Genomic DNA, 57,671 nt, shown 5'->3' with positions numbered 1-57,671 from the left:
GACCGGAAGGGGCAATTTGGGACAGATACCATGAAGGTCGCCCCGACCCCGCGCACCGATCCAGCTCTCTCCGTCGACTCCGTTCGGCTTGTTATCATGCGGCCGCCGTTGCCTATTACAGATGCAGTTGTGACGGTGTTGACAAACCGCTTGATCTCCAAGTTTCAAACCGTGACCAAGGGCGACGAGGACGAGTGGTATTTCAATACTGCGAATGGTAGCGCGTCCGTAATACTTACCCCTGACAGAATTCAATTCGCGACCAACGCGCCGATGGACCCAGAAATTATTCTTGCGACGATCGTTTTCCCGATCGACCTTGTGCTAGGCGGCCTAGAATTCAAACCTCCATATCCGTACGGCATCTATTTTGCGGGCTCATTTGACGCGGCTCCAGGTACGTCACTCGAAGCGATTGACGCAAAATCCGATGTATTTAAAGCACTGACGCCCGATGGCTCAACGCACTTGGGTGGCGGTTTTAGAAATGTCTATGTTGAATCCGGTCAAACCTTTGATTGTAAGGTCGAAACCCTGTTTTTAAACAGCAAGAAATTCTTCGTGTCGGTAGATGCCAATTGTCTCGCTACGCCCGCCGATAACGCGCTTGGGCTCGTTGAGGATTTAAGACGCAAGTTCGACCTATTTACCAAGAAGTTTGCACCGCTTGTTTCCCATCTTATGGTACGTGCGTGAAAGAACTAATAGACGTAAAAATCTTAAATCCCGATCCGATTTTCCCCCCGCCCGGGAATCGGGAGATTTCAACTCGCTATATTGAATTCACGCCGGATATATTCCGCGACGCCTTCGACAACGCGAGTGTGAACGCGATAGGTGCACTAGTGGCACTAGCACAGTCGTCCAATTACCCCGTATTGCCACGGGCGCGTCCAATCTATAGACCGTGGGGATCTATGGGCGAACTATTTCAAATTAGCCCCCTACAGGATGATTTGGAAATCACCGTCGAATTTGGCGGTTTTGTAGACGAGTAGCTGTCTACTCGTTGGGGGCGCTATTGACTTCGGACAAGCCGGACGAAGGCTGGTGGTGGAATGTACCCAAGGATGCCGACTTAGAGCAGGGGCAGATAATCCAGGGTCTCTATCTCCCGCGCTTCATTGAGTCCGAACTCATGGAACTCCCAAATCGGAAGAAGAAGAACGCAACCGTAAATTTCTTTCACACCGACGCCATTGTGGTCACTCAATCGTGTGACTTTAGGAATGCCTCGCGAGCTTTAGTAACTAGCATAATCAGCGTCGGCCAGGCTAGATCGAAGCATGATTTTGACGATGAGGCACTTCAAGATATTCGCGATCAAAGGCGACCCGATTGGATCATGCTTGCAAATCCAAATGACCCAAACGACAAAGAAGGTTGCGTCCTAGTAGACCTAAGGTATATCACTCCGCTGGAATTGAAATACTTGCAGACGATGGCCAAGCAAAAAGAGCACCGACCGGGTCTGCGTCCTCCATACCTGGAACATTTTTCCGCTGCCTGCGGGCGGTACTTGGCGCGGGTAGCGTTACCGAAGGACCTTCCTATATTCCATGACAGATCGAAGCGCGAAGATGGCGCGGGAAATGCAAAACAATAGTGCTGAGCGGAAGCCAACTGAACTGAAGAAGATCGCCGTTGAGATGGGGTGACTGACCCGCCCTGAAGCCGCCCTACATTGAGTCACTGCCGCCTAACTGCCGCCAATAGAACACAATGGCAACCAACGGGGCGCAACGAGGCACAACTTTTCAACCGCATTTACGCAATTTGCGCCTGGCGCTGCAGACGCTTGACTTGCCTGTTAATCAGCAAGTCGTTGGTTCGAGTCCAACTCGGGGAGCATGGTTTACGAGGAAAACCCGCGCCATAATTGAGGCCGCGGGTTTTCTGTCTGTCCGCCAGGATCCGCGCATTTCCGCGTACGTCCGCACATCATGCTGTTCAAATTGCTCGCGCCATCATTGATATTAGCGGCTTGGTTCGTCTACCCATGTGCGTGCACTGATTGACTCTGGGCCCTCCAAAGAGGAGTTGCGCGGGAGACCCCCGGCACGTAGCGAAGGCATGGCAAGCCGGTAAGGCTGCTGATTGATCCCAATGAACAAACAATTACTCGCAATCTTGATTGTCATCGTCGCAATCCTATTCACTCGCGTCGCGCCGGCCGGTGCCTCCCAATGTACGATCCACCGCGTTCCAAACGCCAGGGATCTGCGCATCGATGCTTTCTACTCGGGCGTTTCAATTGCTGCAAACGATGTATGGGCGGTGGGCTCGGCGGCTAACTTCAAGGCCAAGGAGACTCTCGCTGAGCACTGGGATGGCACATCGTGGACGATTGTACCGACGCCGAACTATGAGGCAAATAAATACGGGCCGAACCTCTACGGCGTTGCCGCGATCTCAAGCGCGAATGTTTGGGCGGTCGGCGACTATTTCGATTTGACGCAGGGCGCTTACTCAACGCTCGCCCTTCACTGGAATGGCAAGCGGTGGGCCCTCGTGTTACCGCCAAATCCAGGTCAGGATGCCCTATTGCAAGGCGTCACGGGAATCGGCAAGTCAAACGCTTTGTGGATGGTTGGCGTAGCCGGGTTGCAGAGCAGCGCGTTTAGTTTCATAGAGCTTCACGATCGAGGATCGTGGTCGGTCGCCTATGCGACGCCGGGCTACATTGCTGGAATCGCGGCCCTATCCCAAAAGTCTGCCTTTGCCGTTGGATCGTACACGGCTCCGACTGGAAGCTCGTATCCACTGGCCGTCCACTGGAATGGACAGACGTGGTCACAAATGCTCACGACTGGGCTTCCAACCGGAGGAAGCTTTAGCTCCGTTTCGGAGCTGAGCGATGGCGACGTTTGGGCTGTCGGTACGGTTTCATTTGACCGTAGCGTTCGACCACTCGTCGCCCATTGGGATGGCGTTTCTTGGACGCAGGTGCCTGGCCCGACGTTTCACTTGAAGTACGCGACCTTGAATGGTGTGCTAGCCCTTTCGCGAAGCAACGTTTGGACCGCTGGCGTGACATACGACCGACGTCCATTCCAATCAACGAACATCGTCGCTCACTGGACGGGTCTTGCGTGGACGACGCTACGCGCACCAGAACCGCAAACATTCCAATCTCTCTTTGGCATCTCGGGCCAGCCTCACGCCTTGTGGTCCTTTGGTCGTGCGGAAGACAGCAGCGGTAGCAGCGGCAAGGGCGTAACCGATCTGTCCTCTTGTTGAGAGTCAGCGTGCATGCACAAGGGTGCGCCGGCTTGCGTGATCCACGTCCGGACCTGAAACCCGTGAGTTGGCGGCTCAATGTTGAGCGGCGCGAAGTTGAAGGCCCCGGAGTTGCCGGGGCCTTCGCTGTTTGACGTTTCGCCGAGCCGAAGTGCGCCCTTAGGGTAGCTTCAAGAGCAGTCCCGTCGGAAGCGTGATGCCGTTTGTCAGCGTCGCGAACGGCGTGAACTGTCCGGGCAAGTACGCGTGCACCGCGATCGGCGAGCTGATGTTGGAGATGGCCACCTTGCCACGTTTGTCGATGGTGATCGCGTACGGGAAGGTGTATCCCGACGTGATCGTCTGGCTCGCAACCGTCGAGCCCGGCGGATAGACGTTGATCTTGTCGCCCGCGCCATCCGTCACCCACAAGTTCCCGAGATTGTCGAACGCAACGCCGATCGGCTCGGAAAGACCTTGCAAGTTGAGCGGTATCGGTGTGGTCGTGTGTCGCTTGATCTCAAAGACCTGGTCGGCGCCGAAGTCGGCGACGTACAGGTTCTTGAGACTGTCGAGCGCGAGACCGAATGGATCGGTCAAGCCGCCGCCCGTGATCGTCACCGACGGCGACGTCGACCCGTTGGGGTACTCGGTGATCGCCGCGGGGTAGTTGCTGACGTAGAGCTTCCCGCTTCCGTCTACCGCTAGACCAAGCGGATTACTTATCCCGTTCGTGATCGTCACCGACGGCGACGTCGAACCGATGGGGTACTCGGTTACGGTGTTGCCTCCGCAATTGCTCGCGACAAAAAGCGTACCAACCGAGTTCATCGCCAAGCCGTAGGGACAGGTCAAACTAATCGTAGCTATAGGAGCGGGGTTGTGAGCGAGTCGGCCCGCTTTGTAGATCGCGACCCGGTTATCGGCCTGATCACCCTCGAACAGAAGCGGGCTTGTCGTCGGGTACGTGGCCATGATCGTGTGACTGACGCTTGCCGGATGAGCCGAAAGCGAAGCGAACGGTACACCGGCGTGAACGAAGTTAAGAGTGCCGTGCGCGACCTGCGCGGTCGGCTTCTGCGGAGATCCCGTCTGAAGCGTCGACCCGACGCCGCCGCAGGCCGCGAGCGTTGCCGCCGCACAAATGACCAAAATCCGCTGGGCTAGATGTGAGATCTTCATATGCAACTCCATCGGACACAAATCAATAGCGTCGGCGAAGCGTCGACGCGAACATGGCAAAGCGTAACCCTGAACGAGGCAAATTGCAAGGCCTAATTCGCAGCAGTCAAGCGAGCGGCGGTTCGAACGTATAAAAAAACCCGCACCTTTTTAGATTGCGGGTTTTCGGTAGGATCCAGCGGGAGCGTTAATTCGGCAGCATACTTGGCATCGGCGCCAAACCGGCGAAATTGCTGCCATGGTAGATGCCGATGTCGCCGCCATCCGGGAAACTGCGCTGTAGGATAAACGAGAAGCTGCCGCTGACGTCTTCGTCGCTGGTGAACACGATCGTCGAATCGGCATTGAGCCAGAGTCCGCCCGTGCAGTTCTTGCCGATGTCCTTTGAGCGGCCAGTGCTCTGATTGTACGGCCTGGGATAGATCGTCATGCGGCCTTCCTCGCCGCCCGCGCACAACGATGGATCGTCGAGCGTGATCAAGGCGTCCGTCTTCGGATCGATGGCGACTCCACCGACGTAGCCCGGATTGGTCTCAAGGGGCAGGATCGCGCAGTTCTGCGGCTCGGGGCCGCCGGGCCCATTCGGGATCTCCGCGATGGAATATGCGCTGTTCGAAGGGTAGCCTTGGATGAAGATATTCCCTTCGTTGTCGACGGCGATCGCTTGGCCGGATGGCATAACGCTGCAATTCAATTCAACCGCGCGGTGCGCCGGGGGTTGATACATCGTGATAGGCGACCCGTTCTTGGAAACATTTAAGGCATAAATAGTCTTGTCTTTGGCGACCGCAATCGCGATCGGCGTACCGAATGGATCATCGAGGAAACGTGTCGTTCCGGTCTTGGTGTTATATAGGACGACGCGCGAGGATGGGAACGACTCGACCATCACGACGACGTCACCGATCGTCGAAAGCACGCTCGCGCCTCCGACGTTGAGCGGAGGCGTGATGGGCTCCGGATCGCTACCGCCGCCCCGTTGGATCGGCCACGCCTCGAGGCGACTGGTCCGGCTGTTCATCGTGATCAGTCGCGGGGTAAATAGCGGCGCCTGCGAAGCGACCATCGCTCCTACGCCCGGCAATGGTGGTGATATGGCGTTTCGCTCGCCGAGCGACGAACAGCCGACGGCGGCTGACGAAATGATTGCCAGCCCGAGAGTGAGCAACGTTGTTAGGCGCATATGCGCACCTCCGCTACATCGACGGGAGATAACAGCTCCATTCTCGCACGCGGCGCAACTGATTTCAACATCGACCTAGGGCCTTGGAGGTCCCAGTTTTTTTCAGTTTCGAAAATGAAAAACTTGGGAACCAGCACTCTCGACAACTCTAGCGCAGCGGGTGCACGCGAATGTCGGCTGGAAGTCGCCGAACAGAAGAACCACATCATGTCACGTTACGGCGTCGCGTTTGCTCTTATATTCCTTTGGCTCGCGTCAATGGTACGACCCGTTGCCGCCCTTCCGTCGCCGAGGCTTATCGGGACTTCATGCGCCGCGAACTTCAGCTCCGCTCCGAACACGACGAGCGACGGCAACGAACTGCTAGGCGTTTCGGCGACCTCGCGCGCTGATGCATGGGCCGTCGGGTATCACTTGCAGGTGCGCACGGATGACTCGTGGCCGCTCACCGAGCACTATGACGGCACCTCTTGGTCGATCGTCATCAGTCCGCAACCGGATTTCTCGCAACTGTCGAGCGTGCGCGAGATAACGCCGACGGACGTCTGGGCTGTCGGCTCCGTTCTCAATCGTAACGGGATCTCACAGACGCTGACGATGCATTGGGATGGCACGACGTGGACGATCGTCGCTAGCCCAGACGTCGGATCGAACAGCAACCAGCTGAACGCGCTTGCCGCCAACTCGACGAGCGACATATGGGCGTTCGGATCGTATTTCGACACGACCGCGAATGCATACCTGACGCTCGCGCTGCATTGGGATGGCGCATCGTGGTCGGTGGTGTCGAGTCCCGATGTTACCGGATCGAACAATCAATTGCTCGGCGCCGGATCTCTCGGCTCGACCGACGTATGGGCGGTTGGCGTCTCCCAAGGATCGAGCAGCCCAAAGGCGCTCGCCGAGGTCTGGAACGGCAGCGCCTTGAGCATCGTACCGACGCCGAACATCGGCTACAGCATCTTCCGGAGTATCGTGCCGATCGCGCAAAACAATACGTGGGCGTTCGGTTATTACTATAGCGGGCCGTACTTCGCACCGCTCGCGGAGGTCTGGAACGGGAGTGCGTTCTCGGTAAGCCCGACGCCGACGGTCGCCGGTCAGAACACGGTGATCAACGGAGCGGCGGCCATAAGTGCGACCGACGTATGGGCGGTCGGCAACACGTTCCTACCCGATCGAACGTTTACGATGAATTGGAACGGGTCGGTATGGACTGTCGTGGCTAGCCCGAACCGGGGTACGACCGGAGACGACCTCGACGCGGTCGCGCGGATCCCAGGTTCGAGCCTTGCATGGGCGGTCGGCAGGTATTTCACCCGAACGGCCCGGACCAGCGTGCTCGTCCTGAAGCTGCACTGCTGATCAGCTGCTAATAGTCGTCGGGCGGCTCGCTGCTCGCAGGTTGATGGATGAAGAACGACGGCGAGAGCCGCGTCTTCACCGGAACGAATTTCTCCATCCGTTGGCCGAAGTTGAAACAGTCCGAAAGGTCGTCGGCTCTCGCGTCGGTCGTGCCGAGGCTCGGCAGACCGAACTGCTCTTCGGTGAACTTGAGGATGCTGCCGAACTCATGTTGGACGTGCGACACGTAGGCACGCTTCGCAAATGGTGAGACGACGATAAGCGGAACACGGAATCCCAGCCCCATCGTGTCGAGCTGCGGCGGAGGGACGTGATCGTACCAGCCTCCCCAGTCATCCCAGGTCACGAAGATGACCGTGTTGTTCCAATATTTGCTTGAGCCGATAGCGTTGACGACGGACGCGACCCATTGCGGTCCGGTCGTGCTCTGGCTTCCCGCATGGTCCGAGTTGACTTTGGACGGGACGACCCACGTCACTTGAGCGAGCGAACCGCCGGAGACGTCTGAGAGGATTTGCGTCTCGGGCGAGACGACGTGGGTCCAGTCGGTACCAAAACGGATATGTTTGATGGCGTCAAACGCCGACCACACGTCACCTGATGTGCCGAGCGCCGGCGCGTAATAGCGCCACGTGACGCCGGCGCCGTCCATCTCATCTGCAAGTGTCGTGAAATCTAGGCACGGAAAGGGGCCGTTGGTGAGTTGCCCGCTTTGCGTCATCACCTGCACGATCGTGCCTCGTGGAGAGTCGCATCCCCACGGATTGACCGGCACACCCGAGATCTCCGGGTTGCCCGCCGCCATGTCGGATTGGCCAGAGATCAAATACAAGTGGGCGGGAAAACTTGGACCGGTGTTCGACTGAAATAGCCGGTCGGCGAACGTGTATGTCGACGCGAGATTCCAGTAAGGAACGGTCTCCGACTGCGGCACGAACGCGTAGTTGTAGCTCGCCGGTTGACCTTGCGGCACCCTCAGGTCGAACCCGTTCATGGCGCCCGAGTCGTAATCCGTCACCCAGGCCGCATGGCTATGTTGCGCATCACCCGGGGCCGCGAGGCTGCGCGACGCCAAGCGGACCGTCTGCCCGTCGTGCGTCTGGCCCGTTTGTGCCGTGTCGGCTCCTGGGAAACCGTTGAAGAGATCGTCGACGCTTCGGTTTTCTTGGATGATGATGACGACGTGCTGGACGACCCCCGACCCCGATGGTGACGGCTGCGGAGACGGCGAGGACGTGGGAGTCGGCGTCGGAGACGGACCGCCATGTGGGGAATGGTCGTTCTTATCCGGAGAAGCGATCTGGTGGACTGGCCCTCCGGAAGATAGAGTCGACCCGACACCACCACAGGCCACTACAAGCGCACTCAGACATGCAACTGCGAACGCGGCGAACCGATAGGTCGTCAAAAACACAACATATCCTCAACTCATAGATGATACCGAGGTCTCCGCGCGCTTTCGGCTTGGCCGATGACCGAACCTCGGTTATATGAGGACTGTGCGCGGCGTCAACACTACGAGTGGATTCGTCTAACCAGGCGCTTGGCCTTGTCTGCAAGATTTCAGCAAACTTACAGACAGCGGGACTAGTCTGCTGGTGCAGGAGATCTGGGGAGGGTGTGGGTCATGCGCGCGTGGTGTTTTGCGGCTGCCGCGATATTGCTGCTTGCGGGATGCGCCCAAGCAGGTTCTCCCGATCCGGCGTTCCGAGAGGTCGGATCCGAGGGGCTTCTCATGGCGCCCTCTGGCAACACAACGCTTTACGTGGACGGCCTCAACGGTAGCGACAAGAACGACTGCCTGTCACCGCAGACCGCGTGCAAGACCATTCAACACGCTGTATTCATCAGCGGGTCAGGCGACAAGATCCTCGTGGCGGCGGGAGTGTACACCGAGAACGTCACTGTTCGCAACAGCGTGCAGATCGTCGGAGCCGGACCGAGCAAGACGATCGTCGACGGGCAAAAACGCGGTAGCGGTTTTTCCGTCGCATTCACGCGGTCTGACGTGACGATCAAAGGCTTTACGGTGCGCAACGGCACGGGCAGCCCCGACGGCGGCGGGATCTACCACTGCTTTGGCACGCTTACGATCGACGATGTCGTCCTCGAGGGGAACGATGTCCCCGCTCCGACGGTCGACGGCTTCGGCGGAGCGATGTACAACTGCCCCTCGGGCACGCTGACCATCATCAACAGCATCGTCCGAAACAACATTGCAAACGCGGGTGGCGGCATCTGCAATGGCGGCGTCCTCACGATCATCAACAGCACGTTCAGCGGCAATACGGCGCGAGATCTACGGGGCGGCGGCGCCATCTTCAACTACGGCGTGTTGCACGTAGCGAACAGTACGTTTAACGGCAACGAAGCCCGGGCCGGCGTCGGTGGTGCGATACACAACGGGCTGCTGTTCGGACTCAACGGCGGCGCGCAAATCGATAACACGACGATCGCCGGAAACAAGGCGGCCTTCGGACACTCTCCCGGCGGAGGCGTCTACAATCACTTCGGACTGCCGATCTACGTACAAAACGACATCATCGCGAACAACACTCCGCAGAATTGCGGCGGCTCGCCACTCGCTACCGAGGGGTTCAACCTGAGCAGCGACGCGACGTGCGATCTCGACGGCGCCGGCGACATGAACAACGTCGATCCGAGACTCGGATCGCTCCACGACAACGGCGGCCCGACGCAGACCATGGCGCTGCTGTTCTTAAGCCCGGCTATCGACGCAGGCAATCGGGGCGGTTGCAGAGATTGGGCCGGCCATTTGCTGAAGACCGACCAGCGCGGCATGTCGCGGCCGGATCAAGGGGACCCGCCCGGCTGCGACATCGGAGCCTACGAGCGCCAGACCCAATAGGTCAGATGTCGACGTCCATCATGTTGTCGAACGGCGTCACGTTGTTCGGCTCGTAGTTTTTCAGGTCCTTATTGTACCCGAACAGATCGACGCGGACGAACGACACGATCGATGGGACGTCGTCGACGAACGCGCGCATCAAGACGCGGAGATCCGCGTTGCGCTCGGACTGATCGTAGTGCCCGAATAGCGCGTCCATCGCCGTCTGCGCGCTCCGATCGCACCACCGAACGTCGTTTTGGCCTGCCGGCGGGAACGCGTCGCAGCCGTATATCGCAGAGAAGTCGCCGAGCGGGTCGGCAGCCCACGCAAAAGTGACGACGTCCCAGTCATCGCCGAATACGACGCCGCCTTGCTGCCGCGACGCGAACATCAAGGCCGGCGGATAGTGGTGCAGGTCGATACCGACGCCGATCGCGCTCCAATCCTTGCGCGCGATTTCGAGCTGATCGTCGACGTCGCGCGCACCTGCTTGCGTCGCGACGTTGAGGATGAGCTTGACGCCGTTCTTCGCGCGGATACCCTCCGCACCGCGCAGCCAGCCGGCTTTGTCGAGCAGTGCGTTCGCCTTCGCCGGATCATACGGCGTCGTCTCTTGAGCGAAGAAGTACGGCGCGGTCGGAGGCAGCGCTGAGTCTTGAACCGTCCCGATCCCGTGCTCGGCTTTGTCGACGAGTTCCTGGCGGTCGAGCGCGAGCCGAAGCGCTTGGCGCACGACGGGGTCGGCGAGGACCGGGTGCGTGAGGTTGAAATCGTAGTGGCTATACGCGTAGCTCGGCTGGCGGACGACCGTGTATCCGCTGAGGGCTTGGATCGGCGTCAAATACTTGCCGCTGAACTGATACCACATGTCGACCTGGTGCGATTGCAGTTGTGACAACAGCTCGTCGCGATCTGGGATGACCTTATAGACGATCTTGTCGAGCTTCGGCCGCCCACGCCAGTACAAAGGGTTCGCCACGAGAACGACTTGCTTCGATCGATCCCAGCGCTCGAACTTGAACGGCCCGATACCGACCGGAAGCGCGTTGTACGGCGCGTTGTTGATGCTCGGATACTGCGCGAGCAGATGTTTCGGCAGGATGCACGGGTTGGCACAGCAGCTGGAGAAGAAGGACTCGGTCGACGGCGAGTACGGCTTCTTCAAGTGGATGACGACCGTGAATTTGTCGGGCTCATCCACCTTCGCGATCTGGTCAAACCGCACGAACTCGGAATTCGCGGGATCGTTCACGACCTTGATCGAGAATGCGACGTCATCGGCGTCGAATGGCATGCCGTCCGACCACTTCACGCCCCTGCGCAAGTGGTACGTGATCGTGCGCCCATCCCCGCTCACGCCGCCGTTCGCGCGGGTCGGCACTTCGGTCGCGAGTTCCGGATACATGCGGTTGTGCTCGTCCCAGCGGAGCAGCCACGCCATCGTCATCTCAGACAGGTTGGCGGTCGAAGCTGTTTCGCTGAAGTGCGGGTTGAGCGTGCTCGGGTCGCCGCCGTCAGCGATTGTCAGCACGTGCGGTGTCGTCCAGGAGTTGACGCGAGCAGCACGGTCGGGTGACGCGCTTGACCCCGAGCCCACGCAGATCGTCAATCCCGTGGCGACCGCGGCCGTGACACCCCACCGGCATAGCAGACCCCATCTTCGATCGTTGACCACGACCGCTACCTCCATAAAACAAAAAAACCGGTCGCACCCTCAGCGCACCGGCTCGCGAACACCTTATTTCGTTTTAAAGACCTACAGACGTATGATGCACGAACTCGTGACGATTGTCAAGTGCGAGGCGCACCCGGGGCGAGCCACTTGCGAGCGCTCGCCTCGTCATGGAAGACGCCGACGCGGAAGTTCATATTCCCGGCGACGAGTTGAAGACCAAGACCGATCCGCAGCGATGCGTCTCCGACGAGAACCGCGCTGGCTACGCCGATTTTGGGTGCGAGCGCTTCGACCATCGAGCGAACCCGAGACTCAAGCTCCGCTTGCGTCAAACGGACCACGTAGTCACGTATGTGGATGATGAGAAATGCGCCGTCAGGTACCTTCGGGTCGACTCGAAGAGCCTCGAACACATTAGCGCGCTCGCGTTCATCTGATTTGCCGTCCGTCGTCAGAATGACGAACTGGCCGTCGACTCTGTACGAGATCATTGTCAACGAATCTAGTTCGACCCCTCGAGCCCACCCCCTATGCACCCGGCCCGCGCGGTCCTCGCCAAAGGGCGGCCTATGCGGGTGCCAAACGTATCCCCTGTGAGCAAGGCAGCCCTGTTCGTCAACTCTGCTCTGGGATTTGCATTCGCCGAGCTCTTGACGGCCGCGCTGCACGAAACCGGTCACGGCCTGATGGCGCAGGCGTTCGGCTTTTCGCCCAAGATCTACGCTTTCTACGAAGACAATCCGACCGGCACCATTCACCAAAGCCTGGCGATTCTCGCTGCCGGCCCGGTCGTCAGCCTCATGCTCGGTCTGCTTTTCAGGGCATGGTATCGAAGCGGAGTACCGCGCTATAGCCTCGGCCAGCTGCTGCTCTTCTGGATGGCGTGGCTCGGTATCATGCAATTCGTCAACTATCTGATCGTGACGCCGTGGTTGACCGCTGGAGATACTGCGCAGATCGCCGACCTGCTCCACGTGCCCACATGGGGGCGCTATCTCGTTTCGGCGGTCGGTTGGGCAGCTCTGATTTTTCTCACGCGGCCGGCCGCGCACGATATGCTCTGCCTCGCACCCGAATCCGAGCCGCTCGATACGCCGCGCGATCGTCGTCGCTTAATACTCCGTTCGTTCTACCTTCCGCTCCTCGCCGGCACGCTGTTGACTGCACTCGGCGGTTTCGGCGGACAACCGATGGTCGTCTTCTACGGCATGCTCGCGACGATCGGCAACATCGATGTCGTCGCGCTCTCGCTGTACAGAACCGGCGACGGATTCACACTAAAAAGAGCACCCGGAGAACCGCTCAGGATCGAGCCCGTCGCGATCGTCCTCTACCTGATCATGTTGGCGCTGTATATCTTCGTCTTGGCACGCGGATTGCCCGTGTAACGCGGCGAGGCCGGCAAAACCAAGCCGGCCTCGTGTCATCTCCTTTACACCGCGAGGGTGCCTATGCGGGGGGCCTTACTATCGGCCTCGGCGGCAGGGGTATCGGTTCCGGCGGTTTTGGCGCGGTCGGTACCGGCACTCGGATTATCGGTCGAGTGACGGGTCTCGGCCCCGGATGTGCGGCAGGTCTCGGCGTGAGCGGACGCGCGCCTGTTGCTCTCGTGTTCGGTCCGGCAACCGGAACGTTGTGCGTCTGTCGCGGCACTACCGGAAGCGGCGCGATGCGCATCATCGGATCGACGTGGTGGAAGATCATCGGATGCACGGGGACGGGATGTACGATCGGCACGGGCGGTCTGACGTTAGGGACCGGCGGATGTGCCGCCGGGGTCGGACGGGCGATCGCTGTGGTCGTCAGTGCGACAGCGGTTGCGATGCCGATGATCGGCGAGACTCGGATCAAATTCATGCAGCTCACCTTTCTCTTTTCGCTGATGGCAGGCGGCGCGTTCGTGCATCACCTACCCGACATGAGTTACCCGTGCCGAGCGAAGATATGGGCTGCGGGCGGATGGTGCGTGGGTCGCGCTGTAGTTGAAGCGGCGCTCGCTTCCGTTGAGGGGCGACGACGCGAGGCGGCATGCAAAGGGGCCGTCGATTGGCGACCGCCGAAGTGCTTGACACATGGGCGACGTAGTAGCCACGCGCGAATTCAGCATGGCCGGACAACAGTCGTTCGCGCGATTGTCCGGAGATGCGAATCCGATGCACGTCGATCGCGTCGCCGCGCGAAGGACAGAGCCGGGCGAACCGATCGTCCACGCGATCCACGCCGTATTGTGGGCGCTCGACGTGCTCTGCGAACGTCGTATCATCGTAACCGCTCCGACGTCGATCGACGCGCGCTTCACGCGTTTCATATATCCTGAGACGAGCGTGTCGCTCGAGGTCGCCGAGCGGACAGTTGACATCACGCGCATCGCGCTGTCGGTCGACGGCCAAGTCGCGTTCGCCGTCGCTTTACGATTCACGCCGCAAGCGCCGCGGGCCAAGCCGCCCGTCGCCGGCACGCCCATCGCGATTCCGCAGACGCCGATCATCCTCGACACCAAGGACATGCTCGGTCGAAGCGGCTTGTTGCCGTCGATGGTCGACGGACGGATCGTCGAGGAATTTCCGAATGCGGCTCGCGTGCTCGGCGCCGAGCGCGTCAAAGGTCTGGCCGCGCTTTCGGCGCTCGTCGGGATGATCGTGCCGGGGATGCACTCGATATTCAGCCGGTTCGACGTCGATCTCACCGACACGTCCGCCAAGGACGGAGCGCTCAAGTTCGAGGTGCGCAAAGTCGACGATCGCTTCCGCATCGTCGACATCGCCGTCGAAGGGAGCGGGCTGAGCGGATCCGCCTACGCGTTCGCGCGCAAACCGCCGGTCCAGCAGCGCAGCGTGCGAGATCTCGCCGGCCTCGTCCGCGGCGACGAATTCGCAGCCACGCATGCGCTCATCGTCGGCGGGTCGCGCGGCCTCGGCGCGGCGACCGCGAAGATCATCGCCGCCGGCGGCGGTCGCGTCACTATCACGCATCTCGTCGGGGAGATCGAAGCGCAGGAGATGAATTCCGAGGTCGGGGCTTCGTCGTGCACCGTCCGGCGCTTCGACGTGCGCGACGATCCGGCGACGCAATTGAACGGGCTCGCATGGGACTTCGATCAAGTCTACTACTTCGCTACACCCCAGCTGCGCCGGCAGAAGGGCGCACCGTTCGAGACCGGGCGGTTTGAAGAACTCTTCAAGGTTCAGGTCCTCGGATTTCAGCGCTTGTGCGAGCTGCTTCGCGCACGTACGAAAGGGCCGCTCACGATATTCTACCCATCGTCGACGGCGCTCGACGGCGAGACGCGCGGGCTCGAAGAAGTAAGCAAGTCAAAGGCAGCGGGCGAGACGCTATCCGCGGAGATGAACGACGAATGGCGCGAGGCGCACATCGTCGTGCGACGTCTCCCGGCGGTGCTGACCGATCAGACGGCCGCCGTCAAACCCGCGAAGCTGCTCGACGCGGTCGACGTGATGCTCCCGATCGTGCGCGAGATGGTCCGCGGATCGACGTCGACCTGACCGTTGCCCAGGAACGAACGGCGGCGAACGCGTAGCAGAACGCGCTTTGATCAACCGCTTCATGCGCCGATTCCGCAAAGCCGTTCAGCCGGCGCGCAGCCGCCTGCCCGACATCTCGATCGCCGAGGGCGTCACGCTTCGAGGCGAAGACAAGTTCAAGTACGGCAAGAACTGCGTCATCGACGTCGGGGCATACTTGAGCTGCGCGGGCGGCGCGTGGAACAACTATGCCGGACACATCACGGTCGGCGATGATTGCGAGATCGGCCCGTACTCGGTGTTGAACGGAGCGGGCGGCATCACGTTCGGCAATGGCGTGCACATCGGCGCGCACGTCGCCATCAGCGCCAATCAGCTCAAGCGCGACAAAGACTCGCCGCGCGGCGTCACGATGGGCTACGCGCCGGTGACGATCGAAGACGGCGTCCTCGTCGGGCCGAACAGCTCGATCGCGCCAGGCGTCACGATCGGCAAGAACACGACGATCGGCGCGGGCTCATCGGTCGTCTCGGATATACCGCCGAACAGCATCGCGGTCGGCTGCCCCGCGCGCGTTCTCGCGAAGACACCGGTCGAAGCGGTCCAGTCGAGCTAAAGCTCGACCGCTACACCTTCTTGTCGATAGCCTTGGCGATATCGCCGAGGTTTTTCAATTCCTCGATATCCTCGAGCGCGAGCTGTACGCCGAAACGCTCTTCGAGAGCGAGGACGAGGTAGATCTGCTGGACGGAGTCCCAGCGTTCGACTGTCTGCGGCGAGGATTCGGGCGAGATGTCGCATTCAGCGACGCCGAAGACGCCCGCGGCGATCTGCTGGACGACCGCGAAGGTCGGACTTACGCCGGCACCGCTGGCGCCGGCGTTACCGTGATCCATTCCGGCGCCTTGAGATCGCTGTTCGCGAGCACGAGCTCCCACACGGAGCCGTCCGCATCGTCGGCGATGCGCCGGAAGCCGTGGTCTTCATAGAAGTGCTTTGCGAGCTCGTTCTTGGCGGTTGGGCAAAACATCCCCACGAGGCGTGACTTCCCGCGCAGACGCGCTTGGTCCGCGATGTATGCGATGAACGCAGTTTCGATTCCTCGCCCGATGACGCGACAGCTCAGCAAGAACGTGTCGAGCCTGCATACGTCGCCATCGTCTTCGGTGATCGCGGTGCCGACGATGCCGTTGTCGCCGAGGCGGTCGCTCACTTTGATCGTCAGAAGTTTTCTTTTCGGATCACTCATGAAGCGTGCGATGTCCGCTTCGCCATAACGTCGCGTCGTCAAGTTGAATTGGTTCGTCTTCTGTGTGAGCTGCGCGACGCGGCCGAGCGTGAGATCGTTCGCGGCGGCGATGTCGGCGACCTGACCGAGGCTTCGATAGAATTCCTCCTTCGATCCGGCAGACGCGAGCATCGTCGCACGCTGTGCCTGTTCTTTGTAGAACTGGGTGCGCTGACGGTCTTCGACCGAAGCTGCGGTGACGCGTTGGAAGAACGGATTCTCGAGCACGATCCGCGCGTATTTCGATGGCTCGGGGGGCAGGTCGAGGACGCGCACTTGCGGCAGCATCGCCCGGACCTCGGCTCGCTCGACCGGATTGTCGTCGATGAACGCGACCGCGTCGAGACCGATGTTCAGCTCGCTCGCGATCGACCGGATGTTCTCCGCTTTGCTCTCCCAGTTGATCCGCAGCGTCGCGAAATGCGCCGGCCGCACGAGCATGTCCGGATGCTTCTCGAGCACCTCCATCGCATCGGCCTCGTCGTTCTTGCTCGAAACCGCAAGGACGACGCCGCGCTCGCGCAGTGCGAGCAGCGCGCGCTGCAGCGCGCGGTATGGCGTTCCGGGAGGATCGGAGCCCATCTTCAGCCGCGCGAAGCCGTCTTCGCCGACAATCCCCTTCCACAACGTATCGTCGAGATCGACGACCGCGACCTTGACGACCGCGCCGATGACCGGTTGGATGAAGCGCAGCCACTCGTCGACGATGTGACGCAAGTTGGGCGCCGTCGCGGGCAGGCGGAACTGCTCCCACTTGCCCTCGTCGAACCAATCTCGTCGGCCGTGACGCGCGACGAGCGCATCGTAGTCGAGGGGATGGATGCCGTTCATGCCGCGCGCGACGGCCGCGAGGCGCTCGTTGACGCTCTCGATCGCCGCGCGCTGACCAAAGGTTGCGTGCGACTCGAGCGAGCCGCGCGTCGTGAGATCCGGCGAGTCGAGCAAGTGGAAGATGAGGTCTGCTTGCGAGTTCTTTCGGAACGCGTGAAGCAGCGGCGTCAGCCGAGCGACGGTGTCGTCGGCGACCGTTCGCAGATGCGATTCGGAATCGTCCGAGGGCGCCCACAGTTGCGGCGCGACCGACGCAGTGTTGAGGGCGAGCAGCACGACACGCGGTTGGAACTCGTAGAGCGCGCTGCGCGGGTCGAGCATCTCGGTCGCGTACGTGTCGAAGTCCGAGACTCGAACTTCGAGGTCGATGCCGTTGACGTACGCTGCCGCGCGAAGAAGGGGAACGAGCGGTTCGACCGTCACCGATCGCAGGATTGCGAGCCGGCACGCGATGAGGTCGAGGTCGGCGCGGTGGCGTTCGTATTTCGCGATGACGAACTGCGCGGAGTTGAGGCTCGGCTCGCGGTTCCACGCGTCGGCGAGCGTCTGAAACGCTTCAGCGAGCTTCCCGTGTTCGAGCAATCTGTCGATCGTATCCCGTTCGGTCATTAAGCGGGTCCCACTGACATTTTCATCGGCTAAGAGGAGCGGTTCCCCGCTCCAGAGATTGCGACACGTGCATGGTGCAGCGACAGATGTCCCGCTAATTCATCTCTTCGCGGTAAAGACGAGTGCCGACATCGAGCCGTCGATGGCACTGCCCCCGTACGCCTTTTCGAGCGCCTCTGTCGCCGCTTCGACGACGCCTTGCAGGCGCCGCGCGTCGCGCGCCTCGATCTCGAAGCGCAGCGGTGTTCCCTCGACGTATCCACGCGCACCAGATCGAGAAGAACCGCGCGTGCGTTTTTCGACTCGTTCGAATGCGACGTTTGAGAACCCGGCAGCTCGCAGCTCGCGCTCGATGGCGACTGGATCACCGTGACCGTATGGCGCGCGCTCCAAGAATAACGGCGGGTCATCGGGGAAGACCGACCTCGCCGCGTCGGAGACGATTCGCGCGACGTCGTTACGTTGGAGGCCCTCCCACAAGCTTACGATGTAGGCTCCTCCGGCCGCGAGAACACGTCGAGCCTCGCGAAACGCCTTGGCTCGATCGGGGAAGAACATCGCGCCGAACTGGCATACGACGAGGTCGAAGGCTTTGTCGTCGAACGGAAGCTGTTGCGCGTCGGCTACCGACCATTTGACTCCCTTGTTCGCTCGCCGCGACGACGCGAAATCGATCATCGCGTGGTTCAAGTCGGTCGCTTCGATCGTTGCATCGGGCAAGGCGCGCGCGAGCGCCTCGGTGACGATGCCGGTACCGGCGGCGATTTCGAGAATGCGGCGAGCGTTTAGTTCCTTTGCGCGCCGCGCGACGTCTTCGGCGTAGGGCACGAAGAGCAGCTTTCCGAGGTTGCTATCGTAGATCTCGGGGATCTTACCGGTGTAGGAGCCGTCAGTGAACGACATGGTGCTAGGGTTCGGATTTCCGGCACCTTCGCCCTCGACGGTCCCAAGCTGGGCCTGACTAGGCCAAACGTCTGAAGGTGCCACTGGGAGCTACTGGAAGCGCCGAGTCCCTCAAAGGCGACTGCGCGTCCGCGCAAGGAGGTCGTCATGTTCCGTCGGGTCATCATCGTTTCCGCACTCGCGGCTTTTCTCAGCAGTTGTGCCGCCTCTTCCGTACCAGCCCCGACCGTCCTCGACACGACATCAGCTGCGCCCGGTTCGCCGCACGCTCGCGCACAGTCATGGATGGATCGCGGCGCCGGGGGCGCGCCTTTCACCTACGTCAGCGAGCCGGAATGCGGCTGCGTGCTCGTCTACAGCGCATCGCGAGCAAGATTTATCGGGCTCATCAGTGGCGATTTCGTCAACCCGGAGGGCATCACGACCGATTCGAACGACGCTCTCTACGTCACGGACGCGGTGAGAGATGCGAACGGGAACTTCGAGATCGACGAATATGCCGCCGGATCGCTGCAGCGCACGAATCTCCTATTCGCGCCACAACAGCCAGTTGACGTCGCCGTTGGCGCTGACGGCACCGTCTACGTGTCGACCACGGGAGCTATCCCCGCCATATTTGTCTACGCGAAAGGTTCGCAGAATCCGATGTCGCAGTTGCTCGACCCGAATGCCGTCGCGGGCTGGGGCATCGCGATCAACGACAAGCAGAACATCTTCTGGGGCGTTCAAACGGCGTCGGGCTACAGGATCGACCGCTATCCCAAAGGGGTGAAGTTCCCGGATCCGCTTCGCACGCCTTTGACCGACGTGCCTGAATCGCTCAACTTCGACAAGCAAGGCCGCATTATCATCACCCAGCCGCACGTGCCGGTGGTCGACGTCTTCTCATTGCAGACCTTACTGATAAACCAACTCAGCGAAATTGGGATGCCCGACGGCGCTGCACACGACGCCCTTCACAATATTTGGGTCGCCGACAATGCCAACAACGCGCTCGAGGAATACTTCTCGAGCGACGGCAGCCTCAGGCGGATGATATCGCTTCCGGGCTGCTGCGCCCGAGATGTGGCAGTGTTCCCGCTACCGTAAATCAGGGCCGAGTGACGTCACATCCCGAGGGCGGCAGCGTTTTCGGTGAGCGTGGCGATGATGAATGCGATGTGCTCGTCGAGGTCGACGCCGAACTCTTGCGCGCCCTGTACGACTTCCTCGCGGTTGACTTTCGCGGCGAAGCTCTTGTCCTTGAGTTTCTTGCGAACTGACCTGACTTCGACCTCGCGGATCGACTTGTTCGGGCGCACGGCGACGACGGCGCCGATGAATCCGGTGAGTTCGTCGCAGGCGAAGAGCGCTTTGGCCATCTGAGTATCGCGCGGCACGTTCAGATACGAAGCGTGACCTCGGATCGCGCGGACGATATCCGGTGGCCAGCCGGCTCCTTCGAGCATCTTGCAGCCTTCTTCGGGATGCTGCTCGGTGTTCGGGTGGATCTCCCAATCAAAGTCGTGGAGCAAACCGGTGATGCCCCAACGGTCCTCGTCTTCACCGATCTTGCGCGCATAGGCGCGCATGACGCACTCGACGGCGAGCATGTGGCGCCGTAGACCTTCTTCGCGGACGTTTTCCTGGACGAGCGCCCACGCGGCGTCGCGGCTCGGCGGCGCAAGCGAAACGGCATCCGAACTCATGCCGACGCGTTTTTGGCGCGGACCAAACGGACCTGCCACGGCGGTCGAGATGAATCTCGACCGCTCCCTTCAACTCGGCCTACTACAATTATCGTAACGCAGAGCTATGGGAGGCCGAGCAAAGCGCTGACGCGTAGACCAAACCCATGAAAATACGCGTCATCATCTTGGCGGCGGCGTGCATTAGCGCGTCTGTCGCGACATCGGCATATGCCGCTCCCACGACGCCCATGGATCATCGCACAGCGTTCGGCGGCGGACACGCCTACTACCACCCGCCGCGATACCACGAGTATGAGCTCGACAACGTCAAGATCATCGCGTCGTTCGACGAGGTCGCCGGCACGGTCTCCGGCGACGTGACGAATACGGTCACGATGATCCATCCGTCGACGACGTACGTCGACTTCGATTCCGCCGATCTCCACTACACGTCGGTCGGCGAGCCGGATGGAACGAAGCTCCGTTATCAGACCTTCGGCGAGACGCTGCGCGTCTTCTTGGCGAAGCCGGCGGACGTCGGAACGGAGATAGCCATAGAGACGAAATACTCGACCCATCCGACGAAGGGCGTCTATTTCGTGCACCCCGACAGCTACTATCCCGATCGACCGTGGGAGGTCTGGTCGCAAGGCGAGATGATCGACAACCATTTCTGGCTCCCGACCTACGATTGGCCCGACGAAAAGGCGACGAGCGAGACGATCATCAGCGTGCCCGAGGGGCAGACGGTCGTCAGCAACGGGCGCCTCGAGCGCGTCACCCACGACGTCGCAAAGAAGACCGTGACCTACGACTGGGTCGAGTCGGTGCCGCACTCGACCTACCTCATCTCGATCGTCGCGGGCACATTCGCACAATGGACCGATCATCTCGGAAAACTGCCGGTGACGTACTACGCGCCGCCGGCCGATCGGGCGGAGGTCGCATACGACTTCCGCGCGACGCCGGACATGATCGCATTTTTCCAGCAATTCAACGACTACCCGTTCCCGTACGAGAAGTACGCGCAGTCCGCGGTCGTCGACTTCACCTACGGCGGCATGGAGAACATGTCGGCGACGACGCAGACGTCGACGACGCTCCACGATCACCGTGCGGAGCTCGATACGAATAGCGAAGGCCTCGTCGCGCACGAGCTCGCGCACCAATGGTGGGGCGATCTCGAGACGATGCAAGACTGGGGGCAGGTCTGGCTCAACGAAGGCTACGCGACGTACTACGAGGCGCTTTATCGCGAGCATGCGCACGGCGAAGATGCCTTCGACATGGACCGTCAAGGCATGATGGACGAAGTATTCAACGAGGACGAGCGCGTTCGCCGGCCGATCGTCACCGAGGTCTACGGCGATCCGATCGACCTCTTCGATGCGGACAGCTACTCGAAAGCGGGGCTCGTCCTCCACATGTTCCGCACGGTCCTCGACACCGACGAATACCGAAAGTCGCAGACCGCGTTCTTGCGCGAATACGCGACGAAGAGCGCGAACACGCAAGAGTGGGAGACATCCGTCGAGCGCACGACGGGTCAGGATCTGCACTGGTTCGTCGATGAGTGGCTCTATAAAGCGGGCTTTCCCGAATACGACGTCTCGTACACGTACGATGACGCTGCACGCGTCATCCACGTGACGGTCGATCAGACGCAATCGACGGCGTGGAACACGCCGGCCGTCTTCACCATGCCGATCGCGATCGAGACGCAGACGGCGGACGGCAAGTCGTCGACGACGACCGTCAACGACGACGCCCGGACGAAGACATTCGACATCCCGTGCGTGTCGACGCCCGCGATGGTGCTCTTCGACCCCGGCCACAATATCTTGTCGAAGGTGACGTTCAAGAAATCCGACAGCGATCTCGACTACCAGATGCGTCATGCCCCATCCGTGCTCGATCGGCTCTACGCGGCACAGCAGCTCATCGCGCACCAAAAGCCGACGTCGGAGGAGTTCTCGGACGCAGAATGGTTCGCCAAAAACGAACGATTTGACGATGCACGGTCCGCGATCGCCGACTCGCTTGACGCTCTCGCGCCGGACGATCGCGCGCGAGATGTACTTTTCGCTGAGCTCAGCGATCGAAGCGCGCACGTCCGAGCCGCGGCCGCTCGGGCGCTGAGCGACTTCGGCGGCGATCCGGCGACCATTTCGGTGCTCGAGCGGCTAGCGGCGTCCGACCCGTCGTACGCGACGACGGCGGCGTCGGTCACGACGCTCGCCCAATACGACGCGCCGGGCATCCCTGCGGTTCTTGCACGCGCGTTGACCGAGCCGTCGAACAACGGCGTTGTCGCGTCGGCTGCGCTGCACGGCTACGCGGTCGTCGAGAAGAGCGGCGCGATCGCTCTAGAGGAGCGTTACGCGAGATACGGGGCGCCGCAAGCGTCGCGCAACGCCGCGATCGGAGCGCTCGGGACTATCGGGAAAGGTGACGCGCGTGTGACCGCGTTCCTCACGAGTCTCCTCGGCGACCCCAACTTCCGGACCAATTTCGCGCTGTTCCGGGCGCTCGGCGAGCGCGAGGACGTTAAGGCCATCCCGGCGCTCGAACGGTTTGCGAAGACGACCGAAGACGTCCGGCTGCGACAAGGCGCGCAGGCGGCGGTCGCAACCATCGAGGCCATGACGAGGAGGCCGACGAAGCGCCCGTGACCTGCGGGCTCTAGAGCTCGCGGCGCCGCCGTCTGTGATCCACGGGAGCTTCATCACGTGAGCGAGAGCCGCTTCAAGTACGTCCGTCCGTTCAAGGTCATCTTCCGCGACCTCGATGGGATGCGCCACGTCAACCACGCCGTCTATCTGACGTACGCCGAGGCAGCCCGCAACGAGTACTGGCAGATGATCACCGGCATCACGGACGTCGCGGACTTCGACTTCGTCCTCGCCGAGCTCAGCGCACGCTACCACGCCCCGGCGCATCTCGGCGACGAGCTGCTCGTCGGGGTACGCGTCACCGAACTGCGCCGCTCGAGCTGGCTCATGGAGCACGAGATCACCGACGCGAAAACGGGCAAGCTTCTCGTCGAGGTGAATACCGCGGCAGTCATGTTCGACACGAAGAAGAACCGTTCGATGCCCATGTCCGAAGAACGGCGCAAGCAGGTGGAAGCGTTCGAAGGACGACCGCTCACCGTCCTCACGTCGAAGAGCAAGACGCTGAACTAGAAGCAAGACCGCGGCGGTCGAGCTAAAGCTCGACCGCTACAGCCTCCGGCTGTACATTGCGCGATTTAGACGCGCAGGTTGACGCCCCGCTGCATCATGATGAACGCCGCCGCGAGCGCGGCGAGCGCGAGCACGAGCACGACGAGGCCGTCGGCGAAAAGTCCATATTCGACCCCGCCCGTGTACGAGTAGCGAAAACCATCGATCATATAGACCATCGGATTGACGTTCGCGATCTTGGCGAGCGCCGGCGGCAGCATCGACGAGCTCGAGAAGATGCCGCCGATGAACGTCAGCGGCGAGATGACGAATGTGTTGATGATCGCGAGATTGTCAAAGGTCTTGCCGAGCAGACCCGCGATGAGGCCGCACGAGGAGAAGAGCAGCGACGTCACCACCATGAAATAGAGATACGTGCCGACGTCGCGCGGCACGAAGTGGACGAGCCCGAAGCCGAGCAGCATGACCATCGTGCCGATGACGACGCCGCGCAGAACGCTCCCGGCGAGAAAGCCGACGAGGATCTCGACGTACGACAGCGGCGCGATGAGCAGTTCCTGGATGGAGTTCATGAAGCGCTGTTGGAACATCGACGACGACGTCTCGTCGTACGACGACGTGATGACGTTGAACATGACGAGACCGGGCAGTAGGAACTCGACGTACGGCACCCCATCGACATCTTTGATCCGGGGGCCGAGCGAGAACCCGAAGACGTAGATATACAAGACGGTCGTGATGACCGGCGGCCAGATGACCTGGTTGATGACCATCATCGTCCGCTTCATCTCGCGGCGGACGAGCGCCCAAAGGCCGACGAAGTTAGCCACGCGTCCGCCGTCCGACGAGTTCGAGGAAGACGTCTTGGAGCGACGCGTCACCGTGGCTCGCGATGAGCGCCGACTTCTCCTCGAGCGTGACGAGCTTACCTTGGTTGATGATGCCGATCCGGTTGCAGAGCATCTCGACTTCTTCGAGGTAGTGCGAGGTCATGACGATCGTCATGCCGCCGGCATTGATGCTGCGCAAGAACTCCCACAGCTCGAGACGGAGTTCGACGTCCATACCGGCCGTCGGCTCGTCGAGGATGAGCAGCTGCGGCTCGTGCATGAGTGCGCGCGCGAGAGAAAGACGCCGCTTCATACCGCCCGAAAGCATGAGCGGCACGACGCGGCGCTTGTCGGTCAACTCGAAGCGCTCGAGCAGCTCGTTCGCGCGGGCTCGCGCTTGCGGCATCCGCATGCCATAGTAGCCGCCCTGATATAGGAGGATTTCCTCGACCGTCAGATAGCGGTCGAAGTTGAACTCCTGCGGCGAGAGCCCGATGCGCGCGCGTGCCGCCCTGAAATCATGGACGACGTCGTGACCGAAAACTTCGATCGACCCCGACTGGAACGTCGCCAATCCGACGATCGCGTTGATCGTCGTCGTCTTGCCCGCGCCGTTCGGTCCGAGAAAGCCGAAAAACTCGCCGCGCGCGACGTCGAAGGACAGGTCGTCGACGGCGGTCATCGAGCCGTAACGTTTGGTGAGGTGGGAGACCGAAAGGGCTGCGCCGCTAATAGTAGATCCCCAGCATCATCTTCGCTTCCTCGGAGGCGTGCGAGCGGGGATCCCATGGCGGGGCGAAAGTGAGGTCGACGCTGCACGATCCGACGCCCGGGATCGCTTCGACCGCGTTCTTGACGTTCGCGATGAACATGCCCGCGACGGGGCAGCCGGGCGAGGTCAGCGTCATGAGGACGGCGACGGCATCGCCATCGACCTTCACGTCATAGATGAGGCCGAGGTTGATGACGTCGAGACCGATCTCGGGGTCGACGACGCCTTTGAGTTCCTCGCGGACGCGCTCCTCGGTGACCGTTGCTGCCGGCGTTGCTGCCGCGTCAGATGCATTCGTTTCCATGGCTTCTATTGTAGTTGCGGGCAAGGAAAAACGACTCCTGCGCGAATGAGGACGCGCATGACGACGACGACGCGCACGCTGACGCTCGGCCACTCTCCCGATTCCGACGACGCATTCATGTTCTACGGCCTCGCGAGCGGGAACATCCAGACCGGCGACCTCGAATACGAACATATCCTCAAAGATATCCAAACGCTCAACGAGTGGGCGAAAGAAGGACGCCTCGACACCACCGCGATCTCGGTGCACGCGTACGCGTACGTCGCAGACAGATACGCGATCCTCAATCACGGCGCGTCGATGGGCGAACGCGATTACGGACCGATGGTCGTCGCACGCGAGCCCGCGTCGCCATCTGATCTTCGCGGCAAGCGCGTCGCCGTTCCCGGGCTCATGACGAGCGCGTACCTCGCGCTTCGCCTCTGCGTCGGCGATTTCGAGCCGGTCGTCATGCCGTTCGACAAGATCATGGAATCGGTCGCGGGTGGCGAACACGAATTCGGCTTGCTCATCCACGAAGGTCAACTGACGCACGGCGCGCTCGGACTTCGGCCAATCGTCAATCTCGGTGCGTGGTGGTGGGAGCAGCACGGCCTGCCTCTGCCGCTCGGCGTCAACACGATCCGACGAGCGTTGCCCGATGACGTGAAGCGCGACGCATCGCGCCAGCTGCGAGAGAGCATCGAGTTCGGGCTCGCGCATCGCGAAGACGCGTTGCGCTGGGCGCTCCGCTACGCGCGCGGCATGGAGACGTCGACGGCGGACACCTTCGTCGGCATGTACGTCAACCGCAGGACGGTCGATCTCGGCGACGACGGACGCAGGAGCATCCGACTTTTCCTACAGCTCGGCGCCGAAGCGGGCATCGTGCCCCGGTTGTTCGACATCGACTTCGTCATGTGAGGATGAACGGCAGATGGTGACGGCGATAGTCCTCATGACAGTCGCGCGCGGAAAGGTGCAATCGGTCGCGAACGCTCTGCTCGACGTGCCGTCCGTCGGCGAGGTCTACAGCGTCGCCGGCCCATACGACCTCGTCGCTGTGATCCGCGTCAAACGGCATGACGAGCTCGACGAGCTCGTGACCGGTCGCCTCGCGGCCTTCGAAGGCATCCTCTCGACCCAGACGCTCGTCGCGTTCCGCTGCTACTCGCGCAAGGACGTGCAGGCGATGTGGGATATCGGGCTCGACTAGGTGAAACTCTTTTGCGGCTCTATCCGTTCAGGTAGATGGATATGAACGCACGCACTCGTCTTTTCGCAATCATCGTCGCGCTGGCGTTGCCGGCGCTCGTCAGCCCCGCCGTGTCGATCGCCGCGCCGAAACCCGCGGCTTCGAGCGCGTCGTCCGATCAGGGCGGCTCGCCGCAGGCGTTTTCGGTCGCCGGCCGGATCGACTCTGTCAACTATACGGCGAACGTCATCGTCGTCAAAGCTAAGCACGGTGCCACGAGCATCAGCCTCACCCCGACGACCTCGGTCGAGCTTGGGGGCCAACAGGGAAGCATCGCCGATCTGCGGCCTGGCATGCACGTGCACGTCCGAGGGTCCGTCATCGGCGGCGTCATGACGGCCGAGTCGATCGTCGTCCGCTGAAGGTCAACCCGGGCTAGCATTCTCCCGCCTCGACGCATGCGTCGAGGCGTTTTTTGACGTGACGCGGCGCGAGGCCGGCAGGCGGCTTGAGCGAAAGCGTGCGTCATGGTGACGTCGAGTTGAACGCGTCTTCCATCGCCGAGCGGGCGGCAGGTCTCGTGCTCACCGGTTTCGAGGCGACGACAGCCGCGCAAGCGCCGCTCGAGTTTCTGAGCGGGCTCGCCGGGGTTGCGCTCTTCGCGCGGAACGTCGTCGACGCACGCCAGACGCGCTCGCTCGTCGACGATCTCCAATCGGCCGCTCGCAACGCCGGCAGATCGCCGCTCATCATCGCGATCGATGAAGAAGGCGGAACGGTTTCCCGCATCGGCCGGATAGGCACGCTTATGCCGTCGGCGATGGCGCTCGGGGCGGGCGGCGATCCGGCGATCGCGCGAGCGGTCTACGCATGCATCGGCGAGGAGATCGGCGCACTCGGCGTCACGCTCGATTTCGCGCCTGTCGCCGACGCGAACACAAATCCGCGCAACCCCGTCATCGGCACCCGCTCGTTCGGCGAAACGCCGGTCGCTCGAACGCTCGTCCCCGCTGCCGTCGTCGGGTTGCACGATTCGCGGATCGCGGCGACCGCGAAACATTTCCCAGGTCACGGCGACGCCTCGGTCGATTCGCACAAAGATCTGCCCGTCATCGAAGCCGGGCTCGATCGCTTGCGCTCGGTGGAGTTCGAGCCGTTCCGAGCTGCGATCGGCGCCGGCGTCGACGTCGTCATGACCGCGCACGTCGCCCTGCCGCAGATCGACGCTTCGGGCGCTCCGGCGACGCTATCGCGTGCCGTCATCACGGATCTACTGCGCGAAGAGCTCGGCTACGACGGCGTCGTCTGTACCGATTGCATGCAGATGGAAGCGATCGCTGGGGGCTATCCTGCCGGCGAAGCTGCAGTCCTTGCGATCGAAGCGGGCGTCGATCTCGTCACGTATTCGTCGTCGATCCCGGCGGCTATGGAAGCCGTCGCAGCGATCCGCGATGCTATACGGAGCGGGCGTCTCCATGCAGACCAGCTCGAGCGAAGCCTCGCGCGCGTCGAGGCCTTGCGAAATCGCGGGCTTAAAGCCGACGAGCGGCCGCCGCTCGACGTCATCGGGAGCGCTCCTCATCGCGGCGTCGCGCTTGAAGCAGCCCGAAGTGCGATCACGCTCGTTCGTGACCAGCAGTCGATCGTGCCCCTCGCGCTTCATGAGGGCGACGAGATCCTCGTCGTCGAGTTCGCAGGCGCAGGCTCGTCGCCGGTCGAGAGCGCCGGCAAGCATCAGACGTCGCTCGGAGCCCTGCTCGACGAACGAAGTCCGGCGCGCGTGCAAACCCAAAACCTCGGCCTCGATCCCGCGGAGCTTGAGACTAAGCAACTGTTGACGGCGGCTGCGTCCGCGACCGTCATCGTCGCGGTGACTCGGCGCGCGTGGGCCCATCCGCTCCAAGGACGAGCGGTCGGTGGTCTTGCGATGGCCGGCAAACCCCTCGTCGTCGTCGCAGCGCGTGAACCGTACGACGCGTCGAGCGCTCCACCGACGGCGGCCGTGCTCGCGGCGTACGGCGACGACCATTCGACCATCGATGCGGTCGCCGACGTCTTGATGGGCAAAAGCGAACCGAAAGGCAGGCTACCCGTTTCGCTCGTCGCCCGGGCTGCTCCGACGTCGGCGGTCTCATGAACAAGACGGCCGGCGCGCGCGCCGCGCGCAAACCGCTCGCGAGATCGGCTGCGGTCATCGAATCCGCCCTCGGACGCGTTTGCACCGCGGCGGTCCTCCACGTCCGCGTCGGCGGCAAGGTTCTCGCGGATCTTCCCTTTGGCGTCGTCACCCCCGGCGGCGATCCGGTCATCTCCGAGACGCCGTTCGATCTCGCGTCGCTCACGAAGATATTCGCCGGCACCGCACTGCTCTCGCTGTTCGACGAACGCCGCTTCGCGCTCGACGATTCGATCGTCTCGCTCATCCCGGAATTCGGCGGCCACGACGCGCGCCGGAGATCCGTCACGTTCTGCCATCTCCTCGCGCACACGTCGGGTCTTCCGGCGCACGTCAGCTTCCGCGACGAAGTCGCGAGCGCGGCGGTCATCGCGCGCGTGTGCGCGACGCCGTTGACGTCGATGCCGGGCACGAAGGTCGCATACAGCGATCTCGGCTTCATGCTCGTCGGCGCCGCGATCGAGCGCCTGACATCTCGCCCGTTATCCGACGTCGTCACCGAGCGAGTTCTCGAACCATTGCGCGCCGTCGACGCCGGCTTCAATCCGCCTTCTGACGTACGAAGCCGCATCGCGTGCACGGAACGCGACTCGTGGCGAGGGCGACTGCTCCAAGGCGAGGTCCACGACGAGAATTGTTGGGCGATGGGCGGCGTATCGGCGCATGCCGGACTGTTCGCGCGTGCGGCGGCGGTCGCCGACATCGGCGAGGCATTTCGCGACGGCGGCATCGCCCCCGACGGCCGCGTGCTATCACGGCACACATCGCTCGCCGCGACCCGCGAGTGGGCTCGCAGCGCCGACGAACGCCGCGGTCTTGCGTGGGCGCTGCGTACGGATCAGCGCCAGTCGTGCGGCTCGCTTTTCGGGCCGCGATCGTTCGGTCACACCGGCTACACGGGCACGTCACTGTGGGTCGATCCGGATAGGGGCCTCACGGTCGCGCTGCTCACGAACCGCGTATACTTCACGCGCGATCCGCACCCGGTGTTCGAGTTGCGCGGTGCGGTGCATGATGCGGTCGTCGAAGACGTCGAGCGCTTGGGCCCGGCGTGATGCGTGCGATCGGACTCATGTCGGGGACGTCGGCCGACGGCATCGACGTCGCAGCGGTCGAGGTCGAGCATGAGAAAGCACACGGCGGACTCGGTATCCGAGTGCTTCACTTCGCAACGCTTCCCTACGAAGCGACGCTGCGGGAACGTCTGTTGTCTTCGTCATCATCGGTCGGCACGACGATCGTCCAGCTCGGCGAATTGAACGCCGCCGTCGGTGAAGCGTTCGCGGCCGCGACGATCGAGGCTGCGCGCCGATGGGGGCTCGACCTCGGGAGCATCGACGTCATAGGATCGCACGGCCACACGATGTACCACGCGCCCGAGACCTGCGTGACCATCCAGATCGGCGAAGGCGCGATCGTCGCGGCGCGAACGGGCGTCACGTGCGTCGCCGATTTCCGAATCGCCGATGTCGCGCTGGGCGGACAAGGAGCGCCGCTCGTGCCGTTCGTCGACGCGGTGCTGTTCGCCGATCCGAACGAATATCGCGCGGCGCTCAACATCGGCGGCATCGCGAACGTCACATTGCTGCCGGATGAAGCGCACGGCGGTCGAGCGGCGATACGTGCGTTCGACACAGGACCCGGGAATATGGTGATCGATGCCTGCGTCCGACTCGCGAGCGATGGCGAGTCCGACTTCGACCGTGATGGCGCTGCGGCGGCCAGGGGAATCCCGGCGCATGCCTTGCTCGATGAACTGCTCGACGATGGCTATTTCAGCCGGCCGACGCCCAAATCGACCGGCCGCGAGCGATATGGCGCGGCGTATGCGGCGCATGTATGGGAGCAAGGCCGGCGCCTCGGCCTCCATCCTGACGACGTCATCGCGACGGTCACCGCGCTGACGGCGCGGACGATAGCCGACGCGGTGCCGAGCGAGTGCCGACGTATCATCGTCTCGGGCGGCGGCGTCCACAATCGGACGCTTATGGAGACGCTCCAGGCGTCGGTCGGCAAGCCGCCGGCGCACGCGCGGGTCGAACGGTCGGATGTCTACGGAATCGAGGTAGACGCGAAGGAGGCGACCGCGTTCGCCGTGCTGGCATGCGAAGCGATCGCGGGCGACATCAATCATCTGCCCGCGACCACCGGAGCAGCGCGCGCGGCGGTTCTCGGGAAGATCACGCCGGGAGAGAATTATCGCAGTCTCATGGCGCGCATTTGGGGGTAGAACCCTTCCGTGAGGCAGGGGGATGGGCGTTCGCGGTCCGAACTTGTGCGCTCCGTCCAATCCGCGCGGCGTTTTGCCACGTATATAGATGGAAGCGGGGCGTTTGCCACGTCTCCCCGCTGGGCGATATGAGGAGGAGCGATGTTCAAACAGTTCACCCGCGTTCTCGTCGGAATTTCATTAGCAGCAGGCATCGCGGCAACGGTCGCGGCCTGCACCGGAAGCGGCAGCGGCAGCAGCTCGACAGCGACTGAGGCGCCGACGACGGCGGCCGGCGGCGGCTCGATGGCGGGCGGTTCGATGGCCGGTGGTTCGATGGCGGCGCCGCGCGACATGGGCAAAGACACGGTCGTCGGCGGCAAGATGATGAGCCGCTATGGCGGACCGATCTATTCGGGCGCGCCAGCGTTGACCGTCACTGCGGCGCTCGTCGCAGCCGGCGGTGGAGCGGAATACTACTCGACCGCGAAAGCGCTCACGTCGATGCTCGGCAAAGCGACGGTCGCCGCGGAAGTGAAGAAGCTTTCTGCGCAGTACGGCGCTGCGAACGTAACGCAATGGCTCAAGACGTTCGACTTCGCGGTCGGCGATGCGCTCAAGATCGCGACCGCCAAGGGCGTCAAGCTTCCGTCCGCCGATCCGAAGATGACGGGTAAGGCGCTCGCGACGACGCTCGCCAAAGCGGGTACGGCTCCCGACGGCACGTTCCAGATCGAGTTCCTGCTCGATAAGGCCGTGTCGCACCCGATCCACGTCCAAGTGATGGACGATATCGATGCGAACGCCGCATTCGGCAAGAAGGCCGATCTGCAGTACCACGAGATCAGCAACCAGGCGTTCTACGACGTCGCGCAAGCGCTCGGCGCCACCTCGATCAAACTCTCCCCTCTCCACTAGACGCTAAGGCCGGCGTACGGGGGTGAGCGATGCTCACCCATCGTACGCTGGAGCGAATGGACGAACTGCCGCCGACCGAAGCGGCGAATCCGTCGACCGCAGATCTTGACGCGCTTGATACGCGCGCGCTACTCGTACGCATCAATGCCGAGGACCGGCTCGCTGCGGCTGCGGTCGAACGCGCACTCGACGGCCTGAGCGCCGCAGTCGATGCGGTCGCCTCATGTTTGCAAAGCGGCGGACGGCTCCACTATTTCGGCGCGGGCACGAGCGGCAGACTCGGCGTACTCGACGCGGCCGAGCTGCCGCCGACGTTTTCTACCGATCCATCGCTCGTCGTCGCGCACATCGCCGGTGGTGATGCGGCGTTGACGCGTGCGGTCGAAGGCGCAGAGGACGACGCCGAAGCAGGACGCGCCGAGGTCGCGGCGTCACGGATCGGACCATCCGATGTCGCGCTTGGTCTATCCGCCAGCGGATCAGCGCCGTACGTCATCGCAGCGATCGAAGCAAGCGCCGCGCGCGGCGCTCTTACCATCGGCATCACGAGCGATCCGCGCGGTGCGCTCGCGCGAGCGGTCGCGATCGCGATCGTGCTCGAGACCGGCGCCGAAGCGCTAACGGGATCGACGCGGATGAAGGCCGCCGCGGCGCAGAAGATGGCGCTCACCGCGCTCAGCACGGCTGTCATGGTGCGTCTCGGCAAAGTGTATCGCAACCTCATGGTCGACGTCGCGCCGACGAATCGCAAGCTGCGCGCTCGAGCGCTGCGCTTGACGCAACTCGCGTCCGGAGCATCGGCAGAAGATGCAGCGCGAGCGCTGGATGAAAGCGGCGGTCGCGTGAAGATCGCGGCGTACATGCTCGCGCGCGGCGTCGACGCGGCGCGCGCGAGAGACGCTCTCGAGAGGAGCGGCGGGTCGCTGCGAGGAGCGCTAGAGCTCACAGCCGATTCCCAGCCTTAACGCTCGATGGGCGCAAAGTTGGGAGCGGTCGAGATTCATCTCGACCGGCCGAGCGAAGCTCGGCACAAAATGGTAGGTTCTCGCCCGCATTGAATCGGGAGCCTAATTATCGTGGATCTCGAGGTCTCCCCGCACTAATGTCCATCGCTCGTTTCGCCGTCACGCGCAGGGTCGCGGTGACGATGCTCTCGGCTGCGATCGTCGTCCTCGGCATCTTCGCAGCTCCACGCTTGCCAGTCGCGCTGTTGCCGTCGTTCGCACCCCCGGTCGTATTCGTCACCGTTCTGTACACGAATGCATCGCCGGAGACGATCGAGTCGACCGTGACGCGGCCGATCGAGAACGCGGTGAGCCGGGTGTCCGGCATCGACATCCTCGAGTCGACCTCGGCGCCGGGCGTCTCGAGCGTACGCATCCAGTTCGACTACGGCACGAACATCGACGTCGCCGCCGTCGACGTCCAGCAGCAGGTGGCACGCATCCGCGCGTCGCTGCCGAACGACCCTGCGCTGCAAGAGCCGCAGATCATCAAGGCGGATCCGAACGCCCTGCCGATACTCACGCTCGAAGTGACGGATCCCGCGCGCACGCAGCGCGACCTCTCCGACATCATCAACAACCAGCTCTCCGACGAGCTCGCCTCGGTCCATGGCGTCGGCAGCGTCAGCGTCTCCGGCGCGGCGCAGCGCGCGATCATGGTGCAGCCCGACGAGCACAAGCTCGCTGCGATCGGACTGACGCTCACGGACGTCATGAACCGCATCTCGAACGAGAATGTCGACATTCCCGCCGGCATCATCCAGATCGGGCCGGAGGAATACGGCATCCGCACGAGCGCGCTTTACAAATCCGCCGCCGACGTCGGCGATACGGTCATCGCGGTCCAAGCCGGATCGGCGATACGGCTCAAGGACATCGCGAGCGTCTCGGACAGCATCCAAGAACAGCGCGTCTTCTCCCGACTCAACGGTCAGCAGTCGGTGCTCCTCAACATCACGGCACAACCCGACGCGAACATCGTCGCCGTCGCCAACGAGCTGTCGGCGAAGTTCGCGGACATCCACAAGTCGTATCCGCAGATGCACTTCGAGACGATGCTCGATCAGCGCGAATTCATCTTGAGCGCGCTCGCATCGCTCGAGCACACGGCGATCTACGGTGCGGTGCTCGCTGTGCTCATCATCCTCTTGTTCCTGCACTCTTGGCGGTCGACGGTCATCGTCGCCGTATCGCTGCCGGTCTCGATCCTCGGCACGCTCTTCGTCGCATACCTCCTCCATGAGTCGCTCAACGTCATGACCCTCGGCGGCGTCGCGCTCGGCGTCGGCCTCATCGTCGACGATGCCGTCGTCGTCATCGAGAACATCTCGCGTTTCCTGCGCGCGGGAAACGCGCCGGTCGCGGCGGCGGAAAAGGCGACGACGCAGATCTTCACGGCGGTCCTCGCATCGTCGATCACGGTCATCACCGTGTTCTTCCCGCTCATGCTCATCCCCGGATTGCAGGGGCTCATCTTCACCCCGTTCGCGATCGTCGTCATGAGCGCGGTCGGTATCTCGCTTCTCGTCGCCGTCACCGCGGTGCCGATGCTTTCCGCCAGCATCCTCCGCCGTCGCGATACGGCGGCAGACGGCGATGATGGACGCCGCACCTTCGGCGCGCGATTCGACCACGGATATGCGCGGTTCGAGGATACCTACAGGCGCGCGCTCGGCTTCTGCCTCGATCGGCCGCGTGCGGTGCTCGGCTGTGCGATCGGCTTGTTCGTCATAGCGCTCGGCTCGCTGCTCGCGGGCGTCGTGCAGACGGAGATCTTCCCGGCGTCCGACTCACGCTTCGTCTCCATCGGGCTGCAGACGCCCAACGGCGATGCGCTCGCGCGCACCGATGCCGTTTCTCGCGTCATCGAGTCGGCGTTGCGCAAAGATCCACGCGTCGTCGCGGTCGGGTCCACCGTTGGCCAGACCGGCTTCACGTCGGCTCGCCCGATCACGAACCGTGCGACGCTGCAGGTAACGCTGCAGCCCGGAACGAGCGCAAGCGCGGCGGCGTCATTCGTCCACGAGTGGAACGCGAAGCTTTCCGGCAGGAGCTCGGATCCGAAGCTCCGCGCCGCGCTTGCCGGATCTATCGTCCGCGGTCAGACCATCGACATCGTCCAGCGCCAGATATCGCAGGGTCAGACCGCGCTCGAGGTCGAGTTGTTCGGACCGGACATCAACAGACTACAGGCGCTTTCGAACGACGCGATGTCGCGACTCGCGCAGATACCCGGCGTCGGTCAACCCGACACGAATGTGACCGAAGCGCAGCCGGAGGTCGATGTCGCGATCGATCGCACGAAGGCGATGATGTCCGGGCTCGGCACGGGCGACCTCGCCGGCTTCATCGATACGGCGACGAATGGTTCGACGGCCTCTTTCTTCCAGGTCAACGGCATCCAATATCCGATCATCGTGCAACTGCCCGCGGCGCAGCGGCGCTCGTTCAACGCGCTGGGTCAACTCGAGCTGCCGGCCGGTGCCGCGAACGGCTCAGGTGGGACCACGTCGGCCGGCGGTTCTTCGAATCCGGGTGTGTACGATCCGACCGGCGCAAACCCGGTCGGGAGCGGATCGCAAGCGCAGTCGAACGGTCTGACGCTGGGCAGCGTCGCGGCTCTTTCGCAAGGCTTCGGCCCGTCTGCGATCAGCCGTCTGAACCGTCAACGGAATATCGAGATCCAAGCGCCTATCTCGGGAAGGCCGCTCGGGCCGATTCTCAAAGACGCGGCGGTCGTCATGGACGGCATGCACCTGCCCGACGGCTATCGCTGGCAATATGGCCCTGAGATCGTCCAGGGTCAGAACAGCTTCAGCGGGATGTACTTGGCGGTCGGCCTCGCGATACTCCTCATCTATATGCTGCTCGCCGCGCAGTTCGAGTCGTACGTCGATCCGCTCATCATCATGACATCGATCCCGTTGTCGCTCGTGGGCATCATCAGTTCGCTGCTCATCACGAATCGCGCCTTCGGCCTCACCGCATTCATCGGTTCGCTCATGCTCGTCGGCATCGCGGTGAAGAACGCGATCCTCGTCGTCGAATTCACGCGCCAGCTGCGAGAAGAGGGTCTGTCCGCTCGCGACGCCCTTATGCGCGCGGGGCCGATGCGATTGCGGCCCATCCTCATGACGATGTTCGCGACCTGCGGCGGCATGCTGCCGCTTGCGTTCGGCATCGAGGCAGGCAGTTCGACGCAAGCACCGCTCGCGACCGTCGTCATCGGCGGACTCGTCACGTCGACGTTCCTCTCGTTGCTCGTCGTCCCGACGCTTTACCTCGCCGTCGCAAACCGCTCCGGCGGCCGTTTCGTCAACCGTCGCCTTATGGCGACCACGCCGACCCTCGAACGCGAGGACACGATCGAGCTCGTCGGCACCGACGCCGGCGACTAAACGCTGCGAGCGGTTGGGGGCAGCCGAGGCGCGTAGGTTGGGGGAGCGGTCGAGACAACTAAGTTGGGGGAGCGGTCGAGATTCATCTCGACCGCCGCGGTCTAGCCGACTGGGATGGCAGCGGTCGAGCCGCGTAGGTTGAGGAGCGGTCGAGATCTATCTCGACCGCCGCGGTCTAACCGGTTGGGATGAGGGCGGCCAAAACACGTAGGTTGGGGGAGCGGTCGAGATTCATCTCGACCGCCGCGGTCTAGCCGAGTCAACGCCAACGATCGACAATCCCTGAGTATTCGTACTGTTCGTGAGCTGCTACGAGGCCGGCCCGGAAAGGGTTCGCAAGAACGTAGTCGACCGTTTCTCGGCATTCTCTCACACCGTGTATGATCCGCTCGTGATAGCCGCGCTGCCACTCGAATCCATCGATAAGTCTGCGAACTCGTATCGTGATGGCGGCGCGCAGCGTTCTGACAACCTTCGATAGGTGGATGCCGACCTTTCGCAGACGCATGACCGCGTGAATGTGGTCGGGCATAACGGCGTATCCGTAGAGATAGTACAAACCGGCATCGCGAAAGTGGCGCAGTTCTTCGGTCGCGATCGACGCGATAGTTGACTCAGAAAACGCCGCGCGTCTGTCGGCGACGCAGAATGTGATGAGGTACGTTAAATCCTGAGCATAGTCGACGTCTTCAAGGCGCGGTGGTGTCCTGTGAAATCTCATGATAAGGGCTTCACTTCGCTTGAACCTATCGTCCAGGCGAGGCCGCGGCGGTCGAGATGAATCTCGACCGCTCCCCTTTACTCAGAGCAACTCGACCGCTCCCTTTTCCTTACGTGCGAGGCCGCGGCGGTCGAGATGAATCTCGACCGCTCCCCTTTACTCAGAGCATCTCGACCGCTCCCCTTTTCCTTACGTGCGAGGCCGCGGCGGTCGAGATGAATCTCGACCGCTCCCCAGTCTCTCAAGCGGTCATGATGTGGTGCGGGCGAAGCGGACCGATGCGACGATCACGAGGAACAAGCCGAGCGAGAGCATCGCGGTGACCGACGGCCAGAGCTCCGCAAGGCCTGCGCCGCGCAAGATGATGCCGCGGAGGATCTCGAGGAAGTAGGTCAGCGGAATCGCATAACCGAGGAGCTGCATGATCCACGGCATCGCGTCGCGTTCGAAGAAGAAGCCCGAGAGCAAGATCGACGGCAGCATGATGCCCATCGTCATGAGCATCGCCTGGAGCTGCGAGCGTGCGACGCTCGAGACGAGCAGACCCAAGCCGAGCGCCGCGAGCAAGAACCCGATCGCGAGGACGAGCAGCAGCAGCGCGCTACCGGCGATCGGCACTTTGAATACGAACAGCATAGCGGCGAACACGCCGAGGAAGTCGACGAACCCGATCGCGGCGTACGGCACGATCTTGCCGAGCATGAGACCGGTCGAGCCGATGGGCGTCACGAGCAGCTGGTCGAGCGTGCCGCGCTCGCGCTCACCGACGATCGCGAGCGCCGTCAAGAAGATCGTGATGATCTGCATGATGACGCCGATGAGCCCGGGCACGAGGAAGTTCGCGCTGCGCAGGCTCGGATTGAAGAGCGTCCTCGGCCGCACGTCGATGAGCTGCGGCGTCACGCTCAAGCGCGGGTCGAGCTGAGCGCTCAACGCCGAGCCGATCGACGATGCCGAAGCGAGCGCGACGTCTGCGATCGACGAGTCCGAGCCGTCGATGAGGACCTGGAGCTGGGCAGGTCTTCCCGCGATGACGTCGGCCGAGAAATTCGGCGGAACGTCGATCGCGATCTTCACCTTGTCGGCGACGATGAGCTCGTGGAGCTGCTCGCGCGATCCAGCCTCGTACACGAGGTTGAAATCCTGCGACGCACGCAAGGCGTCGAGCACACGTACGGCGATCTGACCGTGGTCTTCGTCGAGATATGCGGTGCCGATGTGCTCGACGCGCGTGTTGATCGCATAACCGAATATGAGCAGCTGGAGGAGCGGCAGCGCGAGCGCGAGCACGAGCGTCGTTGGGTCGTGGACGACGTGGATCAGTTCCTTGTACAAGACCGCGCCGAATCCGCGAAGGTCGAACGGACGCCTCATGCGACGTTCGCCCGAGCGCGCGTCAACGCGACGAAGACGTCTTCGAGCGACGGCTCGATCCGCTCGACGATCGACACTCCCGCTTCAGACAGGTCCGACGCGACACGCTTGGAGTCGACGTCGGACGACACGACGAGGTGGAGATCTCGGCCGAAGATCGTGACGTCGCGGACGTACGGCAGCGAGCGCGCACGCGCGAACGCCGTCATCACCCGATCCGAGCGTACGAAATAGCGAACGGTGCCAGGCGCGTTGACGCCCGGCAGCGCGCGCAACTCGTCGAGCGTTCCCTGCGCGATGAGATCGCCGTCGTAGATGTAGCCGACGCGCGTGCACCGCTCGGCTTCGTCCATATAGTGCGTCGTGACGAACAGCGTCCGGCCATCGCCCGCGAGCTTGAACAACAGATCCCATAGGTCGCGACGAGCGACCGGATCGATGCCCGCGGTCGGCTCGTCGAGGAAGAGCACTTGTGGGTCGTGCAGCAACGCCGAGGCGAGCGCGAGGCGCTGCTTCCATCCGCCCGACAGCGTTTGCGCTTGCTGGTCCTTGAAGCGTTCGACGCCGGTGAGCTCCGCCACCTCGCGTTTGCGCCGCTCACGCGCAACCGCCTCGAGCGCGTATGCGCGGCCATAGAACTCGAGGTTCTGATCGACCGTCAGATCGCCGTAGAGCGAGAACGATTGCGACATGTACCCGATCGCGAGCCTGACGCCGTCACCATCGTGCACGATATCGTGCCCGTCCACCGACGCGCTTCCCGACGTCGGCGCTACGAGCCCGCACAGCATCTTGATCGTCGTCGACTTGCCGCTGCCGTTCGGTCCGAGGAAACCGAAGATCGAACCCGACTCGATCCGAAGGTCGATGCCGTTGACGACCGTATGGACGCCGTAGCGCTTCGTGAGCGCCTTCGTCTCGATCGTGACGGTCACGGCAGCGCGACGTCGACCGTCGTTCCGGCGCGGAGCGCACGGTCGGGGTCGGCGATGCGGACCTTGACGCCGAAAGCGAGATCGGCGCGGTCTTCCGCGGTCTGCACGTCGCGCGGCGTGAACTGCGCTTGCGCGTCGATGGTCTCGATACGACCGTCGAACGTGCGGCCGGCAAGCGCGTCGGATCTGACGCGCACCGGCGCACCGACCTTGACGGTTTGCATGTCCGACTGCGTCACGTAGATGCGGACCCATGGGTCGCCGAACTCGTCGACCTGCGCGACCGCCGCACCCGCTGCGACAAGATCGCCCGGCCGAAGGTCGAGCCCGTCGACGACGCCGTCGGCAGGAGCGGCCACACGCGCTTCATCGAGCCGAGCGGACGCGGCGGCGACGTTCGCGTCTGCCGCCCGAGCGGCGGCTCTCGCTTGCTGCAATTGGTCGGGTCGCGTTCCCGCGAGCACGAGCGACAGCTCTGCGTGCGCAGCTGCGGCGGCATCCGCCGCCGAGTTGACGGTTTGCGCGGCCGATCCGTGTTCGACCGAATCGAGTTGCGCTACCGCTTGCCGAAGTCGCGCATCTGCCGCTTGCGCGGCGCCGCGGGCCGAATCGGCCGCGGCGTGCGATGCGTCCATCGCCTGCGCTGAAATGGCGCCTTCCTGGAAGAGCGTTTGAGACCGCTCCTCGTCGCGCGTCGCTTTGGCGCTCGCCGCGTTGGCGGCGGCGTCATCCGCCTTCGCCGATTCCTCGGCGGAGCGCGCCGCCTGGACCGTTTGCGGCTGGTTCACGCGCGCCTGTTCGTACGCGGCGTCCGCCTGCGACGCGTTCGCCTCGGCTTTTGCGATATCGGCCGCGCGCGGTCCGGCCTCGAGGTCTCGGAGCTGCGCGTATGCCTGATCGCGAGCCGCGATCGCCGCGAGATAGCCGGCTCGCAATTGACGATCGTCGAAGGCGACTATCGTCTGACCTTTGCTAACGCGTTGTCCGTCGGAAACCGCGATCGTCGTGACGCGCCCGCCCGCAGTCGAGCCGACCGATGCCGAATCCGCTTGCACCGTGCCGCTGTAAGCGAACGCATCGCGATGATTCGAACAACCGGTGACCGAGAGGATGGCGAGGGATGCAGCGAGTGCGAGCGATGTACGCGGCGTCGTCGGCTCGTCCATGCCGACCTAAATAGATGCCGCCGAAGCGAATACCTTTAGGCGGCCGGAAAGACGCCCATCCGCGCCGCGACGAGCCGTTCGAGATCCGCTGCCGGCATCGGCGCGCCGACGAAGAAGCCTTGTGCGCTGTCGCAGCCGAGCAGCTGGAGGAACGCCAGCTGCTCGCGCGTTTCGACCCCTTCCGCCGTCACTTGCAGGCGGAGCGCGTGGCCCATCGAGACGACGGCCTTGACGATCGCCGCGTCGTCCGTGCTGTTCAGGCAGTCGGTGACGAAGGTGCGGTCAACCTTGACGACATCGACCGGAAAGCGCTTGAGATTCGACAATGACGCGAAGCCGGTGCCGAAGTCGTCGAGGGCGAGCCGAACGCCGATGCGTTTGAGCTCCTCGAACGCGAGCAGCTCGACGTCGCTCGCATGCATCGTGATGCTTTCGGTCAGTTCGATCTCGAGGCTCGACGGGTCAAGCCCGTGCGCGGCGAGCACCGCATCGACCGACTCGACGAACGACTTATGGCGGAACTGACGCGCCGACACGTTCACAGCCATCTTGAACGCCGGGAAGCCGAGCTGGCGCCATTGGGCTGCTTGACGGCACGCCTCCTCGATGACCCACGAACCGATCGATACGATAAGCCCGGTCTCCTCAGCGATCGGGATGAACTCCGACGGCGGCACGAGGCCGAGGCCCGGCCGCTCCCACCGGACGAGCGCCTCGACGCCGACGAGTTTGCCCGATGAGATGTCGATCTGCGGCTGATAGTGGAGCAGCAATTCGCCGTTCTTCACAGCGCGGCGCAACGACGTCTCGAGCGCGAGCCGCTCGTTCGATTTCGCATCGGTCGGCGTGTAGAGCTGGTACGTCGCGCGGCCGACCTCTTTCGCGCGATACATCGCGTAGTCGGCGTGCTTGACGAGCGTCTCCGGGTCGGCTCCGGCATCGGGATACAGGCTGATGCCGATGCTCGCGGTGACGAAAAGCTCGCGACCATCGATCGAAACCGGCGCTTCGAGCGAGTCGAGGAGGCGCTGCGCGATCTTGCCCGCGGCGGCGGCATCGCCGACATCGGGCAGCAAGACGACGAATTCATCGCCTCCGAGACGCGCAAGCGTATCGCCTTCGCGCAGCGTCGTCGAGATGCGCGCCGACACCTCTTGGAGCAACCCGTCGCCGATGCGATGGCCGAGCGTATCGTTGATCACCTTGAAGCGGTCGAGGTCGAGGAAGCACACCGCGACCTTCTCATTCGAGCGCTTTGCTTGCGCCATCGCGACCTGGACGCGATCGTAGAAGAGGCGCTGATTCGGCAGACCTGTGAGCGCGTCGTGAAGCGCGTTGTGCCGCAGCTCATCTTCGACGTTGCGGTGCTCGATCGCGAGGCCGAGCCACTGCGCGATGAGCCTGATGAAATCTATCTCTGTCTCGGAGAACGGCGTCGCGCGCGGTTCCGGCCCGGCGAAGCTGATCGTGCCATACACCTGACCGCTGACGCGCAGCGGCGTGCCGATGTAGGCCTCGAGCTTGAACGTCTGGTGCGCCGGATGGCTCTCCCAGTCCGGCGTCCGGCCGTCGTGGATCGCCACCGTCTCGCCTGCCGCGACGACTCGACCGGAGTACATCGTCGCGAGTTTGAAGCGCGCGCCGCGCTTGAAGCGCTCGTCGGGATATTGCGCGGACAAGATCTCGAGCTCATCGCCGTCGATGCGCGTGATGATGCCCGAAGGGAGGTGGAAGAAGGCGCAGCCCATCGCGAGCACCGCGTCGACTTTGTCGTAATGGTCGATGTGCGGCGCGGATGTCACCTCGTACAGCGAGCGGATCGCCGCTTCGCTGTCGCGCAGCGCCTCCTGCGCGCGCATGCGATCGGTGACGTCTTGGACCATCGAGGTCGCGCCGACGAGCGAGCCGTCGACTGCGACGAGCGGCGTGTCGTTCCACTCGCAGATGATGTGCGTGCCCGCCTTCGTCGTCGCATCGCGCGTGACGCGGCTGCCTTGCGCGCCGCCCGGCCGCGGGCGTCCGAGAAGCGCCTGCCCGTCCTTGCCGAGTGCTTCGGACTCGGTGAACCCGAAGATCGATTCGGCGGCCGGGTTCCAGCTTGCGATCCGACCCTCGCTATCCCAACCGATGACCGCGACAGGCGTCTGTTCGACGTGAAGGCGCAGCCGAGCTTCGGACTGTCGCGCCGCGTCTTCGGCGTTGCGCCGCTCGGTGACGTCGCGCGCGATCGTGACGATGCGGACGTCGCCGTTCGATCGGCGGTAGAGCCGGCGGTAGCCCTCGTACCAACGCCACTGCCCGCTCTTGTGCTTGTAGCGCAGCTTCACACCGACGGGCTTGCCGCCGACCGTCGCGACAAGCGACGCGCTCGACTGCGCGAGGTCGTCCGGGTGCGTGAATTCGAAGATCGACCGGCCGAGAAGTTCGTGCGGCTCGTAGCCGACGATCGAAGCGCAATTCGGACTGACGTACATGAGCCGCCCGTCGACCGACATCTCGACGAGCATGTCTTGGCTGCTTGTGACGAACCAGCGGAAGCGCTGCTCTTCGTCATGCGCGTCGTCGATCGCGATCGGCGTCGCCGTCCGCGGCTTGGGCAGCACTCGAGCGAACGCCGAAAGCACGCGAGCCGCCGCGCCGAAGAACGCGCGGCGGAGCGGCGGCATCGGCCGCGCCTGGACCTGCTCGGTCGCGGTGTCGCTTTCCATCTATCCATATTTATCGAACGATTCGCAGCGCGCAGAGGGCTCCGGCCGCATTTTCCGGGGCGCGCAGGCGCCCTCGTCCGGTGTGGCGGGGCGCAAAAAGTCCTAAGTGTGATGGGGCTTACGCCCATGCGAAAGGGAAAGCCATCACCTTCGCGGCGGGCGGCTCCGATGATAGGGTTATTGACAACCGGTGGGTGGAGTGGGGAGTCGAGTCACGTGCGTTGGATACTCAGCGCGGTCGCGCTGGCGATTGTCGTGCCGATCCTGGCGAACGGCGTCGTTCGCAGCAAGCGCCCGTGGTGGCTGTAGCGCCTTAGCCTCTCAGGGCCTTGCCTTGAAGCCCCCGAACACCGCGTGACCTGCGCGCAGCCAAAACGCGCTCACGCCGACGAATCCCACCTCTTCCAGCCACTTCAACTGATCGAGCAGCCGCGACGGGCGATCGCCCGGATCGGGGTGCCGGTACCAATTCCACTGGTCGCCGTCGAAGCGATCGAACGCGAGCAGACTTCCCGTCATCTCGGTCGACTGGCGCTTCACCTCGGCATCCCAGAACTCGGCGGCGTAATCGCGTTCGGCTTCGCTAGACGGCGCGATGAGATCCGCCATGAGCAGCGCGCCGCCGGGCTCGAGCCGGCGGTAGAGATTGCGGAAGAGCGTCCAGCGCGCTTCGGGATCGAGATGGTGGAGCACGATGCTGCTGAGGAAACAGCGGACGCCGCCGGGCAGCGGCGCGATCCAGGCGTCGGATTCGAGCCGGAATTCACGGACGATCGCGCGTTGTCCATACGGTGCGAGCCGTTCGCGAGCTCGCGCGAGCATGGCCGGCGAGCCGTCGAGCGCGATGACCTGCGCGCCATTGAAGCGCTGCAGTACGCGGTGGCTCAACCAGCCTTCGCCGGCGCCGACGTCGACGCACCAGAAACGCTCGTCGGGTCGCGCGGGGATGAGCCGGAGAATCGTCGATTCGATCTCGTCGCGGTTCGGCGTGTAGATGCGGCCGAGGTCCGCAAACACTTTCGAATCCGACTCTTGCCAAGCTTCGGACATGCATCAAGCGTTTAGGCGGGGCCCGTACAGGACCTGCCTCAATGGGCTTGTAGCGGTCGAGCTTTAGCTCGACCGCCGCGGCCCGTCATAGAGAGTCCGTTGGCGGTTGACACAGCTCGACGAGCGTGCCGCCTGTCTCCGACGGATGGATGAACGCGATGAGATTGCCGTGCGCGCCGCGTCGAGGCCGTTCGTCGATCAGACGCACGCCCTGCGATGCGAGGCGCTTGAGCTCGGCCACGAGGTCCGGCACTCGGTACGCGAAGTGGTGGAGCCGGGATGGCTTGTCGCCGAGATAGCGGACGAGCGGCGAATCGGTTGCGACCGGCCGCAGCAATTCTATCGAGCCGTCGCCGGCCCGCATGCCGACGATATCGACGCCTTGATCCTCGACGCGCTCGCGATAGCGGACGGTGAAGCCGAGCGATGCGTATCGGCGCTCGGCCTCCGCCAGATCAGCGACGACGATGGCGACGTGATCGAGCGCGCGGCCGTCGATCATTTCACGACGACAGGCCGGTGCGTCGAAAATACGATTCGCATCGCATCGCACACTTCGCCGAGCGTGCAGCCCTCGTCGACCGCGTCGACGAACTGCGGCATGAGCGGAGCATCCGTCTCGGCCGCGCGTTTGACGTCGGCGAGACGCGCCGCGACGCGCTCGCCGTCACGGCCCGCGCGAAATGCGGCGAGCCGTTCGCGCTGCGCTCGCTCGATCGCTGGATCGATGCGTTGGAGCGGCACCCGCGTCGAGCCCGCTTGCGAGTCCGCGAACTTGTTGACGCCCACGACGATCGTATCGCCGCGCTCGATCGACTGCTGCGCGCGATATGCGCTGTCGGCTATTTGTCCTTGCATCCAGCCGCTCTCGATAGCCGCGATGGCGCCGCCGCGCGCGTCGACCTCGTCGATGATCGAGCGCGCAGCCTTGGCAAGATCCGACGTGAGCCGCTCGACGTAGTACGAACCTCCGAGCGGATCGGCCGTCGAGGCGACGCCGCTTTCGTAGGCGATGACCTGCTGGGTGCGCAGCGCGACCTTCGCCGACGCCTCGGTCGGCAGCGCGAGCGCTTCGTCTTTACCGTTCGTGTGGAGCGATTGCGTTCCGCCGAGAACGGCCGCGAGCGCTTGCAGCGTGACGCGGACGACGTTGTTGTCGGGTTCCTGCGCGGTGAGCGTCGAGCCGCCGGTCTGCGTGTGGAAACGCATCATCCACGACTTCGGATCTTTCGCGCCGTACTCGTCGCGCACGATGTGCGCCCACAGCGCGCGAGCCGCGCGGAACTTGGCGATCTCCTCGAAGAAATCGTTGTGCGCGTTCCAGAAGAACGAGATGCGCGGTGCGATGCGATCGACGTCGAGACCCGCATCGATCGCCGCGCGGACGTACGCGCGGCCGTTGCATAGCGTGAACGCGAGCTCTTGCGCCGCCGTCGCGCCCGCCTCGCGGATGTGGTAGCCGCTCACCGAGATCGTGTTCCACGCAGGCACCTCGTGCGCGCAGTACGACATGAGATCGGTGACGAGGCGCATCGAGGGTTTCGGCGGGTAGATGTACGTGCCGCGCGCGGCGTACTCTTTGAGCACGTCGTTCTGCGACGTGCCGGTGAGCTTGTCGAACGGGGTGCCGCGGCGCCGGGCGAGCGCGAGGTAGAAGGCGAGGAGGATTGCGGCGGGTGCGTTGATCGTCATCGAGACGCTCACCTCGTCCTGCGCGATCCCGTCGAAGAGCGCCGCCATGTCGTCGATCGTCGCGATCGCGACCCCCGTCCGCCCGACCTCGCCCGCCGCTTGCGGCGCGTCTGAGTCGTAGCCCATCTGCGTGGGAAGATCGAAAGCGACTGAAAGGCCGGTCTGGCCATGCGCGAGCAGGTAGCGATAGCGTTCGTTCGACTCGCGAGCACCGCCGAAGCCGGCGTATTGCCGCATCGTCCACAGGCGGCCGCGGTACATGCTCCGCTGGATGCCGCGCGTGAACGGGAATTCGCCCGGCAGCGGCTCGTTGGCGAGGTCGAGATCGGCGACATCCGCGGACGCGTATACCGGTTCGATCGGGATGCCGCTATCCGTCGAGCGTTCGCGCATGTGACGGCTGTTCGCAGACGCGCCGCGCGCGGCCTGTGCGCACCTTACGCCTCGAAGGTCAGGATCGAAGCGCCGGTCTCAAGGGTGTCGCCGACGTTCGTGTCCACGGACTTCACGACGCCCTCGCGGTGCGCCACGATTTCGTTCATCATCTTCATCGCTTCGACGATGGCGACGACCTGGCCGTCGCGCACCGAGTCGCCGGGCGCGATCTTGATGTCCGCCACGATGCCGTGCATCGGCGCGGTGACGCGGTTGGCGTCGGCCGCTACCCTCTTCGGGGCCTTGAATCGGGGCGCTTTCGCGCGCGCGCTCGAGGTGCCCGGTCCGTCGCCGAAGACTCGCACATCGAAACGTTTGTCGTTCACTTCGACGGTAACGGTCCGGCCCTGGTCGGTTTCGGCCGATGGCTCGCCGATCGTGCCGGCTATCGCCGTCGATTTGCGCTCGGCGACATGCGCCGCGATCCGTTCTTTGTGGCGATCGACGAACGACTCGACGTCGGGCGTCGCATAGTCACCGCGGACGAAGCGCTCGTCGCAGAGCAGCAAGTCGAACAACGGAATGGTCGTGTCGACGCCGCTCACGACGAATTCGCCGAGCGCACGCAGCATGCGGCGCCGCGCCTCCTCGCGATCCTCGCCCCACGCGACGAGCTTCGCGAGCAGCGAATCGTACTCTTGAGGGATGACCCAGCCTGGATATGCCGCCGCGTCGACGCGGATGCCGGGGCCCGCCGACGGCGCGAACACGTCGATGCGCCCTGCGCTCGGCCGGAAACCAAAAGCCGGGGATTCGGCATTGATGCGGCATTCGATCGCGTGTCCGCGCGGCGCGAGCTCTTTTTGCGAGAACCAGAGCGCTTCGCCGGCCGCGACGCGGATCTGCGCCTTGACGAGATCGAGCCCCCACACCGCCTCGGTGATCGTATGCTCGACTTGGATGCGCGTGTTCATCTCGAGGAAGAAGAACTCGTCGCCCTCGACGAGGCACTCGATCGTGCCGGCGCTGTCGTAGCGGATCGTCTTGGCAAGCCCGAGCGCGGCATCGAGCAGACGTTGCCGGACGGTGTCGGCGATCGTCGCCGGCGTCTCCTCGACGAGTTTTTGATGCCGCCGCTGGAGCGAGCAGTCGCGCTCGCCGACGTGTACCGCGTTGCCGTGTTTGTCGCCGAGCACCTGGACTTCGACGTGTTTCGGCCGCGCGAGATATCGCTCGAGGTAAACCGTGCCGTCTTTGAAATACGTCGCGGCTTCTTTCGCGGCGAGAGAAAACGCTTGATCGACTTCCGAGGCGTCGCGCGCGACCTTCAGTCCCTTGCCGCCCCCGCCGGCCGCTGCTTTGATCGCCAGCGGATAGCCGATCGTTTTCGCGAGGCGCTTCGCATCTTCGGGCGACCGCACCGGTTCGGTCGTGCCGGGCACGATCGGCATGCCCGCTTTCCGGGCCGCGTTGCGCGCGGCGACTTTGTCGCCCATCATTTCGATAAGGCTGGCGGATGGTCCGATGAAGGTAAGCTTTTCGTCTTCGCAACGCCGCGCGAAGGCGGCGTTCTCGGCGAGGAATCCATAGCCCGGGTGGATGGCGTCCGCACCGCTTCGTTTCGCGGTCTCGATGATCGCATCGAAATCGAGGTACGACTGCGCTGCCGGCGGCGGCCCGATGCGATACGCCTCATCGGCCGCGGTGACGTGCGCCGCGTCGCGATCGACGTCGGAGTACACCGCGACGGTCGCGACGCCGAGTTCCTTGCACGCGCGGATGACGCGCAGCGCGATCTCGCCGCGATTCGCGATGAGGACCTTGTCAAACATCGTCGCGGAGCGCCTCGCGTCGAGCTGCGCCGGCCCAAGGCGAAAGACCATCTTGTTTCGCTTGAGAAACGCCGCCGATCGATTCGAGATCGCGCGGCGCTTTAGACGACCAGCGGCTTCTCCGCCGAGACGCTGCTGCTGCCGGCGCGGATCGCGCGCGAAGCGCCGCGAGCGCGAGTGCGACCGCGGCGGACTCGTCGGCGGTCATCCTCATAGCGGTATGTTGCCGTGTCGGCGAGCCGGCCGCGCGACGCGCTTGGTCCGCAGCATCTCGAGCGCGTTGCACAGCACCGGCCGCGTCATCGCCGGATCGATGACGTCGTCGATGTAACCACGTTCCGCGGCGACGTACGGGTTTGCGAAGCGCTCGACGTACTCGGCGACGAGCTCTTCCTCGCGAGCGGTCGGGTTTTTCGCCTTCGCGATCTCATCGCGGTGGATGATCTTGACCGCGCCGTGCGGTCCCATGACCGCGATCTCGGCAGTCGGCCACGCGATATTGAAATCGGCGCGGATATGTTTGCTGCACATGACGTCGTAGGCGCCGCCGTAGGCTTTGCGGGTGATGACCGTCAGCTTCGGCACAGTCGCCTCGGCGAACGCGTAGAGCAGCTTCGCCCCGTGCTTGATGATGCCGCCGAACTCTTGATTCGTGCCCGGCAGAAACCCGGGGACGTCGACGAACGTGATGAGCGGGATGTTGAACGCGTCGCAGAAGCGGACGAAACGCGCACCTTTGATCGACGAATCGATATCGAGAACGCCGGCGAGGACCGCCGGCTGATTCGCGACGATGCCGACGCTGCGGCCGCCGAGGCGCGCGAAGCCGACGACGAGCGAGCCGCCGTAAAGCGCCTGCACTTCGAAAAAATCGCCGTCGTCGACGACGCGGTGGATGACGTCGACCATATCGTACGGCATGTTCGCCGACGGCGGGATGATGTCGATGAGCCCTGGGTCGGTGCGTCGCGGGTCATCGGATGACTCCGCCTCGGGCGGATCGTCGAGATTGTTCTGCGGCAGGAACGAGAGCAAGTGGCGGATCTGCTCGAATGCGTCGTCTTCGTCGGCGCAGAGGAAGTGCGCGACGCCGCTCTTCCGGTTGTGCGTGAGCGCGCCGCCGAGCTCTTCGAACGTCACCTCCTCGCCGGTCACCGTCTTGATGATCTCAGGCCCGGTGATGAACATCTGCGAGATCTTGTCGACCATGAAGATGAAGTCGGTGATCGCAGGGCTGTAGACGGCGCCGCCGGCGCAGGGTCCTGCGACGAGGGAGATCTGTGGCACGACGCCCGACGCCTGGACGTTGCGCCAGAAGATCTCCGCATATCCGCCGAGGCTGACGACGCCTTCTTGTATGCGCGCACCGCCCGAGTCGTTGATGCCGATGACCGGGCAACCCGTGCGCACGGCGAGATCCATGACCTTGCAGATCTTCTCCGCGAAGACCTCACCCAGCGAACCGCCGAGCACCGTGAAGTCTTGCGAGAAGAGGAAGACGCGACGACCGTCGATGGTTCCGTATCCGGTGACGACGCCGTCGCCGACGTAGCGCTTCTCCGCGAGCCCGAACGCGTCGGTCCGGTGAACCGCAAAGGCGTCGAGCTCGACGAAGGAATCCGGATCGAGGAGGCGAGCGACACGTTCGCGCGCCGTAAGTTTGCCGCGCTCGTGCTGCCGCTCGTTCGCGGCTTCACCTGCGGGCGCCGCCGCTTGAGCACGCTTCGCTCTGAGCTGGTCTAGTTCTGACTTGTGGCTCATCGAGCGACACGGTTCCCCGCAAGGGGCGGCGCTACCCGCCGCTCGAAAAGCGCGTCATGGCGAAGATCGCGCTCTTGCAATTCGACACCGATCCTGCGTGCGCCGCGCGTCGCGCGGCAGTCGCATCGCTTGGCGCGACGGTCGTCGAAGGCGAGCCGCGCTGGCCCGCGTTCTTCGATCTCATCACGAAGGAGCGGCCCGACGTCATCGTCATCGCGTGCGCGATCCTATCGCGCCATGCCCGCGAAGCTGCGCGTTATCTCGGCGACGGTTTCAACACGCGCAACATCCCGGTCTATCTCGTCGACGTGCCGTCTGCGGAATACAACGAGACGCGCGCCAGTGCCCCGCGCGCGACGATCCTCGGTTTGGACGAGTTGCGGTCTGCTCTTGCGACGGTCGGCACGAACAGATGATATGGGACCGGTCGAGATTTATCTCGACCGCCGCGGTCTCAGTGAATGTAGCGGTCGAGCTTTAGCTCGACCGGAGACGAGCGGTCATAAGGCGGGTCTGCGGCGGTCGAGATAAATCTCGACCGCTCCCTAGCAAATTGATTAGTCTTTGATCGCGTCTTGCGCGAGGGCGATCGCGGTGCGCAGCTGCGGATCGACGCCGCGAGCGACGTCGCGCGGTGTGCGCACGACGACGACGTCCGGTGTGACGCCACGACCTTCCAGCCGAACACCGCTCGGCGCGATCATGTCGAGGGTCGCGACCCGGAGCAGTCCGCCGTCCGCCAACGGCTCCTCGAGATCGACGCCCATGACCTTACCGGAGGTCCTCACGCCGACGATCGTCGCGCGATGGTACGATTGGAGGGCTGCGGCGAGGGTCTCGGCGCCGCTCTCGCTGCTGTCGTCGACGAGCACGTAGAGCGCGCCCGCATAATGAACGCCCGCAGCATCGCTTGCGAGAAAGCGCTGCGGACCGAACCAGTGGACGCGCCGCCAGCCGGTGACGACGAGGGTTCCCTTGGACAGGAACATGCCGGCAGTATCGTCGACCGCGTCGAGCATCCCGCCCGGGTTCGATCGCAGATCGAGCACGAGCGCAGGCTCCTTGCCGACCTCTTCCATCGCCCAGCCGAGTACGTCATCGATCGCTTCCGGGAACGAGCCGATGCGCAGATAACCGACGCCCGCGGCTGCGACATCCCAGTCGACGTCCGGTCCGCGAGGATCGTCGACAAGCACCGCGGGCGCAAGCCGGAGCGACGTGTGACGTAGTTTGCCTGTGACCGGATCGCGCAATTCGTAGTGCTTCAGCGTACCCGGCGGTCCGAGCTCGGCATCCGCGGCCACGACGATGTCGCCGCGGCGCAGACCCGCGCGCTGCGCCGGCGAGTGATTCGAGACCGCCATGACGACCTGATGGCCGTCGATCAGCGAGATGAGGGCGCCGGCAGCGCCGGCGTCCGGTCGACGGTCGATGCGATCGACCTCGAGCGGCGAGAATGCGATCGTGTGGCTGTCGCCCAGCACGGCGAGCATCTCGTGCAGGGCGTCGTAACGCGCGGTGACGTCCGGTGCGCCGACGATGAGCGGCCGATAGTGCGCCGCGACCGCCTGCCAGACGTGACCGTGATACGAAGGATCGTAGTACGATTCCGCGACCGAGGATTCGACCTCATCGAACACGCGCGTCCCCATCGACTCGGCAGCGACGTGCCGGTAATAGAGATAGGCCGGCAGCGCGACGGCGAGAGCGACGATCGCGAAGATCATGCGACGCCGGCGTATCCGGCGACGGTGGATAGGCAGATATGGCGCTGCGGAAAGTTCCCAGTTCATACTTGTCGAGTCGTCGTCGGCCGCCTCGGCTGATCAGAGGGAGAAGGTGAACTTGCCCTTCTGTTTCGCGCGATACATCGCGGCGTCCGCTTTGCGTTGGAGCGCCGTCGCGTCCGCGCCGTCGTCGGGGAACTTGCTGATCCCGATGCTCGCACTGACCTCGAATATCCGATCCGCCGCGACGAGGGGTTGCCGCACGGTCGCGAGGATGCGCTCGGCGACCTCTTCCGCATACTCCGAGCCCTCAAGGCTTGAGAGGATGACGCCGAACTCGTCGCCGCCGAGTCGCGCCACGACGTCGGTCTCGCGGACGCAGACGCGCAGACGGAGCCCGACCGCCGTCAGCACGGCGTCACCGACATGGTGGCCATGCGTATCGTTGATCCGCTTGAAATCGTCGAGGTCGATGTAGAGCACCGCAAACGTGTCGCTGCGTCGCCGCGTCGCGTCGGCTGCCGCCGCGAGCTTGTCGTCGAACAGCCGGCGATTCGGCATACCCGTGACCGGATCTTTATACGCCGCCTCTTCGAGCGTCCGTGCGCGCTCGCGTTCCGAGATGCTCTCGGCGATCGCGATGACTCCGCTCATCGCGCCATGGCCGTCATGCATGGGCACGATGTTCCATTCGCAGACGACCGGATCGCCCGCTTTCGTCCGATTGGTGGAGATCACGCGGAACGGCTCGCTGCCGTCGTCGGCCGCATCGATCGTCTGGACGAACGGCTCGCCCGCCGCGCTCACCGATTCGATGAGCGGACCCGCGAAGCGCCCGATCACTTCGGCTCGCGTATAGCCGAACATCCGCTCTGCCGCCGGATTCCACTCGGTGACGACGCCGTCGCCATCCCAAGCGATCACCGCGACCGGTAGGCGGCGGAGCTGCAGTTCGAGGCGCTGCTGCACGTTGCGCAACTTCTCCTCAGCCTGGACTTCCGACGTCACGTCGCGTCCGATGATGACGACGCGCAGCTTGCCCGCTTGCGTTCGATACGGGCGTCCGCGCCCTTCAAGGTGACGCCACGTGCCGTCGACCCTGCGATAGCGGAGCGTCTCGTGGATGCGATCGCCGTCGCCGACCGCCATCGCAAACGCCTCGAGGCCGCGGTCGGCGTCTTCCGGGTGGAGATGGTCGACGAGAAACGTGCCGATGATCTGCTCCGGCTCGTAGCCGAGCACATCGACGATGTTCGGGCTGACGTAGAGGATCCGGCCGCTGACCGCGCACTCGAGTATGATGTCGAACGCGTTCTCGACGAGATGCCGGAAGCGGTCCTCATGGTCCGTCTTCGTGCGCGCGTCGCGCTTTGCGGGCATCATGACCGTCCGCCCCCAGTGCTCCAAATGGCCGAGCATTCGACGACGCCGCGGCGCCGCCATGCGTCCCGACCTCGCTGTGATGCCCTAGCTATCGGGCGTCCAAACGCGCGCCTGCCGGGTAGAGCCAGTCTTCTAGGCGGGTATGGCTCACCGATGTCTCGCCGGCGAGCTCGCGTCGCAATTCTGAGAGCGTGCCGCCGGACTCCGCCAGCGCGTCGTGCTTGTGGATGCTTTCGAAGTTGATCTGCCGAGCTGATATGAAGCTATCTACAGGCATATCGACGAACGCGTCGCACGCGTAGCGAAGCATCTCGCGGACGACGTCCTCGACGAAGCGAGGCGCGTGGTGCGCCTTTTCGACGATGAAAAGCTCGTCCGGCCGCTTCAGCAAATCGTACGTCTCCGACGACATCGACTGCTCGACGATCTCGACGAGCACCGCCGGATCGACGTCGCCCTCGCCGCCGACGAGCAGACGTCCGCGTCCGCGCTGATTATGCGTCACCATCGGAACGGCGGCCATTATGCGCTCGACCGCGTCGGCGCCGAAACCGGCCGCGGTCAGACGTTCGCGCGACGCGTCGGCGACCATCGCTTGCGCGCACGGGCAAGCGGTGATGCCATCCGCCTCGACGCCCACGACGCGGCGACGATGATCCGGAGCGGCGACCGCACGTGCGAGCAAGGTATAGAACTCATGCGTCGCGATGCCGCTCGCCGGCGTGTGACGCGGAAGCGCGATCTCGGCGCGCGCGCGGACGTATGCTTGCTCCGCACGCTGGCTGGCGACGACGCGTTCCGCGAGGTCGAGGGCAAGCGCGTCGAGACCGCCGTACGCGGTTTGCGCCGTGAGGTCGGCGAGCGCATCTTCTAGGTCTTGCGAGAAGCGCGACATATGTACGCCGCTGTGCGTCGCATCGAGGTCGGCGAAGATGTCGAAAATGGCGATCGCGGTCTGCTGCCGACCGGTCTTGCGATCGTCGAGCGCGATGAGCGTCTTCACGCCCGTCACGCCCGCACGATCGAGCGCGAGCGAGACGGCCGGCCGCTGCTCTTGGATGTCGCGTCGCAGTCGAGGAAGGAGGCCGCCCTCTGAGCGAGTGACGCCGCTCGCGTCGACGCGCGATGCGAGCTGCTTGATGGTCGAGCCGGTCACCGGGTCACGCCAATCGGGCGCTATCTCGGCCAAGGGGATGAGGACGAACGCGCGATCCTGCAGGCCGCGATGAGGGATCGTGAGGTCTTCATCTTCGATACGAAGCTCGCCGTATAGAAGAAGATCGAGGTCGATCGCTCGCGGTCCCATCGGCACCGCAGCTCCCCTCCCGACGCGGCGCTCGACGTCGCGCAGACGGACGCGGAGTTCGCGCGGCGCAAGCGCCGTCGTTCCGATGCACGCAAGGTTCAGGAAATCCGGCTGGTTGCGGTATCCGACGGGCGTCGTGATGAAGGCGGACGACACGCGTTCGATATCGATGAACGCGCGCAAGCGCTGCAATGCGCCGGCAACATTCGCTTGGCGATCGCCGAGGTTCGATCCGAGCCCGATCGCGACGGGCGTCACGAGTTCTCTCTCTATGCGGAAACCTTCGCTGGTCTTTCGTGCCATCCCGTCAAAAAAAGATTGACACGCGTGAAATCCCGGCGGTATCATTCGAGTAGCCTCAAGGGATCCGCTCCAAGGCGTACTGATCGGCGAGCGGGTTGGCATTCAACCCGCATCCGGATTGTAAAACCCGGGCGTAGCGATAGGGCATAGACCCGATCGACCGAAAGCCGATAAGATTCCCGGCCGGTACGGGCTACAGTACAGCAAGGACCGAGCTCGCTTGAGGCGCTTTATGGACGAAAGTCCGTTTCTCGGGAGGGTTACGCGCCCTCCCTTTTGCTGTTCTTTCGCCATATTTTCACCAGCCTTTCGTCTAGGTCAAGGAGAGATTTCGAACCAAAACGCCGATACCAAACGTAGATTCGTATAGAGAAAGCAGTTTTCGGCCATTCCGTCGAAACGAGCTGCAGAGGAGAGTCCAAGATGTCGATGTGGGAACCGTTCACCGAGCGAGCGAGGCGCAGCATCGTGCTGGCGCAAGAAGAAGCGCAGCGCCTCGGCAACAACTACATCGGCACGGAGCACATACTGCTCGGCATCATCAGTGAGGGCGAAAGCCTCGCCGCGAAAGTGCTCGAGACGCTCGGCGTCAATCTCGCGAAGGTCCGCGCTGAAGTCGAGGCGATCGTCGGCCGCGGCGGCCAGACCGTCCAGCAAGAGATGGTGTTCACCCCGCGGGCGAAGCGCGTCATCGAGCTCGCCTTCGAAGAGGCGCGCCAGCTCAACCACAACTATATAGGAACCGAGCACCTGCTCCTCGGCCTCATCCGCGAGGGCGAGGGTGTCGCCGCGCGCGTCCTCATGAACCTCGGCGTCGACCCGGCGAAGGTCCGCGTCCAAACGACGTCGCTGCTCGGCGCCGAAACCCAGACGCAGACCGCCTCGAAAGGCAAGAGCAAGACGCCGACGCTCGACGCGTACGGCCGCGATCTGACGCAACTGGCACGCGAAGGCAAGCTCGACCCCGTCATCGGGCGCAACACCGAGATCGAGCGCGTCATCCAGATCCTCTCGCGGCGCACGAAGAACAACCCGGCGCTGATCGGCGAGCCGGGCGTCGGCAAGACCGCGATCGCCGAAGGTTTAGCGCAGCGCGTCATCACGGGCGACGTGCCCGAGCCGCTGCGCGACAAGCGCGTCATCACGCTCGACCTGGCGGGGCTCGTGGCCGGCACGAAGTATCGCGGCGAATTCGAAGAGCGGATGAAGCGCGTCATGGACGAGATCCGCGGTGCGAGCGGCGAGATCATCCTCTTCATCGACGAGCTGCACACGCTCGTGGGTGCCGGCGCCGCGGAAGGCGCAATCGACGCGAGCAACATCATCAAGCCCGCGCTCGCGCGCGGCGAACTCCAATGCATCGGCGCGACGACGCTCAACGAGTTCCGCAAGCATATCGAAAAAGACAGCGCGCTCGAGCGCCGCTTCCAATCGATCATGGTCGGCGAGCCGTCGCTCGACGAGGCGATCGAGATCCTCAAGGGTCTGCGCGACCGCTACGAGGCGCACCATCGCGTCAAGATCAGCGACGAAGCGCTCGAGGCCGCCGTGCGCCTATCCGACCGCTACATCACCGATCGCTTCCTGCCCGACAAAGCCGTCGACCTGATGGACGAAGCCGCATCGCGCGCCCGCCTGCAGGCGACGTCGCTGCCGCCGGAGATCCGCGAGCTCGAGACCGAGATCCGCAAGGTCAAGACGGAAAAAGAGAACGTCATCAAGGCGCAGGAGTTCGAGAAAGCCGCACAGATCCGCGACCGCGAAGAAAAGCTGCGCGCGAAGAAGCAGCAGATGGAAGCCGACTGGATCGAAAAGCGCAACCAGAAGGGCGAGAAGGTCAACACCGTCGGCCCTGAGGAGATCGCGCACATCGTCTCGACGTGGACGCGCATCCCGGTCAGCAAGCTGAAGGAAGAAGAGACGATCAAGCTCCTCAACATGGAGGAGGCGCTACACAAGCGCATCGTCGGCCAAGACGAGGCGATCACCGTCATCACGCGCGCGATCCGTCGCGCACGTGCCGGTCTCAAGAGCCCGAAACGTCCGATCGGTTCGTTCATCTTCCTCGGACCCACCGGCGTCGGCAAGACCGAGCTCGCGCGCACGCTCGCCGAGTTCCTGTTCGACGATTCCGAGTCGATGGTCCGCATCGACATGTCGGAATATATGGAGAAGTACGCGGTGTCGCGGCTGGTCGGCGCGCCGCCAGGGTACGTCGGCTATGAAGAAGGCGGCCAGCTCACCGAGGCGGTGCGGCGCCGTCCCTACAGCGTCGTGCTGCTCGACGAGATCGAGAAAGCGCACCCCGACGTCTTCAATCTGTTGCTTCAAGTCCTCGAGGACGGCCGCCTGACCGACTCTCAGGGCCGCATCGTCGACTTCAAGAACACCGTCATCATCATGACGAGCAACGTCGGATCGGCCGGGATGCAGACGAGCAAAGACATCGGCTTCCGGCCCGTCAAGGAAGAGGGCTCGTCGGCCATCCGCTACGAGCGGATGAAGAACAAGATACTCGAGGAGATCAAGCATCTCTTCAGGCCGGAGTTCTTGAACCGCATCGACGAAGTCGTCGTCTTCCATCAGCTCGACATGGACCAGATCAAGGCGATCGTCAAGCTGGAACTGGCGAAGGTCGTCCGCGAGCTCGAGAACCAGCACATGACGCTCGAAGCGACCGAAGCCGCGTGCGAACTGCTCGCGAAAGAAGGCTGGGATCCATCGTTCGGCGCGCGTCCGCTGCGCCGCTCGATCCAGCGGCTCGTCGAGGATCCGCTCTCCGAAGAGCTGCTGCGAGGCACGTTCAAGGTAGGCGACCATATCTTGCTCGATGCCGCAGATGGCAAGACCATCTTCCAAAAGCTCGGCGAGCCCCTCAAACCGCCGGCTCCGGAACCTACGCAAACCGGCTAAGGGTTCTGTAGCGGTCGAGCTTTAGCTCGACCGGGGACGACCCTTCAAGGCAGACCGCGGTCGACCGTAAAGTGTACTCCCCACACACCTGAGGTACGAAGAGAGCCCTTCCGGAACGGTGTTGTTGTGAACACACACCACCCGGAGGGCTCCTCATGCATTATACCACTCGTTGGGATGCTGCTGCGATTCGCGCC

The 57,671-nt window shown here is 63.5% G+C and carries 47 protein-coding genes; 22 read left to right on the top strand and 25 right to left on the bottom strand.

The annotated features are described in order from the left end of the window. The first annotated feature begins 30 nt into the window (after positions 1 to 30). The 3 genes from VFO25_11775 (at position 31) to VFO25_11765 (ending at position 3,240) form a co-directional block, all read left to right on the top strand. Positions 31 to 696 (top strand): hypothetical protein, encoded by a 666-nt coding sequence (locus tag VFO25_11775; GenBank protein ID HET9343581.1) that lies wholly within the window; start codon positions 31 to 33, stop codon positions 694 to 696. A gap of 313 nt (positions 697 to 1,009) precedes the next feature. Further along, positions 1,010 to 1,606, top strand: a complete 597-nt coding sequence (locus tag VFO25_11770) for a hypothetical protein (GenBank protein ID HET9343580.1) — start codon at positions 1,010 to 1,012, stop codon at positions 1,604 to 1,606. A gap of 500 nt (positions 1,607 to 2,106) precedes the next feature. Continuing rightward, positions 2,107 to 3,240, top strand: coding sequence for a hypothetical protein (locus VFO25_11765; GenBank protein ID HET9343579.1), 1,134 nt, complete (start codon positions 2,107 to 2,109; stop codon positions 3,238 to 3,240). 159 nt (positions 3,241 to 3,399) lie between these two features. Here the strand turns inward: VFO25_11765 and VFO25_11760 are convergent, their stop codons facing one another. Both VFO25_11760 and VFO25_11755 read right to left on the bottom strand, forming a co-directional pair. Then, the gene (locus tag VFO25_11760) at positions 3,400 to 4,401 is read right to left on the bottom strand and encodes a hypothetical protein (GenBank protein HET9343578.1); all 1,002 of its coding nucleotides are present in this window, start codon (positions 4,399 to 4,401) and stop codon (positions 3,400 to 3,402) included. 187 nt (positions 4,402 to 4,588) lie between these two features. After that, on the bottom strand, positions 4,589 to 5,422 hold the full coding sequence (locus tag VFO25_11755; GenBank protein HET9343577.1) for a hypothetical protein: 834 nt from the start codon (positions 5,420 to 5,422) through the stop codon (positions 4,589 to 4,591). Between the two features lie 285 nt (positions 5,423 to 5,707). On the opposite strand from VFO25_11755, the gene VFO25_11750 reads away from it, so the two are divergent. Continuing rightward, complete coding sequence (locus VFO25_11750) at positions 5,708 to 6,949, top strand: hypothetical protein (protein ID HET9343576.1); 1,242 nt, start codon at positions 5,708 to 5,710, stop codon at positions 6,947 to 6,949. Positions 6,950 to 6,956: 7 nt separating this feature from the next. On the opposite strand, the gene VFO25_11745 is transcribed toward VFO25_11750, so the two are convergent. Next, positions 6,957 to 8,357, bottom strand: a complete 1,401-nt coding sequence (locus VFO25_11745) for an alkaline phosphatase family protein (protein HET9343575.1) — start codon at positions 8,355 to 8,357, stop codon at positions 6,957 to 6,959. Between the two features lie 219 nt (positions 8,358 to 8,576). Between VFO25_11745 and VFO25_11740 the strand changes: the two genes are divergently transcribed. Further along, positions 8,577 to 9,818, top strand: a complete 1,242-nt coding sequence (locus tag VFO25_11740) for a choice-of-anchor Q domain-containing protein (GenBank protein HET9343574.1) — start codon at positions 8,577 to 8,579, stop codon at positions 9,816 to 9,818. A gap of 1 nt (position 9,819) precedes the next feature. Here VFO25_11740 and VFO25_11735 read toward each other — a convergent pair whose 3' ends face one another. Both VFO25_11735 and VFO25_11730 read right to left on the bottom strand, forming a co-directional pair. Then, on the bottom strand, positions 9,820 to 11,475 hold the full coding sequence (locus tag VFO25_11735) for a peptide ABC transporter substrate-binding protein (protein HET9343573.1): 1,656 nt from the start codon (positions 11,473 to 11,475) through the stop codon (positions 9,820 to 9,822). Between the two features lie 116 nt (positions 11,476 to 11,591). Then, complete coding sequence (locus VFO25_11730) at positions 11,592 to 11,966, bottom strand: hypothetical protein (protein ID HET9343572.1); 375 nt, start codon at positions 11,964 to 11,966, stop codon at positions 11,592 to 11,594. Positions 11,967 to 12,068: 102 nt separating this feature from the next. Here VFO25_11730 and VFO25_11725 point away from each other — a divergent pair, with 102 nt between their 5' ends. From VFO25_11725 to VFO25_11715, 3 genes are all read left to right on the top strand, one after another. Then, entirely contained in the window at positions 12,069 to 12,863 is a 795-nt protein-coding gene (locus VFO25_11725; protein ID HET9343571.1) for a M50 family metallopeptidase, read from the top strand. 684 nt (positions 12,864 to 13,547) lie between these two features. Next, positions 13,548 to 14,978, top strand: a complete 1,431-nt coding sequence (locus tag VFO25_11720; protein ID HET9343570.1) for an SDR family NAD(P)-dependent oxidoreductase — start codon at positions 13,548 to 13,550, stop codon at positions 14,976 to 14,978. A 61-nt stretch (positions 14,979 to 15,039) separates the two neighbouring features. Next, entirely contained in the window at positions 15,040 to 15,573 is a 534-nt protein-coding gene (locus VFO25_11715) for an acyltransferase (GenBank protein HET9343569.1), read from the top strand. 10 nt (positions 15,574 to 15,583) lie between these two features. Here VFO25_11715 and VFO25_11710 read toward each other — a convergent pair whose 3' ends face one another. The 3 genes from VFO25_11710 to VFO25_11700 form a co-directional block, all read right to left on the bottom strand. Continuing rightward, positions 15,584 to 15,853 (bottom strand): acyl carrier protein, encoded by a 270-nt coding sequence (locus VFO25_11710; protein ID HET9343568.1) that lies wholly within the window; start codon positions 15,851 to 15,853, stop codon positions 15,584 to 15,586. Continuing rightward, on the bottom strand, positions 15,814 to 17,685 hold the full coding sequence (locus VFO25_11705) for an HAD-IIIC family phosphatase (protein ID HET9343567.1): 1,872 nt from the start codon (positions 17,683 to 17,685) through the stop codon (positions 15,814 to 15,816). Before VFO25_11705 ends, VFO25_11710 begins: the two co-directional genes overlap by 40 nt. A 99-nt stretch (positions 17,686 to 17,784) precedes the next feature. Beyond that, complete coding sequence (locus tag VFO25_11700) at positions 17,785 to 18,588, bottom strand: class I SAM-dependent methyltransferase (GenBank protein HET9343566.1); 804 nt, start codon at positions 18,586 to 18,588, stop codon at positions 17,785 to 17,787. A gap of 147 nt (positions 18,589 to 18,735) precedes the next feature. Between VFO25_11700 and VFO25_11695 the strand changes: the two genes are divergently transcribed. Beyond that, positions 18,736 to 19,677 (top strand): hypothetical protein, encoded by a 942-nt coding sequence (locus tag VFO25_11695; GenBank protein ID HET9343565.1) that lies wholly within the window; start codon positions 18,736 to 18,738, stop codon positions 19,675 to 19,677. A gap of 17 nt (positions 19,678 to 19,694) precedes the next feature. Here VFO25_11695 and VFO25_11690 read toward each other — a convergent pair whose 3' ends face one another. Then, the gene (locus VFO25_11690; protein ID HET9343564.1) at positions 19,695 to 20,276 is read right to left on the bottom strand and encodes an HDIG domain-containing protein; all 582 of its coding nucleotides are present in this window, start codon (positions 20,274 to 20,276) and stop codon (positions 19,695 to 19,697) included. A gap of 146 nt (positions 20,277 to 20,422) precedes the next feature. On the opposite strand from VFO25_11690, the gene VFO25_11685 reads away from it, so the two are divergent. Together VFO25_11685 and VFO25_11680 are read left to right on the top strand one after the other, a co-directional pair. Beyond that, positions 20,423 to 22,930 (top strand): M1 family aminopeptidase, encoded by a 2,508-nt coding sequence (locus VFO25_11685; GenBank protein HET9343563.1) that lies wholly within the window; start codon positions 20,423 to 20,425, stop codon positions 22,928 to 22,930. A gap of 57 nt (positions 22,931 to 22,987) precedes the next feature. Next, positions 22,988 to 23,443, top strand: coding sequence for a thioesterase family protein (locus VFO25_11680; protein HET9343562.1), 456 nt, complete (start codon positions 22,988 to 22,990; stop codon positions 23,441 to 23,443). A 65-nt stretch (positions 23,444 to 23,508) separates the two neighbouring features. On the opposite strand, the gene VFO25_11675 is transcribed toward VFO25_11680, so the two are convergent. Genes VFO25_11675 through VFO25_11665 form a run of 3 tightly spaced genes read right to left on the bottom strand, consistent with a single transcriptional unit; the run spans position 23,509 to position 25,349 of the window. Then, positions 23,509 to 24,273 carry an ABC transporter permease gene (locus tag VFO25_11675; protein ID HET9343561.1) on the bottom strand — a complete coding sequence of 255 codons (765 nt, stop codon included), beginning with the start codon at positions 24,271 to 24,273 and terminating at the stop codon, positions 23,509 to 23,511. Next, the gene (locus VFO25_11670; protein HET9343560.1) at positions 24,266 to 24,955 is read right to left on the bottom strand and encodes an ABC transporter ATP-binding protein; all 690 of its coding nucleotides are present in this window, start codon (positions 24,953 to 24,955) and stop codon (positions 24,266 to 24,268) included. The genes VFO25_11675 and VFO25_11670 overlap by 8 nt, the downstream gene beginning before the upstream one ends. Before the next feature lie 46 nt (positions 24,956 to 25,001). Next, the gene (locus VFO25_11665; GenBank protein HET9343559.1) at positions 25,002 to 25,349 is read right to left on the bottom strand and encodes an iron-sulfur cluster assembly protein; all 348 of its coding nucleotides are present in this window, start codon (positions 25,347 to 25,349) and stop codon (positions 25,002 to 25,004) included. Positions 25,350 to 25,406: 57 nt separating this feature from the next. On the opposite strand from VFO25_11665, the gene VFO25_11660 reads away from it, so the two are divergent. From VFO25_11660 to VFO25_11620, 9 genes are all read left to right on the top strand, one after another. Then, positions 25,407 to 26,252, top strand: a complete 846-nt coding sequence (locus VFO25_11660; protein HET9343558.1) for an MqnA/MqnD/SBP family protein — start codon at positions 25,407 to 25,409, stop codon at positions 26,250 to 26,252. A gap of 13 nt (positions 26,253 to 26,265) precedes the next feature. Continuing rightward, entirely contained in the window at positions 26,266 to 26,544 is a 279-nt protein-coding gene (locus tag VFO25_11655; GenBank protein HET9343557.1) for an Lrp/AsnC ligand binding domain-containing protein, read from the top strand. Between the two features lie 41 nt (positions 26,545 to 26,585). Continuing rightward, the gene (locus tag VFO25_11650; GenBank protein HET9343556.1) at positions 26,586 to 26,945 is read left to right on the top strand and encodes a DUF5666 domain-containing protein; all 360 of its coding nucleotides are present in this window, start codon (positions 26,586 to 26,588) and stop codon (positions 26,943 to 26,945) included. A gap of 86 nt (positions 26,946 to 27,031) precedes the next feature. Then, positions 27,032 to 28,660, top strand: a complete 1,629-nt coding sequence (locus VFO25_11645) for a glycoside hydrolase family 3 N-terminal domain-containing protein (protein ID HET9343555.1) — start codon at positions 27,032 to 27,034, stop codon at positions 28,658 to 28,660. Then, positions 28,657 to 29,754 (top strand): serine hydrolase domain-containing protein, encoded by a 1,098-nt coding sequence (locus VFO25_11640; protein ID HET9343554.1) that lies wholly within the window; start codon positions 28,657 to 28,659, stop codon positions 29,752 to 29,754. The genes VFO25_11645 and VFO25_11640 overlap by 4 nt, the downstream gene beginning before the upstream one ends. After that, complete coding sequence (locus VFO25_11635) at positions 29,754 to 30,929, top strand: anhydro-N-acetylmuramic acid kinase (GenBank protein HET9343553.1); 1,176 nt, start codon at positions 29,754 to 29,756, stop codon at positions 30,927 to 30,929. Before VFO25_11640 ends, VFO25_11635 begins: the two co-directional genes overlap by 1 nt. Before the next feature lie 141 nt (positions 30,930 to 31,070). Continuing rightward, on the top strand, positions 31,071 to 31,826 hold the full coding sequence (locus VFO25_11630) for a hypothetical protein (GenBank protein HET9343552.1): 756 nt from the start codon (positions 31,071 to 31,073) through the stop codon (positions 31,824 to 31,826). A gap of 29 nt (positions 31,827 to 31,855) precedes the next feature. Beyond that, positions 31,856 to 32,791, top strand: coding sequence for an N-acetylmuramic acid 6-phosphate etherase (gene murQ / locus VFO25_11625; protein HET9343551.1), 936 nt, complete (start codon positions 31,856 to 31,858; stop codon positions 32,789 to 32,791). A 137-nt stretch (positions 32,792 to 32,928) separates the two neighbouring features. Further along, a complete protein-coding gene (locus tag VFO25_11620; protein ID HET9343550.1) occupies positions 32,929 to 36,228 on the top strand; it encodes an efflux RND transporter permease subunit in 3,300 nt (1,099 codons plus the stop codon). 259 nt (positions 36,229 to 36,487) lie between these two features. Here VFO25_11620 and VFO25_11615 read toward each other — a convergent pair whose 3' ends face one another. From VFO25_11615 to VFO25_11570, 10 genes are all read right to left on the bottom strand, one after another. Continuing rightward, entirely contained in the window at positions 36,488 to 36,949 is a 462-nt protein-coding gene (locus VFO25_11615; GenBank protein ID HET9343549.1) for a transposase, read from the bottom strand. A 249-nt stretch (positions 36,950 to 37,198) separates the two neighbouring features. After that, the gene (locus VFO25_11610; GenBank protein HET9343548.1) at positions 37,199 to 38,323 is read right to left on the bottom strand and encodes an ABC transporter permease; all 1,125 of its coding nucleotides are present in this window, start codon (positions 38,321 to 38,323) and stop codon (positions 37,199 to 37,201) included. Continuing rightward, positions 38,320 to 39,258: an ABC transporter ATP-binding protein gene (locus VFO25_11605; GenBank protein ID HET9343547.1), complete on the bottom strand. Its 939-nt coding sequence runs from the start codon at positions 39,256 to 39,258 to the stop codon at positions 38,320 to 38,322. Before VFO25_11605 ends, VFO25_11610 begins: the two co-directional genes overlap by 4 nt. Further along, complete coding sequence (locus VFO25_11600; GenBank protein HET9343546.1) at positions 39,255 to 40,424, bottom strand: efflux RND transporter periplasmic adaptor subunit; 1,170 nt, start codon at positions 40,422 to 40,424, stop codon at positions 39,255 to 39,257. The genes VFO25_11605 and VFO25_11600 overlap by 4 nt, the downstream gene beginning before the upstream one ends. Before the next feature lie 35 nt (positions 40,425 to 40,459). Next, entirely contained in the window at positions 40,460 to 43,132 is a 2,673-nt protein-coding gene (locus VFO25_11595; GenBank protein HET9343545.1) for an EAL domain-containing protein, read from the bottom strand. Positions 43,133 to 43,453: 321 nt separating this feature from the next. Then, positions 43,454 to 44,182: a class I SAM-dependent methyltransferase gene (locus VFO25_11590; GenBank protein HET9343544.1), complete on the bottom strand. Its 729-nt coding sequence runs from the start codon at positions 44,180 to 44,182 to the stop codon at positions 43,454 to 43,456. A gap of 85 nt (positions 44,183 to 44,267) precedes the next feature. Next, complete coding sequence (gene mce / locus VFO25_11585; protein HET9343543.1) at positions 44,268 to 44,684, bottom strand: methylmalonyl-CoA epimerase; 417 nt, start codon at positions 44,682 to 44,684, stop codon at positions 44,268 to 44,270. Beyond that, positions 44,681 to 46,267, bottom strand: a complete 1,587-nt coding sequence (locus tag VFO25_11580; protein HET9343542.1) for a methylmalonyl-CoA mutase family protein — start codon at positions 46,265 to 46,267, stop codon at positions 44,681 to 44,683. The genes mce and VFO25_11580 overlap by 4 nt, the downstream gene beginning before the upstream one ends. Before the next feature lie 44 nt (positions 46,268 to 46,311). After that, positions 46,312 to 48,081, bottom strand: coding sequence for an acetyl-CoA carboxylase biotin carboxylase subunit (locus VFO25_11575; GenBank protein HET9343541.1), 1,770 nt, complete (start codon positions 48,079 to 48,081; stop codon positions 46,312 to 46,314). Positions 48,082 to 48,291: 210 nt separating this feature from the next. Next, complete coding sequence (locus tag VFO25_11570; protein HET9343540.1) at positions 48,292 to 49,842, bottom strand: acyl-CoA carboxylase subunit beta; 1,551 nt, start codon at positions 49,840 to 49,842, stop codon at positions 48,292 to 48,294. Between the two features lie 56 nt (positions 49,843 to 49,898). On the opposite strand from VFO25_11570, the gene VFO25_11565 reads away from it, so the two are divergent. Continuing rightward, entirely contained in the window at positions 49,899 to 50,258 is a 360-nt protein-coding gene (locus tag VFO25_11565) for a hypothetical protein (protein HET9343539.1), read from the top strand. A gap of 141 nt (positions 50,259 to 50,399) precedes the next feature. On the opposite strand, the gene VFO25_11560 is transcribed toward VFO25_11565, so the two are convergent. From VFO25_11560 to mptA, 3 genes are all read right to left on the bottom strand, one after another. After that, complete coding sequence (locus tag VFO25_11560) at positions 50,400 to 51,569, bottom strand: S41 family peptidase (GenBank protein HET9343538.1); 1,170 nt, start codon at positions 51,567 to 51,569, stop codon at positions 50,400 to 50,402. A gap of 99 nt (positions 51,570 to 51,668) precedes the next feature. Beyond that, a complete protein-coding gene (locus VFO25_11555; protein HET9343537.1) occupies positions 51,669 to 53,012 on the bottom strand; it encodes a diguanylate cyclase in 1,344 nt (447 codons plus the stop codon). Positions 53,013 to 53,040: 28 nt separating this feature from the next. After that, entirely contained in the window at positions 53,041 to 54,516 is a 1,476-nt protein-coding gene (mptA, locus tag VFO25_11550) for a GTP cyclohydrolase MptA (protein HET9343536.1), read from the bottom strand. A 468-nt stretch (positions 54,517 to 54,984) separates the two neighbouring features. On the opposite strand from mptA, the gene VFO25_11545 reads away from it, so the two are divergent. Further along, on the top strand, positions 54,985 to 57,474 hold the full coding sequence (locus VFO25_11545) for an ATP-dependent Clp protease ATP-binding subunit (protein HET9343535.1): 2,490 nt from the start codon (positions 54,985 to 54,987) through the stop codon (positions 57,472 to 57,474). The last annotated feature ends 197 nt before the right edge of the window (positions 57,475 to 57,671 follow it).

The sequence above is a fragment of the Candidatus Eremiobacteraceae bacterium genome (assembly GCA_035710745.1).
In the GTDB taxonomy this organism is placed as follows: domain Bacteria; phylum Vulcanimicrobiota; class Vulcanimicrobiia; order Eremiobacterales; family Eremiobacteraceae; genus JANWLL01.
This window is presented reverse-complemented; position numbering and strand designations above follow the sequence as displayed.

Coding starts and splice junctions, on each gene's coding strand:
- VFO25_11660 (HET9343558.1), top strand. CDS start 25,407: ATGACGACGACGACGCGCACGCTGACGCTCGGCCACTCTCCCGATTCC.
- VFO25_11775 (HET9343581.1), top strand. CDS start 31: ATGAAGGTCGCCCCGACCCCGCGCACCGATCCAGCTCTCTCCGTCGAC.
- VFO25_11545 (HET9343535.1), top strand. CDS start 54,985: ATGTCGATGTGGGAACCGTTCACCGAGCGAGCGAGGCGCAGCATCGTG.
- VFO25_11715 (HET9343569.1), top strand. CDS start 15,040: ATGCGCCGATTCCGCAAAGCCGTTCAGCCGGCGCGCAGCCGCCTGCCC.
- VFO25_11705 (HET9343567.1), bottom strand. CDS start 17,685: ATGACCGAACGGGATACGATCGACAGATTGCTCGAACACGGGAAGCTC.
- VFO25_11590 (HET9343544.1), bottom strand. CDS start 44,182: ATGTCCGAAGCTTGGCAAGAGTCGGATTCGAAAGTGTTTGCGGACCTC.
- VFO25_11730 (HET9343572.1), bottom strand. CDS start 11,966: ATGATCTCGTACAGAGTCGACGGCCAGTTCGTCATTCTGACGACGGAC.
- VFO25_11600 (HET9343546.1), bottom strand. CDS start 40,424: ATGGACGAGCCGACGACGCCGCGTACATCGCTCGCACTCGCTGCATCC.
- VFO25_11720 (HET9343570.1), top strand. CDS start 13,548: ATGGGCGACGTAGTAGCCACGCGCGAATTCAGCATGGCCGGACAACAG.
- VFO25_11595 (HET9343545.1), bottom strand. CDS start 43,132: ATGGAAAGCGACACCGCGACCGAGCAGGTCCAGGCGCGGCCGATGCCG.
- VFO25_11620 (HET9343550.1), top strand. CDS start 32,929: ATGTCCATCGCTCGTTTCGCCGTCACGCGCAGGGTCGCGGTGACGATG.
- VFO25_11760 (HET9343578.1), bottom strand. CDS start 4,401: ATGAAGATCTCACATCTAGCCCAGCGGATTTTGGTCATTTGTGCGGCG.
- VFO25_11665 (HET9343559.1), bottom strand. CDS start 25,349: ATGGAAACGAATGCATCTGACGCGGCAGCAACGCCGGCAGCAACGGTC.
- VFO25_11700 (HET9343566.1), bottom strand. CDS start 18,588: ATGTCGTTCACTGACGGCTCCTACACCGGTAAGATCCCCGAGATCTAC.
- VFO25_11640 (HET9343554.1), top strand. CDS start 28,657: ATGAACAAGACGGCCGGCGCGCGCGCCGCGCGCAAACCGCTCGCGAGA.
- VFO25_11765 (HET9343579.1), top strand. CDS start 2,107: ATGAACAAACAATTACTCGCAATCTTGATTGTCATCGTCGCAATCCTA.
- VFO25_11555 (HET9343537.1), bottom strand. CDS start 53,012: ATGGCGGCGCCGCGGCGTCGTCGAATGCTCGGCCATTTGGAGCACTGG.
- VFO25_11690 (HET9343564.1), bottom strand. CDS start 20,276: ATGAGTTCGGATGCCGTTTCGCTTGCGCCGCCGAGCCGCGACGCCGCG.
- mce (HET9343543.1), bottom strand. CDS start 44,684: ATGATCGACGGCCGCGCGCTCGATCACGTCGCCATCGTCGTCGCTGAT.
- VFO25_11685 (HET9343563.1), top strand. CDS start 20,423: ATGAAAATACGCGTCATCATCTTGGCGGCGGCGTGCATTAGCGCGTCT.
- VFO25_11615 (HET9343549.1), bottom strand. CDS start 36,949: ATGAGATTTCACAGGACACCACCGCGCCTTGAAGACGTCGACTATGCT.
- VFO25_11575 (HET9343541.1), bottom strand. CDS start 48,081: ATGTTTGACAAGGTCCTCATCGCGAATCGCGGCGAGATCGCGCTGCGC.
- VFO25_11560 (HET9343538.1), bottom strand. CDS start 51,569: ATGATCTTCGCGATCGTCGCTCTCGCCGTCGCGCTGCCGGCCTATCTC.
- VFO25_11630 (HET9343552.1), top strand. CDS start 31,071: ATGTTCAAACAGTTCACCCGCGTTCTCGTCGGAATTTCATTAGCAGCA.
- VFO25_11610 (HET9343548.1), bottom strand. CDS start 38,323: ATGAGGCGTCCGTTCGACCTTCGCGGATTCGGCGCGGTCTTGTACAAG.
- VFO25_11635 (HET9343553.1), top strand. CDS start 29,754: ATGCGTGCGATCGGACTCATGTCGGGGACGTCGGCCGACGGCATCGAC.
- VFO25_11740 (HET9343574.1), top strand. CDS start 8,577: ATGCGCGCGTGGTGTTTTGCGGCTGCCGCGATATTGCTGCTTGCGGGA.
- VFO25_11565 (HET9343539.1), top strand. CDS start 49,899: ATGGCGAAGATCGCGCTCTTGCAATTCGACACCGATCCTGCGTGCGCC.
- VFO25_11580 (HET9343542.1), bottom strand. CDS start 46,267: ATGCGCGAACGCTCGACGGATAGCGGCATCCCGATCGAACCGGTATAC.
- VFO25_11655 (HET9343557.1), top strand. CDS start 26,266: ATGGTGACGGCGATAGTCCTCATGACAGTCGCGCGCGGAAAGGTGCAA.
- VFO25_11570 (HET9343540.1), bottom strand. CDS start 49,842: ATGAGCCACAAGTCAGAACTAGACCAGCTCAGAGCGAAGCGTGCTCAA.
- VFO25_11650 (HET9343556.1), top strand. CDS start 26,586: ATGAACGCACGCACTCGTCTTTTCGCAATCATCGTCGCGCTGGCGTTG.
- VFO25_11710 (HET9343568.1), bottom strand. CDS start 15,853: ATGGATCACGGTAACGCCGGCGCCAGCGGTGCCGGCGTAAGTCCGACC.
- VFO25_11670 (HET9343560.1), bottom strand. CDS start 24,955: ATGACCGCCGTCGACGACCTGTCCTTCGACGTCGCGCGCGGCGAGTTT.
- murQ (HET9343551.1), top strand. CDS start 31,856: ATGCTCACCCATCGTACGCTGGAGCGAATGGACGAACTGCCGCCGACC.
- VFO25_11755 (HET9343577.1), bottom strand. CDS start 5,422: ATGAACAGCCGGACCAGTCGCCTCGAGGCGTGGCCGATCCAACGGGGC.
- VFO25_11695 (HET9343565.1), top strand. CDS start 18,736: ATGTTCCGTCGGGTCATCATCGTTTCCGCACTCGCGGCTTTTCTCAGC.